The organism is Scleromatobacter humisilvae (assembly GCF_023231945.1).
In the GTDB taxonomy this organism is placed as follows: domain Bacteria; phylum Pseudomonadota; class Gammaproteobacteria; order Burkholderiales; family Burkholderiaceae_C; genus Scleromatobacter; species Scleromatobacter humisilvae.
Map to the genome: position 1 here is coordinate 226056 of NZ_JAJLJH010000006.1, position 45678 is coordinate 271733.

General features: G+C 70.9%; 43 protein-coding genes and 1 riboswitch (1 of these 44 cut by a window edge). Of the genes, 26 read left to right on the top strand and 17 right to left on the bottom strand.

Annotation, left to right across the window (positions count from 1 at the left end):
• Positions 1-489, bottom strand: the 5' portion of a protein-coding gene (rarD, locus tag LPC04_RS19865; RefSeq protein ID WP_275684016.1) for an EamA family transporter RarD. 408 nt of this gene lie to the left of the window's left edge; the window shows 489 of its 897 coding nt (coding positions 1-489); it begins with the start codon at positions 487-489; its stop codon lies beyond the left edge, outside the window.
• Positions 490-565: 76 nt separating this feature from the next.
• On the opposite strand from rarD, the gene LPC04_RS19870 reads away from it, so the two are divergent.
• Both LPC04_RS19870 and LPC04_RS19875 read left to right on the top strand, forming a co-directional pair.
• Positions 566-895 carry a YciI family protein gene (locus tag LPC04_RS19870; protein ID WP_275684017.1) on the top strand — a complete coding sequence of 110 codons (330 nt, stop codon included), beginning with the start codon at positions 566-568 and terminating at the stop codon, positions 893-895.
• 159 nt (positions 896-1054) lie between these two features.
• Positions 1055-1585: a hypothetical protein gene (locus LPC04_RS19875; protein WP_275684018.1), complete on the top strand. Its 531-nt coding sequence runs from the start codon at positions 1055-1057 to the stop codon at positions 1583-1585.
• Between the two features lie 63 nt (positions 1586-1648).
• Here the strand turns inward: LPC04_RS19875 and LPC04_RS19880 are convergent, their stop codons facing one another.
• Positions 1649-2347, bottom strand: a complete 699-nt coding sequence (locus tag LPC04_RS19880; RefSeq protein ID WP_275684019.1) for a MarR family winged helix-turn-helix transcriptional regulator — start codon at positions 2345-2347, stop codon at positions 1649-1651.
• Here LPC04_RS19880 and LPC04_RS19885 point away from each other — a divergent pair.
• Positions 2316-3113, top strand: a complete 798-nt coding sequence (locus LPC04_RS19885) for an SDR family NAD(P)-dependent oxidoreductase (protein WP_275684020.1) — start codon at positions 2316-2318, stop codon at positions 3111-3113. The genes LPC04_RS19880 and LPC04_RS19885 overlap by 32 nt on opposite strands.
• Positions 3114-3162: 49 nt before the next feature.
• Here the strand turns inward: LPC04_RS19885 and LPC04_RS19890 are convergent, their stop codons facing one another.
• Positions 3163-3558 (bottom strand): YchJ family protein, encoded by a 396-nt coding sequence (locus tag LPC04_RS19890; protein WP_275684021.1) that lies wholly within the window; start codon positions 3556-3558, stop codon positions 3163-3165.
• Positions 3559-3744: 186 nt separating this feature from the next.
• On the opposite strand from LPC04_RS19890, the gene imuA reads away from it, so the two are divergent.
• From imuA to LPC04_RS19915, 5 genes are all read left to right on the top strand, one after another.
• A complete protein-coding gene (imuA, locus tag LPC04_RS19895; protein WP_275684022.1) occupies positions 3745-4452 on the top strand; it encodes a translesion DNA synthesis-associated protein ImuA in 708 nt (235 codons plus the stop codon).
• A 12-nt stretch (positions 4453-4464) separates the two neighbouring features.
• Positions 4465-6081, top strand: coding sequence for a Y-family DNA polymerase (locus tag LPC04_RS19900; protein WP_275684023.1), 1617 nt, complete (start codon positions 4465-4467; stop codon positions 6079-6081).
• Positions 6082-6218: 137 nt separating this feature from the next.
• Positions 6219-7445, top strand: coding sequence for a metallophosphoesterase (locus LPC04_RS19905; RefSeq protein ID WP_275684024.1), 1227 nt, complete (start codon positions 6219-6221; stop codon positions 7443-7445).
• Positions 7446-7453: 8 nt separating this feature from the next.
• A complete protein-coding gene (locus tag LPC04_RS19910; protein ID WP_275684025.1) occupies positions 7454-8071 on the top strand; it encodes a hypothetical protein in 618 nt (205 codons plus the stop codon).
• Positions 8072-8075: 4 nt separating this feature from the next.
• The gene (locus tag LPC04_RS19915; protein WP_420854746.1) at positions 8076-9398 is read left to right on the top strand and encodes a cytochrome-c peroxidase; all 1323 of its coding nucleotides are present in this window, start codon (positions 8076-8078) and stop codon (positions 9396-9398) included.
• Positions 9399-9406: 8 nt separating this feature from the next.
• Here the strand turns inward: LPC04_RS19915 and LPC04_RS19920 are convergent, their stop codons facing one another.
• Positions 9407-11698 carry a hypothetical protein gene (locus tag LPC04_RS19920; RefSeq protein ID WP_275684026.1) on the bottom strand — a complete coding sequence of 764 codons (2292 nt, stop codon included), beginning with the start codon at positions 11696-11698 and terminating at the stop codon, positions 9407-9409.
• 122 nt (positions 11699-11820) lie between these two features.
• Positions 11821-12330 (bottom strand): Lcl C-terminal domain-containing protein, encoded by a 510-nt coding sequence (locus LPC04_RS19925; protein ID WP_275684027.1) that lies wholly within the window; start codon positions 12328-12330, stop codon positions 11821-11823.
• Positions 12331-12640: 310 nt separating this feature from the next.
• Here LPC04_RS19925 and LPC04_RS19930 point away from each other — a divergent pair, with 310 nt between their 5' ends.
• Positions 12641-13615, top strand: coding sequence for a hypothetical protein (locus LPC04_RS19930; protein ID WP_275684028.1), 975 nt, complete (start codon positions 12641-12643; stop codon positions 13613-13615).
• Between the two features lie 197 nt (positions 13616-13812).
• Entirely contained in the window at positions 13813-16173 is a 2361-nt protein-coding gene (locus LPC04_RS19935; protein ID WP_275684029.1) for a glycoside hydrolase family 31 protein, read from the top strand.
• Between the two features lie 3 nt (positions 16174-16176).
• Here LPC04_RS19935 and LPC04_RS19940 read toward each other — a convergent pair whose 3' ends face one another.
• Both LPC04_RS19940 and LPC04_RS19945 read right to left on the bottom strand, forming a co-directional pair.
• On the bottom strand, positions 16177-16323 hold the full coding sequence (locus tag LPC04_RS19940; protein WP_275684030.1) for a hypothetical protein: 147 nt from the start codon (positions 16321-16323) through the stop codon (positions 16177-16179).
• A gap of 35 nt (positions 16324-16358) precedes the next feature.
• Positions 16359-16508: a hypothetical protein gene (locus tag LPC04_RS19945; RefSeq protein ID WP_275684031.1), complete on the bottom strand. Its 150-nt coding sequence runs from the start codon at positions 16506-16508 to the stop codon at positions 16359-16361.
• Between the two features lie 178 nt (positions 16509-16686).
• Here LPC04_RS19945 and LPC04_RS19950 point away from each other — a divergent pair, with 178 nt between their 5' ends.
• Positions 16687-17010 (top strand): ArsR/SmtB family transcription factor, encoded by a 324-nt coding sequence (locus tag LPC04_RS19950; protein ID WP_275684032.1) that lies wholly within the window; start codon positions 16687-16689, stop codon positions 17008-17010.
• Entirely contained in the window at positions 17007-17474 is a 468-nt protein-coding gene (locus tag LPC04_RS19955) for an SRPBCC family protein (RefSeq protein ID WP_275684033.1), read from the top strand. Before LPC04_RS19950 ends, LPC04_RS19955 begins: the two co-directional genes overlap by 4 nt.
• A gap of 79 nt (positions 17475-17553) precedes the next feature.
• Here LPC04_RS19955 and LPC04_RS19960 read toward each other — a convergent pair whose 3' ends face one another.
• The 3 genes from LPC04_RS19960 to LPC04_RS19970 all read right to left on the bottom strand — a co-directional run bounded on the left by LPC04_RS19960 (position 17554) and on the right by LPC04_RS19970 (position 21527).
• A complete protein-coding gene (locus tag LPC04_RS19960) occupies positions 17554-17883 on the bottom strand; it encodes a hypothetical protein (RefSeq protein WP_275684034.1) in 330 nt (109 codons plus the stop codon).
• Positions 17884-18132: 249 nt separating this feature from the next.
• Positions 18133-18450, bottom strand: a complete 318-nt coding sequence (locus tag LPC04_RS19965; protein ID WP_275684035.1) for a hypothetical protein — start codon at positions 18448-18450, stop codon at positions 18133-18135.
• Positions 18447-21527: a PAS domain-containing protein gene (locus LPC04_RS19970; protein WP_275684036.1), complete on the bottom strand. Its 3081-nt coding sequence runs from the start codon at positions 21525-21527 to the stop codon at positions 18447-18449. The genes LPC04_RS19965 and LPC04_RS19970 overlap by 4 nt, the downstream gene beginning before the upstream one ends.
• 167 nt (positions 21528-21694) lie before the next feature.
• Here LPC04_RS19970 and LPC04_RS19975 point away from each other — a divergent pair, with 167 nt between their 5' ends.
• The 3 genes from LPC04_RS19975 to LPC04_RS19985 all read left to right on the top strand — a co-directional run bounded on the left by LPC04_RS19975 (position 21695) and on the right by LPC04_RS19985 (position 25447).
• A complete protein-coding gene (locus tag LPC04_RS19975; protein ID WP_275684037.1) occupies positions 21695-22447 on the top strand; it encodes a 2OG-Fe dioxygenase family protein in 753 nt (250 codons plus the stop codon).
• A 614-nt stretch (positions 22448-23061) separates the two neighbouring features.
• Positions 23062-24564 (top strand): S10 family peptidase, encoded by a 1503-nt coding sequence (locus tag LPC04_RS19980; protein ID WP_275684038.1) that lies wholly within the window; start codon positions 23062-23064, stop codon positions 24562-24564.
• 37 nt (positions 24565-24601) lie between these two features.
• Positions 24602-25447, top strand: a complete 846-nt coding sequence (locus LPC04_RS19985) for a PA4780 family RIO1-like protein kinase (protein WP_275684039.1) — start codon at positions 24602-24604, stop codon at positions 25445-25447.
• Positions 25448-25451: 4 nt separating this feature from the next.
• Here the strand turns inward: LPC04_RS19985 and LPC04_RS19990 are convergent, their stop codons facing one another.
• A complete protein-coding gene (locus LPC04_RS19990) occupies positions 25452-25910 on the bottom strand; it encodes a hypothetical protein (RefSeq protein WP_275684040.1) in 459 nt (152 codons plus the stop codon).
• Entirely contained in the window at positions 25907-26920 is a 1014-nt protein-coding gene (locus LPC04_RS19995) for a M35 family metallo-endopeptidase (protein ID WP_275684041.1), read from the bottom strand. The genes LPC04_RS19990 and LPC04_RS19995 overlap by 4 nt, the downstream gene beginning before the upstream one ends.
• Before the next feature lie 153 nt (positions 26921-27073).
• Positions 27074-27229: riboswitch (FMN riboswitch) on the top strand.
• A gap of 97 nt (positions 27230-27326) precedes the next feature.
• On the opposite strand from LPC04_RS19995, the gene LPC04_RS20000 reads away from it, so the two are divergent.
• A complete protein-coding gene (locus LPC04_RS20000) occupies positions 27327-27833 on the top strand; it encodes a 6,7-dimethyl-8-ribityllumazine synthase (protein WP_275684042.1) in 507 nt (168 codons plus the stop codon).
• Positions 27834-27836: 3 nt separating this feature from the next.
• Here LPC04_RS20000 and LPC04_RS20005 read toward each other — a convergent pair whose 3' ends face one another.
• The 3 genes from LPC04_RS20005 to LPC04_RS20015 form a co-directional block, all read right to left on the bottom strand.
• A complete protein-coding gene (locus LPC04_RS20005; RefSeq protein WP_275684043.1) occupies positions 27837-28775 on the bottom strand; it encodes an alpha/beta hydrolase in 939 nt (312 codons plus the stop codon).
• Positions 28776-28883: 108 nt separating this feature from the next.
• Positions 28884-31022, bottom strand: a complete 2139-nt coding sequence (locus LPC04_RS20010) for a sensor histidine kinase (RefSeq protein ID WP_275684044.1) — start codon at positions 31020-31022, stop codon at positions 28884-28886.
• On the bottom strand, positions 31019-31738 hold the full coding sequence (locus LPC04_RS20015) for a response regulator transcription factor (protein WP_275684045.1): 720 nt from the start codon (positions 31736-31738) through the stop codon (positions 31019-31021). Before LPC04_RS20015 ends, LPC04_RS20010 begins: the two co-directional genes overlap by 4 nt.
• 198 nt (positions 31739-31936) lie before the next feature.
• On the opposite strand from LPC04_RS20015, the gene LPC04_RS20020 reads away from it, so the two are divergent.
• Positions 31937-33196, top strand: a complete 1260-nt coding sequence (locus LPC04_RS20020) for an SPFH domain-containing protein (RefSeq protein ID WP_420854747.1) — start codon at positions 31937-31939, stop codon at positions 33194-33196.
• A complete protein-coding gene (locus LPC04_RS20025; RefSeq protein WP_275684046.1) occupies positions 33193-34902 on the top strand; it encodes a hypothetical protein in 1710 nt (569 codons plus the stop codon). Before LPC04_RS20020 ends, LPC04_RS20025 begins: the two co-directional genes overlap by 4 nt.
• Here LPC04_RS20025 and LPC04_RS20030 read toward each other — a convergent pair.
• Positions 34889-35464 carry a flavin reductase family protein gene (locus LPC04_RS20030; protein WP_275684047.1) on the bottom strand — a complete coding sequence of 192 codons (576 nt, stop codon included), beginning with the start codon at positions 35462-35464 and terminating at the stop codon, positions 34889-34891. The two genes, LPC04_RS20025 and LPC04_RS20030, sit on opposite strands and share 14 nt — an antisense overlap.
• A gap of 146 nt (positions 35465-35610) precedes the next feature.
• Between LPC04_RS20030 and LPC04_RS20035 the strand changes: the two genes are divergently transcribed.
• The 3 genes from LPC04_RS20035 (at position 35611) to LPC04_RS20045 (ending at position 39412) form a co-directional block, all read left to right on the top strand.
• Positions 35611-36204, top strand: a complete 594-nt coding sequence (locus LPC04_RS20035; RefSeq protein WP_275684048.1) for a malonic semialdehyde reductase — start codon at positions 35611-35613, stop codon at positions 36202-36204.
• A 193-nt stretch (positions 36205-36397) separates the two neighbouring features.
• Positions 36398-38536 carry a tetratricopeptide repeat protein gene (locus tag LPC04_RS20040; protein ID WP_275684049.1) on the top strand — a complete coding sequence of 713 codons (2139 nt, stop codon included), beginning with the start codon at positions 36398-36400 and terminating at the stop codon, positions 38534-38536.
• 54 nt (positions 38537-38590) lie between these two features.
• On the top strand, positions 38591-39412 hold the full coding sequence (locus tag LPC04_RS20045) for a hypothetical protein (protein WP_275684050.1): 822 nt from the start codon (positions 38591-38593) through the stop codon (positions 39410-39412).
• Positions 39413-39416: 4 nt separating this feature from the next.
• Here the strand turns inward: LPC04_RS20045 and LPC04_RS20050 are convergent, their stop codons facing one another.
• Positions 39417-40463 carry a hypothetical protein gene (locus tag LPC04_RS20050; RefSeq protein ID WP_275684051.1) on the bottom strand — a complete coding sequence of 349 codons (1047 nt, stop codon included), beginning with the start codon at positions 40461-40463 and terminating at the stop codon, positions 39417-39419.
• 85 nt (positions 40464-40548) lie between these two features.
• On the opposite strand from LPC04_RS20050, the gene LPC04_RS20055 reads away from it, so the two are divergent.
• From LPC04_RS20055 to LPC04_RS20075, 5 genes are all read left to right on the top strand, one after another.
• The gene (locus LPC04_RS20055; RefSeq protein ID WP_275684052.1) at positions 40549-41574 is read left to right on the top strand and encodes a helix-turn-helix transcriptional regulator; all 1026 of its coding nucleotides are present in this window, start codon (positions 40549-40551) and stop codon (positions 41572-41574) included.
• Positions 41571-42134: a transcription elongation factor GreB gene (gene greB, locus LPC04_RS20060; RefSeq protein WP_275684053.1), complete on the top strand. Its 564-nt coding sequence runs from the start codon at positions 41571-41573 to the stop codon at positions 42132-42134. Before LPC04_RS20055 ends, greB begins: the two co-directional genes overlap by 4 nt.
• A gap of 25 nt (positions 42135-42159) precedes the next feature.
• A complete protein-coding gene (locus tag LPC04_RS20065) occupies positions 42160-42957 on the top strand; it encodes a glutaminyl-peptide cyclotransferase (RefSeq protein WP_275684054.1) in 798 nt (265 codons plus the stop codon).
• A 136-nt stretch (positions 42958-43093) separates the two neighbouring features.
• Entirely contained in the window at positions 43094-44524 is a 1431-nt protein-coding gene (locus LPC04_RS20070; protein ID WP_275684055.1) for a peptide MFS transporter, read from the top strand.
• A gap of 60 nt (positions 44525-44584) precedes the next feature.
• Positions 44585-45571 (top strand): NADP-dependent oxidoreductase, encoded by a 987-nt coding sequence (locus LPC04_RS20075; RefSeq protein ID WP_275684056.1) that lies wholly within the window; start codon positions 44585-44587, stop codon positions 45569-45571.
• Positions 45572-45678: the final 107 nt, after the last annotated feature.

The following is a 45678-nucleotide window of genomic DNA, read 5'->3' on the forward strand; positions in this document are numbered from 1 at the left end:
CTTGCGCAGCAGGCCGTAGCTGCCGAACGAGGCGGCCAGGCCCAGCGCGATCCAGGGCGGGCGGCCCAGCGTCAGCGTCAGCCACAGCACGCCGCAGGCGGCCACGCCGACCGCCAGCCATTGCAGCCGCCGCGGCCGTTCCTTCAGCACCCAGGTGCCCAGCAGCACGTTGACCAGCGGCGTGACGAAGTAGCCCAGGCTGGCCTCGACCACGTGGCCGTGGTTGACGGCCCAGACGTAGAGAAGCCAGTTGGCGCTGAGCAGCAGCGCGCTCAGCACGAACTGCGCGACCAGCCGCGGCCGGCGCACGACGCCCGGCACCCACTGCAGCCGCCGCAGCGCGACCAGCGCGCCCCACACGAACACGAACGACCACAGCGAGCGGTGCATCACGATCTCGAACGCGTCGACGCGCGCGAGGGCGTGGAAGTAGATCGGGAACAGGCCCCAGACGATGTAGGCGAGGGCGGCGTAGACGAGACCGGACATGAGGGACGTGGTGACCGGAGGCGGTCTCCGGGTTCGCGCCATTATCGAAGCCCGGCGGCGGGGGTATCTTTCGACGATGGCCGAACCGTTGCAATTCCTCTACCGCATCGTCCCCACGCGCGCGGACATGCTCGTCACCGGCCTCACCGAGCACGAGATGCAGGTCATGGCGACCCATTTCGCGCACCTGCAGAAGCTGGCCGCCGACGGCGTGGTGCTGATGGCGGGCCGCACGCTCGTCGCCGGCCCCGAGACCTTCGGCATCGTCGTCTTCCTGGCGTCGTCGCTGGCCGAGGCCGAGGCGGTGATGCGCAGCGACCCGGCGATCGCGCAGGGCCTGATGCACTGCGAGCTGTTCCCGTACCGGGTGGCGGTCTGGGCGGACGCCTTCAGGCTGAACACCTGACGGCGCGAAACCTTCGCGGCAAAGCGAGCACGAGTTCGCGGTTTCGTTGTTGCTGGCGCACGATTTCCGCCTTTAGGGGGATTGTTGTGTGCGCGCACTCCCTGAAAAATCCCTGTCATCAACGCTGCTCATGATTCACAGCGTTCAGGGAGAACAGCCATGCCGCAAACGTACAACGTCGGATCCCGGTCTCGTTTCGTGAACTTCGTCGCCTGGATGTTCATCCTGCTGGCGGCCTTCGCGTGCGAATGGGCGGTCATCCAGAACGCGACCAAGCCGTGGGCCTCGCTCGCGGTCGATCCGTCCACGCTGCCGGGCCTCACCGGCTGGCTGGTGCGCCATGCCGCGTGGGTGTTCTCGGCGGCGATCGCGCTGTCGCTGGCCACGGTCGTGTGCGCCATCGGCCTGTTGCGCCGGATCGAATGGGCGCGCCGCGTCTTCATCGGCCTGCTGATCGTCGCGATCGGCGTCGACCTCGCCGGCCTGTGGCTGCAGCAGGAATTCGTGCGCCTGCTGGTCGACTCCGCGCTGCGCCAGGCGACGCTGACGCAGCCCGCAGCCGAGCTCTTCGGCGGCGCCGTGACGATGGCCCGCGTGCTCGCCGGCTTCCTCACGCTGGTGGCCAGCGCCGCGCTGGTGGGCATCATTCGCCGGCTGATGTCGCCGTCGGTGCGGCAGGAATTCGCCTGAGGCGCCTCGCGCGCTCCTGACCGACGGCCGCGCTTGCGGCCGTCGTCGTTTCCGGGCGGCGAATCACTCCGCCGGCGCTGCCTGGCGGAAGGCCTCCAGGAACTCGTCGGACGACACCCGGTCGGCCAGGGCGCGCAGGGCCGCCGCCGCGTCCGCACCCAGCGCCGCCTCGACGCGCGCGTTCGCGTCGGCCCAGTGCGCCGCCCCCGCCTCGAGCCGTTGCATGCCGGCATCGGTCAGCGCGGCGCGCTTGGTGCGGCCGTCCGACGGGTCGGGCTGCAGCACCACCAGCCCGTCGCGCACGAGCGGGCGCATCGCGTGCGTGAGGGCCGAGATCTGGATGGCCAGGCGCGCGGCCAGGTCCTGCAGCGTCGGCGCCAGGCCCGCGTTGGCGGCGCCCAGGCGCGCGATCTCCACCATCAGCGCGAACTGCGTCGACTTCAGGCCCGCCTTGTTCAGCGCGTCGTCGTAGAGGTTGCCGAGCCGGCGAGCCGCGAGCCGGAGCGACGTGTTGTTGCAGGGCGGGGCCTCGAAGGCGTTGATCGTCGCCGTCGCCTCGTTGCTGCCGGCTTTCTTTCGGGTGACCACCTGCGTCGCTCCGGTCGGGTGCATGTCCTTGCGGAATGCGGGGTTGATTGCGATGTCGACCCGATTATCCCACGGCCGGCCATAAACTTGTGCCCTCAACCAAATAACTTGAGTGCTCAAGTTAAAACCCAAGGAACGCATCATGTCAGCTTCTTCCAAGACCGCCGTCGTCACGGGCGCCTCCTCCGGCATCGGTGCGGTCTATGCCGAGCGCCTGGCCGCGCGCGGCTTTGACCTCATCCTCGTCGCGCGCCGCGCCGACCGCCTGAATGCGCTGGCCGACAAGCTGTCCACGACCCACGGCCGCAAGGTGCAGGTGGTGGTCGCCGACCTCGCGCAGGAAGGCGATCTCGCCCGCGTCGAGGACGTGCTCAGGCGCGACGAGAGCGTGCGCCTGCTGGTCAACAACGCCGGCATCGCTCGCTTCCGGCCGTTCGCGCAGTCGACCATCGAGGACTCGGGCTCGCAGATCGCGCTCAATATCACGGCGCTGACGCGCCTGGCGCTGGCCGTCCTGCCCGGCTTCGTCGCCCGCAACGAGGGCACGCTGATCAACGTCGCGTCGATCCTGGCCGTGCATGCGCTGCCGGTCAGCACCGTCTACAGCGCCACGAAGGCGTACGTGCTGCAGTTCAGCCGCGGCCTCCAGCAGGAACTGGCCACGACCGGCGTGAAGGTGCAGGCCGTCCTGCCGGCGGCGACCGAGACCGAGATCTGGTCGGACGACTCCGGCGTGCCGTTGTCCGCGCTCGCCAAGGGCACCGTGATGAGCGCGGGCGACCTGGTCGACGCCGCACTGGCCGGCCTCGACCAGGGCGAGGCGGTCACGTGGCCTTCGGTCGGCGACGTGGGCCTGTGGAACACGTTCGACGCGGCGCGCGTGGCGCTCGTCGGGGCGACGCAGACCGGCACGCCGGCCGCGCGCTACACGAAGGCTTGAGCCTGATCGGGGCGTGATCGACGGCCGCTTTCGAGCGGCCGTCGTCGCGTCAGCCCATGTTGCCGTCGACGTAGAACCATCGCCCGCCTTCGCGCACGAAGCGGCTCGTCTCGTGCAGCCGCTCCGCCTTGCCGCCCAGCTTGCTGCGCGCGACGAATTCGACGATCGCGTGGTCGGCGTCCTGCGGGACGTGGCGGCGCACGTCCAGGCCCAGCCAGCGCAGGCCGTCGGGCAAGGGCTCGATGAGGGCGGGGCGGGTGGACGGGTGCCAGGTGTCGCGCAGGTAGCCGAGCAGGCCGCCGGCGAAGGCGCTGTAACGCGAGCGCATCAGGTCTTCGGCGGTGGGCGCCTGCAGCGCCTCGGGGCCCGCGTGCCAGCGTCCGCAGCAGCGTTCGTAGGCGAGCTTGCGGCCGCAGGGGCAGGGCGCGGACGGGGCGATGGTCATGCGTGAATTGTGCCGCGCCGCCCGGCTGAAAATTCCTTGATCGGGGGCCGAAAGGTCCGATAGACTGTATGCAAATACAGTACTGCGGGAGGGCCTCGGACGACCGGAACTGCCGGGCAAGACCGGCCGTGTCGCGAAGCCTTCCCGCTGCCTTGACGTGAACCTTCGCTCACCCGGTCACCCGCGATGTCCTCGCCTTCTTCCCTGCTGCCGCTGGAGCATCTGCATCCGGCGTTGTGGCGCGCGCACCAGCTGGGGCGCGGCCGGGAGGCGGTGCACGCGAGCGGCTATGCCGCACTCGACGCCGAGCTGCCGGGCGGCGGCTGGCCGCAGCGGGCCGTCACCGAGCTGCTGCTGACGAACGCCGGCTGGGGCGAGATCCGGCTGCTCGCGCCGGTGCTCGCGCGCGTGGGCGCGGCCGGGCGCGGCGTGCTGCTGCTGGGTCCGCCGGCCGAGCCGTGCGCCGAGGCGCTGGCGCAGCTGGGGCTGGATCTGGCGCGCTGCGTCGTGATCCGCGGCGACGACCTGTTGTGGCCGTTGGAGCAGGCGCTGCGCAGCGGCCAGGTGGGCGCGGTCGTCGCCTGGGCGCCGCCAGGCCTGAAGGGCGAGGCCTTGCGCCGGCTGCAGCTGGCCGCGCAGTCGCACGAGGGCCCGGCCTTCGTCGTGCGCCCGGCCAGCGTGGCCACGCAACCGAGTCCGGCGCCGCTGCGGCTGGCGCTGTCCGGCGCGGGGCCCGACGCGATGGCCGTGCGCCTGCTCAAGCGGCGCGGCCCGGCGCTGGACCAGCCGGTGCTGCTCGCGCTGCCGCCCGTGCTCTCGCGCGCCGCGCGCCAGCGGGCGCTCACGCCGCGGCGCACGCGTGCGACCGCGGCGGCCTGGTCGGCCATCGCATGAAGGTGGCGCGCGATGTTGTGGATCGGCGTTCACCTGCCGGCGTTGTCGCTGGAATCCTTCGTTGCCACGCTGGCGCCGGAGCGGCCGGCTGACGCGCCGTCCGACGACGACTTCGACGAGGTCGACCTCGTCGGCCCCGTCGCGCTGCTCGACCACCATCGCATCGTCGACGCCAACGCCGCGGCGCGCGAGTGCGGCGTGAAGCCGGGCCAGAAGCGCGCCACCGCGCTCGGGCTGGCGCCGCACACGCGGCTGGGCGAGGCCGACCCGGCGCGCGACGAGGCCGCGCTGATGGCCGTGGCCCACGTGTTGATGGGCTTCACGCCGGCGGTCTCGCTGGGCATCGCCCACGTGGTGCTGGCCGAGGTGCAGGCCAGCCTGCGCTACTTCGGCGGCCTGGCGCGGCTGCTGCAGCGGCTGCGCGCCGACCTCGCGCCGCTGGGCCACGAGGTCCGCATCGCCTGCGCGCCCACGGCGCAGGGCGCGCAGTGGATGGCCATGGGCCGCGACTTCAGCGACGCAATCGCCCCGCCCCTGGCCAACAGCAAGGCCGACTGGCGCGCGCGCGTCGGCGCCGTGCCCGTCGTCCGCATGGCCGCGGCCGCGCCGCACCGGGCCGCGCTCGAGGCGCTGGGCCTGGCCTGCGCCGCCGACCTCTGGAAGCAGCCGCGCGCCGGACTCACGCGCCGCTTCGGCGGCGAGCTGCTGGCCGACATCGACCGGGCACTGGGCGACATCCCCGACCCGCGCACCGCGCTGCAGCCCGCGCCCACCTTCGACAGCCGGCTCGAGCTGTTCATGCGCGCCGACGACAGCGCCGCGCTGCTCACCGGCGCCGCCGTGCTGCTGAATCGCCTCACGGCCTGGGCCACCGCGCACCACGGCCTCGTCGGCGGCTTCGAGCTGCGCCTGCATCACGAGAGCCACCGCCGCATGCGCGACGATCCCGCCTCGCGCCGCACCGTGCTGCAGATCGGCCTCGGCGAGCCGGTGGCCGACACCGCGCACCTGCATTCGCTGCTGCGCGAACGCCTGCAGCGCCTGCCGCTGGCCGCGTCCGTGATCGAGCTGAGCCTGCACTGCCACTCGATCTCGCCCGGCGCGCCCCCCAACACCGAGCTGTTCCCGTCGGCCGCGAGCGTCGGCGAGGGCTGGCAGCGGCTGCTCGAGCGCTTCGAGGCCCGGCTCGGCGCGCACAACATCCAGCGCCTGCAGCCGGTGGCCGACCACCGCCCCGAGCTCGCCACCGCCGTGCGCCAGGGCGGCGCGGCCTTGCCGGCGCGCGCGCATACGCAGGGCGTGCCGCTGAACCTGGCCACGCCGTCCGGCCCCGAGGCCGCGGCCTCGGGCGACCCGGCCCACTGGCCGCGCCTCAAGCGCCCCGTCTGGCTGCTGCGCGAGCCGCAGCCGCTGCGCGACGAAGGCGGCACGCCGCTGCTGTCGGGCCGGCCGCTGTGGCTGGTCGCCGGCCCGGAACGCATCGAGTCCGGCTGGTGGGACGGCGGCTATGCGGCGCGCGACTACTTCGTCGCGCAGGACGACGACGGGGCGCTGCTGTGGGTCTACCGCTTCCGGCACGCGCCGGAGGTGGGCGACGTGGGCTGGTACCTGCAGGGGCGGTTCGGATAGGCGGTGGCGAAGAAGCCGATTCGCGGGTCTTCCCGGGGTTGGCGCGGCTGAAGTTTCACAAGGCCGTCATTCCGGTTTCCTAGAGTCGGCGCACCTCGCGAAGCTCCCGAGGCAACGACAACAAACAGAGGATGACCATGACGCACCTTCCCGCCGGGCGCGCCCCGTTGCTGGCGCTCGCCCTCGCCGCACTGGCGCCCGTCGCCCATGCCCAGGACACCACGCCCGTCGTGCTCACGTTCTCCACCGTGGGCGACTCGCGCCAGGATCCGAACACCTACGACCAGGCGAGCGTCGGCCCGGCGCTGACCGGCCAGGACGCGATCTGGCTGCAGAACACCAAGGCGTTCACGCGCATCCTGCGCACGATCCAGTCGCAGAAGTCGACGATGCTGTTCTTCAACGGCGACATGATCAACGGCTACGGCTGGGCCAACTACGGCTACACGTCCAACGCCACGCAGAGCGCGATCTCGGGCCCGGTCGCGCCGGCGACCACGGCCGACATCGTCGGCTCCGACCTGATGAAGAACTATCGCCAGTACGCGTTCTGGCGCGGCCTGGTCGCGCCGCTGCCCGAGACCGGCACCTACGTGTTCCCGGTGCCCGGCAACCACGAGACCGAGTGCAAGGCCTGTCCGAAGAACAGCGACGGCCAGACGCAGTCCAAGGTCGAGAACGAGCAGTCCTACGCCGCCAACATGGGCGACCTGATCATCGACACGCCGCGCTTCACGAGCGTGCTCGGCGCCGCGCCGGCCAACGTCAACTTCGGCCCGGCCGCCGGCGTCGGCCCCGACGCGCTGGCGACCGACCAGAGCAAGCTGTCGTACTCGTTCGACTACCTCGGTTTCCACTTCGCCGTGATCAACACCGACCCGGTCGGCGCGGAGACCTCGGCGCCGGCCGCCTGGCTGGCCGCCGACCTCGCCGCCGCGCAGGGGCGCGGCGCCAAGCGCTTCTTCGTCTTCGGCCACAAGCCGGCGTTCACCTACGCCTACGCGCCGGGCGTGGTGGGCAAGGGCCTGGACGCGACGGCGACGACGACGGCCAGGCGCGACGCCTTCTGGAACGTGATCGAGGAATACCACGCCACCTACTTCAGCGGCCACATGCACACCTACAACATCTCGCAGCCCAAGGGCGGCGCGTACCAGGTGATCGTGGGCGCCGGCGGCTCGCCGTTCGACCCCAGCGCCGCGCAGGCCGCCGCCGGCGTGCTCGCGCATCCGGCCACCGACCGCGACTACGCCTGGGCCACCGTGAAGGTGCACGCCGACGGCGGCGTCGACATCCTCGGCTACGGCTTCAGTTCCACGTTCGGCCCGACGCAGCTGATCGGCCAGTACTTCATCGCCCCGTGAGCCGCGCCATGATCAAGACCTTCCTGACCACCGCGGCGCTGCTGGCCGCCACCCAGTTCGCGCAAGCGGCCAGCGTCGTCGACACCGGCGCGCCCAACGGCTCCGCCGTCGGCGCGATCGCGTTCGACAGCGTCGACTGGACCGCCGCCAAGGTGAGCTTCGCGCAGGCCGCCGACATCGGCGCCATCCAGGGCCACATCCTGGGCGGCGCGACGGGCGAGACCTTCGACATCTCGCTGCTCGCCAACGATGGCGCGCAGGGCCCGGGCACGCTGCTGTACACGACCACCGCCACCTTCGGCAGCGACGGCTGGAACGGCGCGTCGGGCCTCGCCGGCTGGACGGTCGCGGCCGGCAGCTACTGGGTCGAGTTCGAGATCCAGGGCGCCGACACGCTGGGCTCCGGCAGCATCACCGGCGCGCTGCTCGATCTCGGCGCGCCGAATCCGGTGGCCCTGACCGCGTCGACCAGCAACAGCGGCTTCAGCTACGGCGACGACGCGCTGTCGATCGGCCTGCGCGTCGACACGGTCTCGTCGGTGCCCGAGCCCGCGATCGCGCTGCAGATGCTGGCCGGCGCGATGTTGCTGCTGACCTCGGCGGGGCTGGTGCGTCGCCGTCGCTGAGTCGATGATGCGTGATTCCCTGCGCGCCCGACGCGCGCTGAACCGGTTCGCGATCGGCCTGGCGGCCGTCGCGAGCCTGGTCGCGGGCGCGCGCCTCGCGCAGGCCTGCTCGGGCGCCGCGCCGGAGCCCACGGGCACCGAGACGCATTTCCCGCTGATGTACGGCGATCGCCCGACCGTGGCGCAACTGAGCGACCTCGGCCGGCGCATCTTCATGGATCCGGCGTACTCGGCGTCCGGCAAGCAGTCCTGCGCGACCTGCCACGACCCCACCAAGGCCTTCGGTCCGCCGAACGCCCGCGCGGTGCAGCTGGGCGGCCCGAACATGGACAGGCTCGGCTTCCGCAACACGCCCTCGCTGCGCTACGCGCACGCGCCGATCGCGTTCACGCAGCACTTCATGGAGTCCGAGGTCACGCTGGGCACCGACGACCAGGGCCCCACCGGCGGGCGCACCTGGGACGGCCGCGTCGACACCGCGCACGACCAGGCCCTGATGCCGCTGATGGACGCCAACGAGATGGCCAACGCCGACGGTGCGGCCGTGGTCAAGCGGCTGCGCACCACGTCCTATGCCGACGAGTTCCGCAGCGTGCTGAGCGCGCCGGGCGAGAACGTGTTCGACGATCCGGACTCGACGCTCGTCTGGGTCACGGTGGCGCTCGAGACCTACGAACAGACCTCGCCCGACTTCCATCCGTTCGACAGCAAGTTCGACGCGTGGCTGGACGACAAGGCCGCGCTGAGCCCGGCCGAGGCGCGCGGCATGGCGCTGTTCAACGACATGAAGAAGGGCAACTGCGCCAGCTGCCATCCGAGCACGCGCAAGGCCTCGACCAACCGCCCGCCGATCTTCACCGACTTCGGCTTCGTCGCGCTGGCCGTGCCGCGCAACGCCGAGCTGCCGGCCAATCGCGACCCGACGTTCTTCGACCTCGGCCTGTGCGGCCCGCTGCGCACCGACCTCGCGACCCATCCCGAATACTGCGGCCTGTTCCGCACGCCATCGCTGCGCAACGTCGCGCTGCGCAAGCGCTTCTTCCACAACGGCGCGATCCGTTCGCTGCGCGACGCCGTCGCGTTCTACGCCACGCGCGACACCGACCCGAAGCGCTGGTACGCGCGCCGCGACGGCAAGAGCGGCTACGACGACCTGCCCGCGCGCTACTGGCCCAACGTCTCGCACGAGGTGCCCTTCGCGCCGCTGCCCGGCGGCCGGCCGCGGCTGGACGATCGCGAGATCGACGACATCGTCGCCTTCCTGCGCACCTTGACCGACGGCTACAAGCCGCTCGCGACGTCGACGCGGACCGCCTCCTCGCGCTAGTCGCGCGCTCAGGGCAGCGCGTAAGCCCGCAGCCAGCGATGCCCGTCGGCGCCGGTGGCCTCGACCAGCACCAGCCGCTTGTTCGCCAGCACCCACGCGCGCCCATCGGTGGCGTTGCTCATGTCGATCTGCGCGAACTCGCGCTGCAGCGCCAGGTTGACGACGTGCAGCTGCGAGTCGTCGGCGACGACCGCGATCGCGCCGTCGATCGCGGGTTGCGCGCGCGGCGCGGTCTCCGAGTTGTCCAGGCGCGGCGCGATCGACGCGCCGCTCCACCACACCAGGCGCGCCATGCCCGGCAGCGGACCGCAGGTCATGCCGCGCTGCGAGCCGAACGGGCCGGCGCGCCAGTCGTAGCCGATGGCCAGCGGCGTGCCGCGGGCGTCGTGGCAGGGCGTGGGCACAGGGTCGGAGTCGAGGTCGCCGCCGCCTTCCTCGACCGCGGACTCGGACGTCCTGGACGCATGCAGGCGCTTGCCGTTGCCGTCGTAGTCGACGACGAGAAGGTCCTGCCGATTGCCTCCCGCGTCGAGATCGACCGCGGTGCTGGGCGATGCGAGCCAGATGACTCGCACGGCATCCGCCGGCTGCGGCTGGGCGAAGCTGGCGGTCCAGCCAGGGTGGCGCTCGACGACGCGGCGCCTTGTCGGATCGGTGGCCGCGGCCAACGGGCGCCAGGTCAGCGTGTCGCCGCCGGCGTTGAGGAAGCCATTGCCCGCGGGCGTGACGATGCTGCACACGGTCTTCGTGCGCGGCGTCGGCAGGCCGTCGCCGGTCCGGCCGGTCAGCGGATCGAGCTTCGCGACGTGCGTGGCCAGGTCCAGCCACAGGCCGCCGTCGGCCGACTTGAACATCGACATCGTGGCCGCCGGCGAAAACGCGTTGCAGTCCTTCAACTCGGAGGACGCCGCGGCCTGCGCATCGGCGCTCAGGTCGCGCGACCACAGCGGCTTGAGCGCATGCTCGGAACGCGCCATCGCGCGCGCGCCGGGCGTCTCGCCGCCTTCCTTGCAGACGTCGCGCTCCCAGGCCCTGGCCGGATCGCGCGCGGCGGCCGTGGCGGCGTCGGGCAGCCTGACCGTCAGCACCTGTTCGTCGTCGGGCACGACCGGCCAGCCGGCGATCAGCTCGCCGGTCTCGGGCTCGCGCGGCTGCGACGCGAGCGCGAGCAGCGTGGCGCCGTCGGGCGTCGCGACGAGGCCCGCCAGCGCGTACTTCGACGTCACGCGCTCCAGTTGCCGGCCGCTGGCCAGGTCCTGCACGACCAGCACCGAGCGCGCGCCCGTCGCCAGCTCGGCGGCGTCGTGGGCCGCATCCAGCGGACGCGCCGATGCGAACCAGCGGCCGTAGGGATCGACCACGAAGGCCGCGCCCACGTCGTCGCCGATCGCCGCGCGCGTGCGCGGCGCGCTGCCGCAGGCGCCCGGCGCGAGCTGGACGAGATCGAGCGGCAGCGGCACCGGCGTCTCGCCCGGCTTCGCGCTGCGCTGCGCGCGGTCGCGGCGCCGCTCATCGACGTAGAACAGTGCCCCGGTCTGCGGCGAGAAGCCGACCTGCATCGCGGTGGCAGCGACGAGCGGCGTGCCGTCGATCTCGATGTCGTTGACGAGCGTCTTGCGCGCCAGGTCCCACACGGAAAAGCCCAGGCTGCTCGGTTGCGCGGGGGCTTCCCAGCGCTCGCCCATCGTGGCGCTCGCGATCAACAGGCGGGCGTCGTGGTCGACGAACTGCAGCCGCAGCACATGGCCCTGGACGGCCGGCAACGAGGCGACGACGCGGTTGGTGGCGGCGTCGACGACGGCGTCGGTGGTCGCCACCAGCCGGCCATCGGAGGAGATCGCCACTGGCCTGATGAACGCGCGGTCGCCGCAGTTCGCCGGCAGCTGCGGCGTCCAGCCGGCGGCCTCCGGCCCGATCGCGTCGCCCTCGGCGTTCACGACCCACGGGCGCCACGCCAGCTTGGGCGCGTCGGCCGCGAAGTCGACGAGGCCGATGCACTGGTGGTCGGTGGACAGCGCCACCTTCGAGCCGTCGTTCGACGCGGACAGCACGCGCACGCCGTGCGGCAGTTGGAGCGTCGACTCGCGCGACGGATCGGCCAGGCTCGCGCGGTGCAGCACGTCGTGCGAGTCGACATGCAGGCGCCAGGCGCCGTCGCCCGACAGCGCGAGCGGTGCGCGCGCGCCCTCGGCTTCCAGCAGGGCGCCGTCCTGCCCGGTGAAGCCCGAGGCGAGGGCGTGCGAAGAGGCCAGGACGGCCAGGCCGGCGGCGACGATGGCGCGGATGCGATGCAGGTACACGAGCGTGTTCTTCGAGAGATGCGGTGCGCGTGACGATAGCAACGCCGCGCCCGCATCGCGCGGAAGGTTCGCTCACATCGCGGTGAGTCTTTGGGCGCCGCCTTCGAGCGACGCCGCGGCGTTCAGCGGCCGTCGCGGACCAGGATCACGCCGTAGTCGTTCCACTCGGTCTGGCGATACATGCCCGGCTCCGAGCCCATGCCCTCCGAGCCCTTGTTGAAGCGCGCGTACCAGGCGCTGGCGCCCGACGAGTGCGAGCTCGTCCAGAACGGCGGCGTGCTGATGGCGATGCGCGGGAAGACGGTGTTGTCGATCGCCGGCGAGATGCCCTTGTCGACCTTGTCCGGATCGATCAGCGTGGCCATCTCCTTCTCGGTCGGCACGCGCCAGGTGCTGTCGCCGGTGCGTTGCGCGACGTCCCACTTGTAGCCGGGCTCGCCGCCTTCGCAGCCGCTGCCCGTGTAGGTCTGGCCGACCTGGCAGCGCTTCCAGGTCAGGTTCGTGGCGGCGTCGTAGGCCTCGCCACCGTGCACCTCGAACGTGTGCGCCACGGCCTTGTGCTTGTGCTGCCAGATCTTCCAGCCGCCGAAGGCCACCGCGACGACCACGAGCAGTTTGATGAGCGTTCCCATGAGTTTTCCTCCCTGTTTGAAGATAGAGCGGCCGTCGACGGCCGCGTGGCCGAGACTCTAGCGTGGCTCGGCGGCGCCGGCGCACCCGGACCTGCAGCGGGAACGCGCGCGCCGTGAAAGATGCCGCAGGCGGCGTGGGTCGGGGTCTCTAGAAGCGCGCGGAAAGTCAAACTAATCGGCATCCGGTTCGTCCCGCTGGATACGGTGTGACGTACCCCGAAATGGGTATGCGCCGCTGACGCTTCCCCCATTGACGCCCCGGCCCGCGAAAACGAACACTGGCGCACCCCACCCTCCCTGGAGATCCGTGATGAGCTTCGATACCCGCAAGCAATGCGTCGCGTTCGCCGCCGCCGTCCTGTCGGCCGCCGCCGTGCCGACCGCCTTCGCGCAGACCGCCACGCCCGACGTCGCCACCGTCAGCGCCGAGGCCCTGATGCAGGAGAACTGGCGCGAGACCATCGCGCGCACCGCGGTGCCGCACGAGGGCTGCTTCGAAGCCGAATTCCCGAACGCGGTGTGGGTCGAGGCCAGGTGCACGGTCGCGCCGGACAAGGTCTACGTGCCGCACCGCAGCGGCGGCCCGCAGACCGTGGGCAACGGCGTCGACTACGCCGCCACCGTCACCAACCTGATGTCCGCCGCCGTCGGCACCTTCCCCACGGTGACCGGCGTCACCAGCGAGAAGGACGGCAGCTCCAACGTCTACTCGATCCAGCTCAACTCCAACTTCATGTCGACGGCCGCGTGCAACGGACACTCCGGCTGCCTCGCCTGGGAGCAGTTCGTGTATTCGTCGTCGGAGACCGCGGCCTTCATGCAGTACTGGCTGATCGACTACGGCAACAGCTGCCCGAGCGGCTGGAACGCGTACCAGGGCAGCTGCTACAAGAACAGCGCCGCGGTGACGGTGCCCAAGGAGCCCATCACGTCGCTGGCGACGCTGAAGCTGTCGGGCACGGCGGTCAACGGCGGCAACGACACGCTCGTGTTCACGGCGGGCAGCAAGGCCTACAGCACCACCGGCCGGGACAGCGTGACCTACCTGGCCACCGCCTGGAAGCAGGCCGAGTTCAACATCATCGGCGACGGCGGCGGCTCCAAGGCCACGTTCAACTCGGGCTCGTCGGTGACGGTGAAGGTGGCGGTCACGCACGGCTCGACCACCGCGCCGACCTGCGCCTCCAACGCCGGCACCACGGGCGAGACCAACAACCTGACCCTGCGCAGCTGCTCGGGCGTGTCCGGCGCGACGCCGTACATCCAATTCGTCGAATCGAACTGAGTTCGTGGCGCCCTCTCGGTGACCGACACGGTCCGGCCGACCCCTCCTGAGGCCGGGCCCGTCGTCGCCGAGAGGGCAGTCACCCTCGCCGCGCCCGCGACAGCGAAGCGCGGCGTTGTCGTTTCTGGAGCACCGTACCCGCGCCGTAACCTGCGGCGCTAGACTGCGCGCGTTCATTGCCGCTCCAGGACGCCGCCGTGTATTTCCAGAAGATCCGCCACCCGTCGAACTTCCGCTTCGCCACCGGCCACGCCGGCGAGTCGCTCCAGCTCGGCGACGCCGCGCCGCTGCGCCCGTGCGTGCGCGACCTCGGCGAGGACGTGTTCCACGTCGAGCTGCGCGACGACGCGCGCTGGCCGCTCGATCCGCGCCTGCTGCGCATGCACGACGACGCGTTCGCGGGCGCGTCCACGCATCGTCTCGGCTTCGACGCCGACGGCACGCTGCTGCTCGAGGACGCGCAGGGCGCGCGCGTGCTCGCGGGCGTCCCGCGCGCGGGCGTGGGCGTGTGCGGCAAGGCCTGGCTCGTGCAACTGGCGCGCGGCGAGGGCATGCGCTTCTACGGCCAGGGCGAGAAGCTCACCGGTCTCGAGAAGACGGGCAAGCGCACCAAGTTCTGGAACCTCGACGTCTGGGGCGACCACCCGATGCCCGTCATCATCGACGGCGCGGCCGATCCGCAGTACGCCGCGATCCCGTACCTGTTGATCCGCGACGGCGCGCGCTGGATCGGCGTGCTGGTCGACCATCCCGGCAACGTCTTCATGGACACGGGCTCCAACTGGTTCTTCAGCGGCAAGGACGACCTCGGCGCGCCGCCCAGCCTGTGGTTCGGCGCGGACGAGGGCGTGCCGGCGTTCTACGTGATCGCGGGCGACAGCATGGCCTCGGTCACGCGCCGGCTGCAGCGCCTGGTGGGCGTCACGCCGCTGCCGCCGCTGTGGTCGCTGGGCCATCACCAATGCCGCTGGGGGTATGGCGGCACGCGCGACCTGCAGTGGCTGGACGCGTCCTTCGACGAGCACGAGTTCCCCAACGACGGCCTGTGGCTGGACATCGACTACATGGACGACTACAAGGTCTTCACGACCAGTCCGGCGCAGTTCGGCGACCGCGCGAGCGAGTTGCGCGCGCTTGCCGACAAGGGCCGCCGCGTCGTGCCCATCCTCGACCCCGGCGTCAAGGTCGTCGACGGCTACGAGGTCGCCGAGAGCGGCACGAAGGCCGGCATCTTCTGCAAGAACCCGGAAGGGCAGCCCTACGTCGGCTTCGTCTGGCCGGGCCGCACCTGGTTCCCCGACTACTCGCTGCCCGAGGGCCGCGCCTGGTGGGCGGGCTACGCGCGCCAGTTCCGCGACTGGGGTTTCGGCGCCGCGTGGATCGACATGAACGACCCGAGCACCGGCGCCGCCGAGGTCGACGACATGCGCTTCCAGCACGGGAAGTGGGACCACTGGACGTACCACAACCTGTATGCGACCGGCATGGCGCAGGCGACCTGGGAAGGCTTCAAGGCGGCCAAGCCGGACGAGCGGCCCTTCATCCTGTCGCGCAGCGCGGCCACCGGATCGAGCCGCTGGACGGCGCTGTGGACCGGCGACAACTGGAGCAACTGGCACCACCTGCGCCTGGCCATCCCGTGCACGCTCAACCTCGCGCTGTCGGGACTGCCGTTCAACGGCCCTGACGTGCCCGGCTTCGGCGGCCACGCCGACGCGGAGCTGGCGATCGCCTGGTACAAGGCCGGCGCGCTGTTCCCGTTCCTGCGCAACCACTCGGTCAAGGGCTCGGTGGCGCAGGAGCCGTGGCAGTTCGGGCCGCAGGCGCTGCAGGTCATCCGCCACTTCGTGCGGCTGCGCTACAAGCTGCTGCCGTATCTCTACCAGCTGTGGATCGCCCAGGCGCGCGAGGGCACCGCCGTGATGCGCCCGCTGTTCCACGATTTCGACAACGCCGACGGCCTGGAGCTCGACCGCATCGACGACCAGTTCATGGTCGGTCAAGCCATCATGCAGGCACCGCTGCTGCACCAGGGTCAGCAGCAGCGCACCGTGGCGCTGCCCGGCACGGGCCGCTGGATGGACGCGTGCAGCGGCCGCTTCGTCGCCGCGGGCCGCAGCATCCACGTGCGCAGCGACGCGGCGTCGACGCCGCTGTACGTGCGCGAGGGACAGTTGCTGGCCATGCAGCCCGGCGAGCGCACGACGCAGGCCAACGACCTGTCCGACATCGAGCTGCACGCGATCCTCGGCGCGGGTTGCGCCGACGAAGCGGTGCTGGACTACGCGTTCGACGACGGCCTCACCGATGGCCACCAACGCGGCGAGCGCGGCGTGGTGCGCTTTCGCGCGACGCGCGCGGGCGATGCGCTCGCGCTGCGGGTCGAGGTGCTGCAGGCCTGGCGGCCGCTGCGCGTGCGCGTGGTCGGCTACGACGGCGCGACCTCCGCGGTCGTCGAGCTGCCGGCGGGCGACGTCGCCCAGGCCTTGCAGGCCGACACCTGGATCTTCGCCGGCCAGCCGCTGGCGATCGCGCGCGGCGCGGTCGTCACGGTCTGAGCGTCAGGCGACGCGAACGGCGGCGGCCTGCGCGAACAGCGAGTCGGCCACCGGCGGCTGGGCCTGGGCGACGACGGCCGTGAACAGGGCCAGCGTCGTGATGGCGGAGGCGAAGGCGGCGACGAGGCGTTGGGTGCGGGTGGTGTTCATGGCGGTCTCCTGGATGGGGTGGGCGTCGGGTCGGATCAGGCGAGGCGGACGGTGCCGGCCTGCGCGAACAGCGAGTCGGCCACCGGCGGCTGGGCCTGGGCGACGACGGCGGTGAACAGCGCCAGCGTCGTGACGGCGGAGGCGAAGGCGGCGACGAGGCGTTGGGTGCGGGTAGTGGCGATCATGGTCGGCTCCTGGTGAGGTTTGGGAAACACGTTGTCGATGGATGAACTGTGTTCCTCGCACCCCCGCCGCGTCCTGCAGCGTCCTGAAAGCGGTCTGAAACGTTCTGAAGGCGGCCCGCCGGTTTCGCTTGACATGCAGGTAAATGCCTGCATATAGTCCGTGCAGTCCAAGGGCTGCATGAACGACTCCGACCTCCTCTTCAAGGCGATCGCCGACCCTAGCCGGCGCAAGCTGCTGGACGTGCTGCACGAGCACGACGGCCGCACGCTCGGCGAGCTGTGCGAGCACCTGGCGATGGCGCGTCAATCGGTCACGCAGCACCTCGGCCTGCTGGAGGCGGCCAACCTGGTGACCACGCAACGGCGCGGCCGCGAGAAGCTGCACTTTCTCAATCCGGTGCCGCTGCACGACATCTACGAGCGGTGGATCCGGAAATTCGAGGTGCCGCGCCTGAAGGCGTTGCACGGCCTCAAACAACGCCTGGAAAGCGAAGAGCCATGAACAAGACCGAATTCGTCTATGTCACCTTCATCCGCACCACGCCCGAGCGGCTGTGGACGGCGCTGACCGACCGCGAGTTCACCGCGAAGTACTGGTTCGGCGCGTCGTGCGAAAGCGCGTGGACGGCCGGATCGCCATGGGCGCTGAGGTACGCCGACGGCCGCCTCGCGGACTCGGGCGAGATCCTCGAGTCCGACCCGCCGCGGCGCCTGGTCATCAAGTGGCGCAACGAGTGGAACCCGGCGTTCAAGGCCGAGGGCGACGCGCTGTGCACGATGACGCTGGAGCCGGTGGCGGACGTCGAGGTGCCGGTGGTCAAGCTGAGCATCACGCACAGCATCGAACGCGCCGACTCCGCCTTCATCGGCGCGGTGTCGGGCGGCTGGCCGCGCATCCTGTCCAACCTCAAGTCGCTGGTCGAGACCGGCGAGATCCTGATGAAGCCGGCCGCGCACGCGGCCTGAAAGAGAAAGCGGCGCCGGTCACCGGGTGACGGGCGCCGCCGCGCGCGCGGGACGCGCCCGCGCGCGAGGATGGACGAGGTCAGGCCTTGGTCAGCAGGTCCGCCACTTCGGCGAACGAGGCTTCGTAGCCGGGGAACTGCTTGGCGCCGTCGGCCATGTACTGCTCCTTGGTGATCTTGTTCTTGTAGAGCGCCTCGCACTCGTTGAAGAACCACTCGCGGTCGCTCGTGGTGGCGAGCGGGATGCTCTTGTAGTTCGGGTCGGCCTTCACATGGGCGATGACCGACTGCATCTTGTTGTCGAACGCGCTGGCCATCGACGCGGTGGTGGTCAGCAGGCCGGCGGCCAGCACGGCCGCGACGGCGATGGCGGTGGTGGCGCGCTGCGCCTTGCTCTGGAACTTGCTCATGGGGATCTCCGATTTCGAGTGAGGTGAGCCCGCGCGACCGGCCGTCCGCGACAGGCAATGTATGTCCGACTCGTACGCTGGTTAGGTCGTCGAGTGGTATCCGGCGGCACGCACGTCTGCATTTCCGCTGACGAGAAGTCTAGGACGGACCCACCGGCGAGTCACTGCAGTTCATCGCTCCAAAGTCGCAGTTCGTCGCAAGGCCTGGAATGGCGACGAGGGCGTTTCGCGAAGCCAGCCTTCGCGGCTTCAGGCGTCGTCGTCGCGGCCGAAGTCGAACGCCTGCGCGAATGCGCGCGCGAACTCGGCCGTGCCGGTCAGCGTGAGCGTCACCGCGTGCCAGCCGCCGTCCTCGTCGACGACCTGCAGGTCGTGATCCCATTCGCCACCCTCGTCGGCGGGGCCGTGGGTGTGCGGGAAGGCATCCCAGGCCCAGTCCAGCACCTGCTGCGCCTCGGCCAGCGCCGCGGCGTGGTGCCGGGCGGACGTGGAGGCGAGGGCCTCGATCGTGAAGACGCCCTCGTCGTTGTCGCTGAGGTCGACGGTGAGGATGGCGAGCGTCGTCATGCCGCGGGCGCCGTCGGCGCGATCTCGTCCCGCGCCCGCCCCGCGCTACCGAAGACCTCGTCGAGCGTCGCGTTGAACACGTGGAAGTCCAGCGGCTTGGTCCAGTAGTCGTCGAAGCCGGCGTCGAGCGCGCGCTGGATGTCGGCGGGGATCGCGTTGGCCGACAGCGCGATCACGCGCAGCGCCGCGGTGGCCGGATCGGCGCGCAGGCGTGCGAGCACCTCGAGGCCGTCGATGTCGGGCAGCTGCATGTCGACCAGCGTCAGCCCGGGCAGCGTCTGCGCCGCGCGCGCGACGCCGCTGGCGCCGTCGGGCATGCTGTCGAACTCGATGCCGCGGTGCCGGCGCACCAGCTCGCTGACGATCATCACGTTGACGGCGTTGTCCTCGATGTAGAGCAGGCGGCGCGACGGCAGCGCGAGCGGCCCGGAGTCGGCGGCGGCGTCCAGCACCACCTCGAACACGCTGCCCACGCCGCGCGCGCTGTGCACGGCGATGCGTCCGCCCATGCCTTCGACCAGCGCCTTGACGATGGTCAGGCCGATGCCGGTCCCCTCGATGCCGTCGCGCTCGGCCCCGGCGCGGTTGAACGGCTCGAACGCATGCGTCTGCTGCTCGGGCGTCATGCCCACGCCGTCGTCCGACACGCGGATCAGCACGCGGCCGGCCTCGGGCGTCACCTCGAGCCGCACGCTGCCGCCGGGCCGGTTGTACTTGATCGCGTTCGTCAGCAGGTTGACCAGCACCTGCTTCAGACGCGTGGCGTCGGCGCGCACGTGCAGCGGGCTGGGCGGCGCCACGATCGTCACGCCGTGCTGGATCGCAAGGCCCTCGACCAGCGGCAGCGTCTGCTCGATGAGGCTGGCCAGCAGCACCGGCTGCAGCACCACGTCGCGTGCGGGGCCGTCCAGGCGCGACAGCTCCAGCACGTTGTTGATCAGCGTCAGCAGGTGCTCGCCGGCCGAGTGGATGTGCTCCAGGCGCGCCTGGCGGGTGGCCGCGGCCTCGGCGCTGCAGTCGTTCGCGCAGTCGTCGGCCAGCAGCAGCCGCGTGAAGCCCAGCACCGCGTTCATCGGCGTGCGCAGCTCGTGGCTCATGCGCGCGAGCAGCTCGGACTTGGCCTGGCTCTCGCGCAGCACCAGCTCGCGCTCGTGGCGCGCGGCGGCGGCCTCGTGGGCCTCGGTGATGTCCCAGTTCACGCCCAGGCGCAGCCGCGTGCGCCCGCGTTCGTCGCGCACCGGCAGCGAGCGCGAGGCGAGCCAGCGCACCTGGCCGTCGGCGCGCAGGATGCGGAATTCGTAGTACGCCGCGCGGTCGTCGACGCGCGCGCTCTGGATCTGGTCGTTGACGTAGGCGCGGTCGTCGGGATGCACCCACGCCGTCATCTCCTCGAAGCTGGGGGGCGTCGATCGCGGCGCATGGCCGCGCAGCACGAACATCTCGTCGTCCCAGCGCGTGACGCCGGCGTCGCTGTCCCACTCCCAGATGCCGATGCCGGCCGCGCGCGTGGCCAGCGCGCTGCGCTCCGTGGCCTGGCGCAACGCGGCCAGCGCGAGCTCGCGCTCGGTGACGTCGATGGCGACGCCCGAGGCCCGGTACGGGCTGCCCTCGGGCTCGATCCGCGCCCGCGACACGACGTGGCGCACCTGGCCGTCGGCATGCAGGACGCGGTGCGCGATCTCCAGCGGCGCGTCGGGCTGCGCGATCCATTGGCGCACCTCGAGGTTGACGCGCTCGCGGTCGTCGGGATGCACGTAGCGATCGACCCATTCGCCGAACCCCGGGCCGGGCTGGCCTGGCGGCACGCCGGCCATGGCGTACATCTGCGCGTTCCATTCGGCGCTGCTGTCGTCGCGCAGCACGCGCCACACGCCGATGCCCGACGTCGCGGTGACGTCGTCGAGCCGGCGCGCCAGCTCGTCGGTGCGCTGCAGGCGTTCCATCTGCTCGGTGATGTCGAGCGCGACGCCGCTCAGCGCGACCGGCGTGCCGAAGCCGTCGCGCTGCGTGATGCGGCGCGTGAAGATGTGGTGCCACTGGCCGTCGCGGCCGAGGTAGCGGGCCTGCATGTCCTCGGGCTGCGTCGCGCGCAGCGCGCGCTCGTGCGTGGCGAGCACCTCCGGCAGGTCGTCGGGATGGATGCGCTGGCGCATCTCGGCGATCGGCACGCCCTCGGGACGCGCCTCCATGCCCATCACCTGCGCGGCGCGGCCGTTGAGGAAGACGCGTTGCGTCACCAGGTCGTGGCGCCACATCGAGACGTCGGCCAGCTCGGTCGCCAACTGCAGCTGCGCGCTGGCCTCGTCGACCGACGACGCAAGCTCGAAGGTCTCGGTGTCGTCCATCACGAGGCCCACGACGTGATCGGGCTGGCCGCCGGCGTCCGGGAACACCTGCCAGTGCGCCTGCACGCGGCGCAGCGCGCCGGTGTCGGTGAACAGTCGGTAGCGGTGCGAGTACGTGCCGGGCGCGGACATCGACTCCGTGAGCGCCTGGAACAGCCGATCCTGCGGCACGCTGGACTGCGCGACCTGTGCGATCGACGGCGTGCCGCGGCGCGGGTCGATGCCGAAGAAGCGGAACATGTGCGGATCCCAGCGGCCCTCCTGCGTGCGCACGTTGCGCTCCCACAGGCCGATGCGCGCGTGCGTCTGCACGAAGTCCAGCAGCGCGACCAGGCGGCGGATCTCGGCGTCCTGGTCGGCTTCGACGTCGCGCGGGATCAGCGTCAGCAGGCGCTGGCCGCCGGCGATGGGGTCGACCTGCGCGTCGCAGGCCAGCGGCACGCCGTCCTGGCGCAGCAGGCGGCGCCGCGCCAGCTCGCCCGCCGGCGGCAGCCACGGCGGGGCCGCGGCGTCGAGCAGGGGTTCGATGGCGCTGCCCACCGCCTGCGCCGCGGCGAAGCCGGTGAGGCGCTCGAACGCCGGGTTGACCCAGGCGACGACGCCGTCGCACGCGATCGCCGCGAGCGCCACCGGCGCCACGCGCGCCCACGCGTGGAGCGCGTCGACGGCATCGTCCGGCCCGGACGCCGCCGCCGCGACGTTCGATCTGGAGAAGCCCTCGGGTGCGGACATGGGGTGGCTTTGGAGCGATGGAACGGGCCCAGTCTACCGCCGGGCCTCCGCTGCGCGGAATCCGCGGCAGGCGCGAGAATGGGACCACGCTGGCCCAGCTTTCCGCGCCGGCGACGCCGTTGCCAGCGTCTTTACGTGTCCTTACGACTCCCACACACCGCACGCCCATGTCCGATCCGAACGCCCTGATCCCGCCGCCGCTGACGCCCGCGGGCGATGTCGATGCCGCTCTCGCGGCCACCGGCTTCGCCGTCGTCGGGCCGCAGGACGTCGCCACGCTGGTCGGCATGCCGCTGGCCGCGCTCGACGCCTGGCTGCCGTACTGGGACAGGCTGCCGCCCGACGCCTACCTGCTCGATGGCGGCAAGTACCGCCAGCGCCGCCATGGCGCCTTTGTCGTCGACGGCGACGAGGTGACCGCCGCGCCGCCGCGTCCGCACTGGCAGCCGGTCGACTACAACGCGCTGCACGGCGGCATCGAGCGCCACTTCGAGCAGATCGAAGCCGGCCTGGCCGGCGACCCGGCCTGGCGTCGGCTGCTGGTGGCGCTGGCCGCGCGCGCGTCGGCGCTGCGGGGCGCGCAGCGCTGGTTCGTCGAGGCGCATCCTTTCCGCATCGACACGGCCAACGGCATCGGCCGGCCGACGCCCGAAGGCGCGCATCGCGACGGCGTCGACCTGGTCGGCGTGACGCTGGTCGCGCGCCACGGCATCAAGGGCGGCGAGACGCGCGTGTTCCAGGCGGCGGCGAGCGCGGGCCTGCGCTTCACGCTGTCCGACCCGTGGACGACGGTGCTGCTCGACGATGCGCGCGTCATCCACGAGACGACGCCGATCCAGCCCCTGAAGACCGGCGAGCCCGGCTGGCGCGACACGCTGGTGCTGACGTTCCGCGCCGACGGTTTCCAGGGGCCCAAATAGGCGGCGCCTCCGAGGCCGCGGCGAACTGACGCGGCGCACGCCGTGGGGTCATCCGCTCCGTGGGGTCACATTCCGTGGGGTCATTCCGTGGGGTCAGGTCTTGCCTTTTGCCTGTACGCTGGGGTCAGGTCTTGCCTTTTGCCTCGCCTGACATAGGCGCAAGGCGCGACGCTTCGCGCACGGGAACGAGTGTTGGCGACTTGGAAATTGCACGCCGAATGTTTGCTGACGCCCGGTGAAATGGAGGCAAAAGGCAAGACCTGACCCCACGCCCGGGGCAAAAGGCAAGACCTGACCCCAACCCGCGTGACCCCACGCCCGGGGCAAAAGGCAAGACCTGACCCCAACCCGATGACCCCGACCCGAGGTTTGACCCCAACCGGAGGTTCAGCTGGTTGACTCCCGGGCCCGAAATGCAAAAAAGGCCCCGAGGCGATGGACGCCCCGGGGCCGCTCGAAAAGCCTCGAGGCCGTTCAGCTCGAGGCTCGCTCAACAGGCGGCCTGGCTGGGCCGATCCACCGAGTACGAGTCAAATCCCTGATCGGATTCGGCCGAATGGCCGCGCGGCGGCGGGCACGCCACAATGTTCGACCACATCGACATTGGGGAGCCCATGACCGATTCCACCGCCTCCGCCGACAAGACCGCCGGCGACAAGCCCAAGCAGGCGCAACGCGACGCGGTCGAGCGCCTGCTGCGCGCCGCCCCGATGCGCAGCACCGGGACGATCAAGCTGGGCGGCAGGAAGCTGGACTACAAGGTCGAGGGCGCGTTCATCCCCGTGGTCGACGCCTCGCAGACCGACAAGCGCGGCGAGCCCGAGGCGGCCGTGTTCACCACGGCCTACCAGCTCGAGCGCAAGTCAGGCGAGGGCAAGCCGCGTCCCGTCTGCTTCGCGTTCAACGGCGGCCCGGGGTCGGCGTCGATCTGGCTGCAGCTGGGCGCGCTCGGGCCGAAGCGCCTGCGCATCGGCAACGACGGCTCGATGCTGCCGCCGCCCTACGAAGTCGAGGACAACCCGCTCAGCTGGTTCGAGCACTTCGACCTCGTCTTCGTCGACCCGCCGCACACCGGCTACTCCATCACCGCGAGCGACGACGCGCGCAAGAAGCTGCTGTCTGTCGACGGCGACGTCGCCTGCCTGACCGACGTGATGCGCCAGTGGCTGTCGCGCCACCAGCGCTGGACCTCGCCGATCTACGTCGCCGGCGAGAGCTACGGCACGACGCGCGGCGCGGCGATCGCCGACAAGCTCGCGGAGCAAGGCGTGTCGCTGGCGGGGCTGATCCTGATCTCGTGCGCGATGGACCTGCAATCCATCGTCTTCGAGGCGCGCAACGACCTGCCGTACGCGCTGTACCTGCCGGCGTATGCGGGCGTGGCGCAGTACCACGGCTGCCTCAAGGGGCCGCAGTCCAAGTCGCCGGAGGCCGCGCGCGCGCTCGCCACCGAGTTCGTCGACGCCGACTACCTGCGCGTGCTGCACCGCGGCGCGCGCGCCACGCACGACGAACGCGCCAAGGCGGCCAAGCGGATGAGCGAACTCACCGGGCTGTCGCCGACGCTCATCGAGCATCGCAACCTGCGCATCTCCGACAACACGTTCTTCACCGAGCTGCTGCGCGATCGCGGCCAGATCGTCGGCCGCCTCGAGGCGCGCGTCGCCGGGCCGATGGGCCTGACGCGCACGCACGAGTGGGACTTCGATCCGGGCATGGAATCGCTGGTCGGCCCGTACACGATGGCCGGCATGGGCTACTTCATCGGCACGCTCGGCTTCGACCCGGCGTGGCCGTACGAGGTGCTGTCCATGGAAACCAACAAGCACTGGAACTGGAGCCGCGGCGACAACCAGGGCAACTCGTTCTGCTGCACCAGCCCCGACCTGTCGCGCGCGCTGCGGCGCAATCCGCACCTCAAGGTGCTCGTGGCCAGCGGGCACTACGACCTGGGCACGCCGTCCACCGCGAGCGACTGGTCGCTGGCGCAGCTGGACATCCCCTCCGAAGTGCGCCAGCGCGTCACGCACAAGTACTACGACGCGGGCCACATGATGTACACGCGCGACGAGGACCTGTCCAAGTTGAAGAAGGACCTGGCCGCCTGGCTGGCCTGAGCGGGGCGCATTCGTCGGCGCAGCGGACAATGCGTCGATGAAACCCCCGAAAAGATTGCAGCCCCTCGTCGACGAAGGGCTGATCGACACCGTCGTGCGCCAGCTCATGAGCGGCAAGGAGGCGATGGTGTTCGTCGTGCGCTCGGGCGGCGAGACGCTGTGCGCCAAGGTCTACAAGGAGGCGACGCAGCGCAGCTTCCGCCAGGCCGTCGACTACACCGAGAACCGCAAGGTCAAGAACTCGCGCCAGGCGCGCGCGATGGCCAAGGGCACGAAGTTCGGCCGCGAGAAGCAGGAGGAGGCCTGGCAGAACGCCGAGGTCGACGCGCTCTACCGCCTCGCGGGCGCGGGCGTGCGCGTGCCCAGGCCGGTCAACTTCCACGACGGCGTGCTGCTGATGGAGCTCGTGACCGACGCCGACGGCGACGCCGCGCCGCGCCTGAACGACTGCGAGTTCACGCCCGAGGACGCGCGCCGCCACCACGCGACGCTGGTCACGGAGGCCGTGCGCATGCTCGCCGCGGGCGTCGTGCACGGCGACCTGTCCGAGTTCAACATCCTGCTGGCCGAGGACGGCCCGGTCATCATCGACCTGCCCCAGGCCGTCGACGCCGCCGGCAACAACCACGCGGAGCGCATGCTGATGCGCGACGTCGGGAACCTCGCCGCCTTCTTCGGCCGCTTCGCGCCGGAGCTGCGCAAGAGCGAGTACGGCGCGGAGATCTGGTCGCTGTACGTGGCGGGCTCGCTGACCGTGGACACGCCGCTGACGGGCCGCTACGAGCACAAGCAGGGCGCCGTCGACCTGCGCGCCGTGATGCGCGAGATCGAGGACACGCGCGAGGAAGAGAACGAGCGCCTGCGGCGGATGGCGGGCGGCTGATCCGTCAGTGCGCGCCGCTCACCTGCGTGACGGCATGCGTCGCGAGGTCGATCGCCCAGACCCGCTTGCGCTCGTCCGTCGCCAGCAGCGCGTGGCCGGACTTGTCCAGCGCCAGCTCCTTGACGTAGACCTCCTGCGCGTCCTGCTCCTCGGCTGCGTCGTATTCGATCTTGTACAGCTGGACGGACCACAGGATCTTGTCGCTCTTCTCGTCGACGGCGGCGATCACCCCGCCGCTCTGCGTGAAGCCGTGATCCTTGGCCCGGCGCATCTGCTCGTAGCGGATGCCCTTGACGACGACGGGCTTGGCGGCGGGCGCGCGGCGCTTGGCGGATTCCATGGAGTGTTCCTTTGTCGGTGCGGGCTCGGCGAGCGACTCGCTGGCCTGGAGGGAGGGCGTGGTGGCCACGCAGCCGGCGACGGCCAGCGCGGCGAATGCGGACAGCCGGACGGAAGCCGTCACGACAGCGCTTCCTTGACCGCGGACTTCGGCACTGCGCCGAGCACGTCGCCGCAGAAATAGGCCCAGCTGTCGGCGTTGATCAACGCCGTCGCGGGCGGGAAGGACGCGCTGGGCCTGAGGCCTTCGTAGTCGTAGCGCTTGTCCTCCGTCGCCACGAGCTTGTGGCTCAGCTCGTGCACGATGGTGAGCGCGCACAGCCACAGCTTGGGAATGTTGCCCAGCTTGTTGCGCTTGCCCGTCTTGAGGAACAGCTGGTAGATGTAGATGACCGGCATGGCGTCGCGGCCGTTGACGGACGCGTAGGTGGAATCGTAGTCCCCGCTGGTGCGCAGCTTCGGGCGGTCGGAGAAGATGATCTTGCCGGAATTGCAGGCCGCCGTGATCTTCCTGAAGCCGGCCTGCAGCGCGGTGCGCACGCTCGCCACGTCCGCATCCGCCGCGCCTTCCAGCAGGAACCAGCGGCGGATGGCGGCATCGACGGCGGTGGACTTGCCGCCCAGCTTGACCTCGGTGTCCGCGCTCCACTTGCGCGCCAGCTGCAGCGCGTCCGACATCATCTTGCGATTCGACGCGCCGAAGACCTCCTCGTTCTGCGCGAGGAGCGCCGGCAGGTCGACGGCGCTCTTGCCGTCGAACAGCTCGAAGTCCCATTCGCCGTAGCTCTTGGGCTGGTCGACGACCCAGATGCTCTGGTTGCCCTTCTTGGCGACCATGTAGAAGTGCTTCATCTGCTTGACGAGCGCGGCACGATCCTGGAAATCGGGCTTGGCGGCCTGGCTCGCGCGGACGATCTCGTTGCCCGCGGCCTTCGCGGCCGAGCCGCCGGCCTTCTTCGCCGCGGCGACCAGGCGACCCCGCAGGTCGTCCAGCACCGCGCACTTGCTCGGTGTCGGGCCATCGGGCAGCAGCAACTCGCGCAGGCCCGATTCGACGCCCGCCCAGTCGGCATGCAACTGGGGTGTCTTGAGCATCTCGACGCTCTTCTCGTAGACCTCGCTGAACACGTTCATGGACCAATCCTCGTCGTGCAGATGAATCGGAAATTCTAGGGAGCGGCAGCGACGCGGTCTCTCCCCAGGTCGCCGTCGATCCGGCCCAGTAACCCCCGCGACACCCCGCTCGCGCGCGCCTTCGTAGAATGCGCTCGTCCGTTCACATGACGGACGCGTTCTCAGGGCGGGGCGAAATTCCCCACCGGCGGTATCCGTGATTCGTCGCGGGAGCCCGCGAGCGCCTTCGCGTCCCTTCGAGCGAAGGGTCAGCAGACCTGGTGCGATGCCAGGGCCGACGGTCACAGTCCGGATGAAAGAGAAACGCGACAGTGTGAGCTGCTGCATGCCTGCGCGAAGCGGGACATGCAGCCGCTGCGTTATCGCGCGCCCTGATTCTGGCAACCCGCTCACTCGAGAGAGAACCATGAATCAGATGACTACCACGCATCTTTCCGCCGTCGCCGGCGCGAGCCATCCGGCCCGCATCGCGGTGATCTGCGCCACCTGGCATTCGGACATCGTCGACAAGGCCAAGCAGTCCTTGCTCGCCGAGCTGCACCGAAGTCCGACACCGCCGGGCCAGGTCGAGCAATTCGAGGTGCCCGGCGCCTTCGAGATCCCGTTGCTGGCGCAGAAGCTCGCGCGTTCGGGGCGCTACGACGCCATCGTCGCCTGCGGCCTCGTCGTCAACGGCGGCATCTACCGCCACGAGTTCGTCGCCGCGGCCGTGATCGACGCGCTGATGCGCGTGCAGCTCGACACCGACGTGCCGGTGATGTCCGCGGTGCTGACGCCGCGCGACTTCCACGAGCACGAGGAGCACCAGCGCTTCTTCAGCGAGCACTTCGTCAAGAAGGGCGTCGAGGTGGCGCGGGCCTGCATCGAGACGATCGCCGGCCTGCGGCGCGTCGACATGGCGCTGGCGCGCTGACGTTCAGCGCAGCGACTGCATGAATGCGTCGACCTGCGTCGTGTAGTCCGACGCGGCGCCCAGCGTCGCGTTGATCTGCATGTGCGACAGGTCCTCGCGCAGCACGCGCACCTGGCCGCCCAGGCCATTCGCCTTCGCCGCGAAGCGATCGGCCTGGCCGCAGGATTCGCGCCGGCGCGACGAGCACACGGCCAGCATCGGCGCCGTCGCTCGCGCGAGCTGTGCAATCGGCGACACGGCCGTCCATCGCGCCGGGTCGGTGCCGAACGCGCGGTCGTAGAGGCCGAGGTGGCGGTGTTCCATGATGACGGGCACATCGAGCGCGGCGCTGTCCAGCAGCACGGCGCCGCGCCACGGCTGCGGCTTCGCGGCAGTGGGGGCGCCGGCGGCGACCAGCGCCACCAAATGCGCGCCCGCCGAGTGGCCCATCAGGATGAAGCGCGCCGGGTCGCCGCCCCATGACGCGGCGCGCGATTGCGCGGACGCGATCGCGGCGGCGACGTCCTCGGCCTGCTGCGCGACGGGCGTCGGCAGCATGCGGTAGTTGGCGGAGATCACGACATAGCCCTGGCCGACCCAATGGGCCACCTTGGGCTCCAGCACACGGGCGTTGGCCTTGTCGCCGCGCGCCCAGCCGCCGCCGTGGACGAAGAAGACCACCGGCGCGGCACCGGCGGCGGGCCGGGTCGGCACGAAGACGTCGAAGCGCTGCGCCGGATCGGGGCCGTATGCGACGTCGGCGACGATGCGCGCGCCCGCCGGTGCGCTGCGCGCGGCCTGGTCGGAGTCGGTGCCGTCGTCGAGGCTCTCGGCCAGGCGCTCGCGCAGGCGTTCGAAACGATGCGGCGCGGGCGTGGTCGGGTCGGACTGCGCGGACGCGGGCGACGTGTCGAGCAGGGCGAGCAATGCGGCGAGGATGGTCAGGCAACGCAGGCGGGTCATGGCGAGTTCCTTGGCATGGCCGGGATGATCGCATCGCGCCGCGCCGCCGGTGCGGCGGCGACATGTCGTTGCGTGACAGTGCTGCAACGTGCCTGCGGCGACGTCGGCTCAGCCGGTCGCGCGCGGCAGCGTCAGCACGATCCTCACGCCGCCCGGCACGTTCTCCGCGGCCACCGTGCCGCCCATCTTGGCCATGTAGGTCTTGACGACGAACAGGCCCTGGCCGCGCTGCGGCGAGTGGGCGTCGAGGGCTTCGCCCGCTTGCGCGCCCGAGACGCCGTACTCGAAGATCTTGTCGATCAGCGCGGGCGGGATGGCGTCGCCCTCGTTGTGGAGTTCGACCGTCGCGCGCGCCTCGTCCGCGCGCAGGCGCAGCGTGATCGGCGAGCCCGCGCGGCGATGGCGTTGCGCGTTCTGCAGCACGTGCGTGACGACGTCTTCCAGCGGGTATTCGTCGGCGCGCACGACCACCGCCTCGCCGGGCCCGTCGTAGCGCACGTCGACGATGCCGGCGTGCGGCGCGTTGGCGGCGACCTCGGCGAGGAAGGCGTCGAGGTCGAGCGTCGCGAGCTGCAGCGTCGTCGACTCGAAGGCCTCGCTGGGCGACGCGCTGCCGTACAGCACGCGGATCGCCTGCTGCATGCGCAGGATGTAGCGCCGGCTCGCGTCGTCGGGCGCGCCGTGCAGCGCGATCAGCGACTGCAGCGGCGACATGATCTCGTGCCCCACGGCCATCCACTGGTCCTTCTCGCGCTCGGCGCGCAGCCGCTCGCGCTGCATGCTCTCGTCGACGCGCTGCAGCAGCTCGGCGAGGTTGCTCGCCAGCACGCCGAGTTCATCCGGACTGCGCAGGTCGGCGATGTCCAGCGTCGACCAGGGGGCCGCCTTGTCGTCCGCCACCACCGCGGCCGTGACCGCGCGCGAGCGCTTGGACAGCATCGTGATGCGGCGGATGATGGTCCACTCGATCGCGCCCCAGGCGAGCGCCAGCGCCAGCAGCATCGCGACGACGAACCACGACACCCGCGTCGCCACCAGCGCCAGCGCGCGGTTGGCGCTGCGCTCGTCGCCGAAGCCGTGCAGCTCGTAGCTGCCGGCGGCGGTGCGGATGGTCTCGGTGGCCTCGATCGGCACGTCCTCGTCCTCGATCGGCAGCCGGCGCAGCAGGCCGCGCACGGCGTAGCCGAGGAAGTCGTTGACGGCCTGCGGCACCCAGCTCGACGTCGGCGGCGTGACCGGCGCCGCGCCCTTGATCGTCGCCAGCGGCGCGGCGCTCTTGCCATCGAGCTTGCGCAGCTGCAGCGTCTCGCCGGGCAGCAGCTGCGCGCTGAGGTCGGCCAGCGAGAACGGCGGCGTCGCGCCGGGCCGGGCGCTGTCGAACAGCGGCGCGGCGTCGCCGGGGGCGAGCCATTGCACGCGAACGTCGATGCGGTTCATGTCGGCCGGCGGCCAGACCGGGTGCGCCGACGCCACCACGTCGTCGTGCAGGATCTCCACGGGCAGCCGCACCGAGAAGAACGCGCGCCGCGCGCAAGTGTCGATCACCGTGCCGCCGTCCACGCACGGGCCGCTTTGCCACAGCCAGCCGCGGAAGTCGCGCACCGGGCGCGGCAGCACACGGCCGTCGGCGTCCTCGGCGAAGCCGGTCAGGCGCCCGCGGATCACGTTGACGGCGGTGGCCGGCTCCGGCTCGAAGGGCGCGATCCAGGCGAAGCGGCGGCCGCGCAGCGAGACGTCCACGCGCAGGCGGCTGGACAGCGCCAGGTCGTGCTCGCCCGCCTCGTGCGCCACCGGCGGCGGGCTGGGCGCATGCCCCACCACGTAGACGAAGCCGCCCGCGTAAGGATTGCTGCCGATGGCCACGCAGAGCGCGGCGTCGTCCGGGTACTGGCGTGCGCAGCCCGCCATCTCGACGGCCTGTTCGACCTTGTTGTGGTCGTCGAAGTCCAGCGCCGAAAAGGGCAGCACCAGCGGGTGCACGCTGCCCGCGGACGACGACGCGGCCGGATTCAGCAGCGCCAGCTGCCCGGCCGGATGCCGCAGCTGCGCGGCCACTTGGCCCATCGTCTTGGCGAAGCCCTGGCGATAGTTGCGATGGCTCAGCTCCTTCTCGTCCTGCAGCACCGACAGCGCGATCGCGACCGTGGCCAGCGCAAGCAGCAGGAACACGCCGCGGAAGAACAGCCGCAGGCGGAAGAACGCGATGCCGGGCCAGCGCCAGGCGGCGATGCGGGCGCGCCAGGTCACTTCTGCGCTGTCGCCAGCCAGCGGAAGCCGCGCATCGGCACGCTCTCGATGCCCTCGAACTCCGGCTCGATGTCGCGGAAGGCCTCGCGGATCGTGCTGATGTGCTTGCGCACGTTGTCGCGGTTGCGGCCCGTCTTGACGACCTGGAACAGCTCGTCGTACGACACCACCTCGCCGCGCCGCGCGTGCAGCGCCGCGAGGATGCGCTGCGCGGTCAGCGGCAGGTTCACGCGGTGGCCGCGCCACAGCACGGCCCCCTGGCCCAGCGGGTCGATGCTCAGCTCCTGGTCGACGGCCGTCGTCGCGCCGGTCTTCGCGGCGGGGCGATCCTTCGAGGCGCGCAGCATCTCCAGCACCGTGTCGATGAAGTCGGCCTCCTCGAAGGTCGTCTTCTGCAGGTAGTCCCAGGCGTCGAGCGCCTTCATGATGCTGCGGTAGATCGTGGCCGGCATCGCCGAGACGACCAGGACCGGCGTGCCGTGCTGCTTGTTGATCGCGTTGATCAGCGCGACGCCGGCGTGCCGCTCGCGCCCGAGTTCGATGTCCATCACGACGAGGTCGTAGCGCTCGCGCGCGATCGCGGCCTCGGCCTCGTCGCGGCTGAACCACTGGTCGACGACGAGGCCCGGGCGCGCCGACAGGATCCAGCCCTTGAGCTGGTCGCTCGTCGGCGGGTCGTCTTCGATGATCGCGACGCGGGTGGCGGTGTTCGACACGGGGCAGGCCTTTCGGTGGACGGATGCCACGTCCGGCATCCGGGGTCGATTATCCGGCGGCCCCGGCGGGCGGGGCGTGAGTGTTTGCTCCGGCTTCCGGAGCGCACCCGGCGTCCGCGTGAACGCAACGTGGCCGCGGCGTCGTTGAACGCTCGGTGGGGGCTCGAAAGAATGGGCTCACACATCGAGGAGAACCTTGTGACCGACAACGACCTGCATCCCGACCACCCCTTCAACGGCGACGAGCTGCCGCGCCCGAGCCCGCTCGAGCGCTTCGCCGACCGCCTGCCGCGCGTTCGCGTGCTGTCGCTGACGGCCTGCGCCGTGGCCGCGGCCGCCGCGTGGGGGCTGTGGACGCATCCACCGCTGCGCAACGTCCCCGACGGCGAGATCGGCGTGCGCATGAACCGCTTCAGCGGCAACGCCAGCGTCGTGCGCGCCGGCACCGTGTTCGTCGTCCCGGGCCTGCACGACCTGCGCGTCTATGACCTGCACGAGCAGACCTTCCATCCCGCCGACAGCGCGTCCGCCAACGGCAGCGCGCCGTTCCAGTCGGTCGAGGGCCTGTCGCTGGGCGTCGACGTCTCCGCGCACTACGCGCTCGACCCGGCGCGCGTCGCGACGATCGCGCGCGACCTGCCGGCCGACGTCGGCGGCCAGGTCGTCGCGCCGGCCGTGCGCGGCGTGATCTACCGCGTGTTCACGCGCTACACGGTGCGCGAGATCTTCTCGTCCAAGCGCGCCGAGATCCAGCAGATCATCGAGAGCGAGCTGCGCCCGAAGCTGGCCGCCGACGGCATCGTGCTGCGCGACGTGCAGATCGGCCAGGTCGACCTGCCGGCCGACTACAAGAAGGGCATGGAGTCGCTGCTCGCCGAGGAACTCGCGAGCGAGAAGATGCGCTTCACGCTCGAATTGAAGGACAAGGAGGTCAAGCAGGCGGCGCTCGAGGCCGAGGCCGACAAGGTCAAGCGCGAGAAGGCCGCCGAGGCGGCCGGCCAGGAGCAGATCATCGCGGCCAAGGCGCAGGAAGAGGCGATGGCCCACGTGCTGCCGTTCAAGCAGAAGCAGATCCAGCAGCGCCAGCTCGAGGCCGAGGCCGAGAAGGCGTCGCGCATCAAGACGGCCGAGGGCACCGCCGAGGCGCGCCGCATCGAGGCCGCCGGCGAGGCCGACTCGCGCAACAAGCTGGCCGACGCGGAGGTCTATCGGCTGGAGAAGGTCGGCAAGTCGACGAGCGAGCAGATGGCGCGCGAGGGCGACCTGATCACGCGCCATCCCCTGCTGATCCAGAAGACCATGGCCGACAAGCTGTCCGACAAGATCCAGGTGATCATCGCGCCCCCGCCGGCCGATGGCGGCTTCATTGGCTCGACGCTGCTGGGCAACGCCCGCAACGCGACGACGACGACCGCGAAGGCGGCCGACGCCGACGCCTCGCAGGAGAACGCGCAATGAACACGCACGACCGCATCCGCGTCGCGCACCGCATGACGCGCCGCAACCACGAGTTCGGCCATCCGCAGGGCGACGCGAAGTCGTGGCGCACCCTGCTCGTGTGCCTGCTGGCGACGGCCTGCGCGGTGTCCTGCGTGATGTTCGTGCCGGCCGCGCAGGCCGCGGGCACCACGCGCGCCGTGCCGGCCGCCACGATCGCGCCGGTGGTCGCGAAGGCGCCGCCCGCGACGCCGGCGCCGCGCTACGCGCTCGTCACGCAGGACGCCGTGCCGCTGCGCAGCGGCGCGAAGAGCGGTGGCACGCCGCTGGCGTTGCTGACGCAGGGCGAGCTGCTGGAGCTGCGCGGCGAGCGCCTGGACTACCTGCAGGTCTACGACCTCGCGCGCGAGCGCGGCGGCTACGTGCGCGCGAACGCGGTGCGCGCGCTCACGCTCGCGCCCGAGGAGGCACCCGAGCTGCTGTCGCTGGTGCGCTTCCTGCGCGATCGCAGCGGCTCCGAGTCGCTCGGGCTGGGCCTGGCCGCCGCCTACCTGAAGGCCGCGCCGGCCGGCTCGATCGACGCGGAGGTCTTCGACGCGATGGGCACCATGGCCGAGCGCCTCGCCTGGCGCGCCAACGTGTCGGCCACCAACGCCGCCAACGCGCCGGTGCGCCCGGGCGAGCCGAGCATCGCCGCGCAGCTCGAGGTGGCGGCCGATCTGGGCGTGCACTTCGCGAGCCTCGAGCGCGACGGCCATGTCTGGCTGTGCTACGACGGCGACGCTTTCCGCCACGCACTGGCGTTGTCGCCCAGCCCTGAGCAGGCGGCCCGCGCGGCGCTCGCGCTGACGCGCCACGACTGCATCGCCGACATGACGCCGCCGCTGCAGCGCTGGCAGGTCGACCAGGCGCGTGCCGAGCTGCTGGCGCGCGTGCCGACGGCCGGCTTGCCGCCGTACCTGCGCAACCGCATCCGCATGCGCCAGGCCGGCGTGTGGGCGGCGCTGGCGTTCGAGGACAGCCGCCGCCTCGCCGTCGAGGCCGGCGCACCCACCAACGGCCTGCCCGCGGTCGGCGCCAACGACGTGCTCTCCGCCGGCAACCAGGCGCTGGAGGCGCTGGCCGGCGTCGACAAGAACGAAGTGGCCGACGACGACCAGTCGACCTGGACCGACGCCGCGATGCGAGTCGGCGCCTCGCGCTGGGCCGCCGAGCCGGTGTTCGCGCCGGCCGCGACCGGCCTGCACGTCGCGACGCAGGCCGGCCAGCCGGGCGAGACCTGCGTGCTGCTGCTCGATGCAAGGCATGGCGCCGACCATCCGCTGGCTCGCCGTTGCACGTTCGGCACCGTGTGGACGGCCTCGGCGCGCGCGAACGCCAATTCGACCGCGCTGACGCTGGCCGTGCAGCCGCTGGCCACCTGGCGCGAGCTGTGGATGTTCCGCGCGACGCCCGCCGGCTGGACGCTGCAGGTGCTGCCGCCGTCGACCGAAGCCAGCGGCGTCGGCTACGTCGAATTCGCCGGCTGGGTGCCGGGCACGGGCCAGGTGCTGGCGGCGCGCGAGGTGCGCGTTTCCGCGCGCAACAACAAGCCCGCGCGCACCTACGAGCTGCTCGATGGCCAGACGCTCGCGACGCAGAAGACGGCCGACGCGCCGTCCTCGCTGAAGGCGTTCAACCGTTTCCAGGATCCGGCCTGGAAGCGCGTGACGGTCAGTCTTCGCTGATCGGCGTGTACTTCACCTCGTTGCCGATCGCGAAGAAGTGCCCGCCGGCGATGTGGTGCAGCGAACGCAGCGAGTCGTCGACGCCGTCGAAGTGCCAGCGGCCGTCGCGGAACACGCGGTCGTCGGCCCAGGCCGCGACGACCTCGCCGAGGAACAGGTCGTAGGCCTGCTCGATGTGCGGCTCGGGCAGGCGCCTGCATTCCAGCCAGGCGATGCAGCCGTCGACCAGCGGCGCGCCGGTGGCGGGGCCGGGCTCGGCGGAGGCGAGGGCGGCCGTGAACTTCTCGCCGTCGCGGCCGCTGAAGCTGCCGACATGGTCGGTGAGCGCCGCGATCGCCACCGAGGGCACCCCGAGCACGAAAGTGCCGCCGGCCTCGATCAGCGTGCGGGTGAAGGTCTGCTTGTCGAGGACGACGGCGACCTTGGGCGGCGTGAAATCGAGCGGCATCGACCAGGCCGCCGCCATCACGTTGCGGCGGCCGTCGTGCTCGGCGCTCACGAGCACCGTCGGGCCGTGGTTGAGGAGTCGGGTGCAGCGATCGAGCGGGACGGGTTGGCGCATGCGGCGATTCTCGCCTGACCGATGTTGACGGAATTTGAATGGGGCCTTCGAGTCCGCTGCACGGATGGGGGAGGAGCCGCGGCGAAGATGACGTGTCCGCGCCGCATCGACGTCGCCTTCACCGACCAACCTCCCAGGATCCAGACATGACCCAAGCCCTCAACGACGCCGCCCTGAAGCAGCTGTTCCTCGACGCCCGCACCTTCAACAAGTTCCAGCCGCGCCCCATCGACGACGCGACGCTGCACTCGCTGGTCGACCTGATGAAGTGGGGCCCGACCTCGATGAACTCGCAGCCGGGCCGCATCGTCTTCGTGCGCAGCGCCGAGGCCAAGGAAAAGCTCAAGGGCGCGCTGATGGGCGGCAACGTCGACAAGACGATGGTCGCGCCGGTCACGGCGATCGTCGCCTACGACACCGAGTTCCACGAGCACCTGCCCACGCAGTTCCCGGCGATGCCGGGCGCGCGCGACATGTTCCACGGCAACGCGCCGTTCATCGAGAACACGGCTTTTCGCAACAGCACCTTGCAGGGCGCCTACCTGATCATCGCCGCCCGCGCGCTGGGCATCGACTCGGGCGCGATGAGCGGTTTCAACAACGCCGCCGTCGACGCCGCCTTCTTCCCGGACGGCAAGTGGAAGTCCAACTTCCTGATCAACCTGGGTTACGGCGACGCCACCGGCAACTGGCCGCGCGGCCCGCGCCTGCCGTTCCACACGATGGCGCGCATCGACTGACGCCCCGCGTTCGCCGACATCGGGAGGGCCGCCGCGTGCGGCCCTTTTGCGTCGGGGGGCCCCCCGATTCACCAGCCGGACCGTTGCGCAACACGGCACTTTCACACGTCCGATGTAGCCATTGGCGAGCTTCTCCCGCTACATTCACCCGTCCCCTCGATGGGAAGAAAAATGGTGACGGCTGGGAGGCCGCTTGAACGACGTCGCACGACTTTTCCTCGAGACCTACGCGCGTGGCGGCGAGGCGGATGGCGGCTGGAAGTTCGGCAAGGCCTTGCTGCAGGCGCAGCTGGACTACTCGGAAGAGAGCCTGGAACGCATCGACCTGCTGCTCAAGGCGATCCGCGACCGGACCCGGCCGGTGCACGAGGCGTTCATCGCCGATCCCGCCGGGCGCAACTTCCTCTCGCTGCTGGCCTTCTACCTGATGGCCGTGCTCTCGCGCCGCACCGGCGCCGAGATCGAGTGGCACGACACCCGTTCGGCCCAGAAGGCCACCGCCGACTGGGCCAGCATCGCCGACACCCCGTTCACGCGCCTGGTGGCGCTGGCGCCCGACCAGGGCCTGCTGTTCCTGCCGCTGGTCTGGCTGCACGACCGCCTGTTCGGGCTGGGGCTGGGGCAATACGACAAGGCGTCCGACTACCTGCTCAGCGTCGCCAACGAGCTCGAATACGACCTGCCGATGGCCTGGTGGAACGCGGCGCGCCTGGTGGGCGTCACGGCCTCGACGATGATGGCCGCCGTGGCCGAGGGCCGGCCCGCGCTGCCGCAGATCGCCTGGCACCACCCGCGCGGCCAGCGCACCAACATCGTCACGCTGCCCTACGAAGGCGAGGACGCCGCCGCGCGCGGCGAGGCGGCGCTGGCCGACAACCGCGAGGGCGCGGCCTGGAAGACCTTCGTCTACAACACATGGATCAATGCGTCGGGCGCGCGCGTGCCGGCGATCTCGGTGACCGTGCAGACCTATGGGCCGTCGCCGTTGCGGCTGCGCATGGCCTTCCGCTACCGTCCCGCCGCCGACGGCCGCCCGCTCGCGATCCTCGACCCGTCGGTGTGGGAGTTCAACGTGCCGGAGGAGACCTTCCTGCGCCTGAATGCCGCCGTCAAGCGGGGCGCCCAGGGCGTGCGATGGCCGGCGGGCAAGTCCTGGCTCGACCACTACGAAGGCCGGCGCGACGTGCCCTCGCTGCTGCCGGCCGCCGTGCACGTGCCGCCGTCGTATGCGACCGGCGAGCAGATGCGCATCGGCGACGCCGTGCTGACCGACGGCGGGCTGCTGCCGGGCCGGGTCGTGCAGTTGGTGCCGGGCTCCGACGGCCACATGGCCTGCGTCTTCAAGGACGCGCGCGGCCAACGGCGCACCGCCACGGCCACGCAGGTGCGCGAGGGCGTGCTGTTCGTCTCGCGCAGCCCGGCCGACCACCTGCAGGAGTGCGTCTCCTGGCTGGAGCAGCGGATCAAGCAGGCGCCGCGTGGGCGCGCCGATCCGAACGCGCTGACGAGCCCCGCGCACGCCTGCGTCGCGCTCGCCGGACTGCTGTGGCAAGGCCTGGGCGTCGCGAAGAACCCGGCGACCGCCCGGCAGCTCTGGCAGGCCGCGGCCGACGCCGGCAATGCCGCCGCCGAACTCGCGCTGGCAGCGATCCATCTCGAGGGCGACACGGTCAGGCAGGATGTCGCCAAGGGCCTGCAGCTGCTGCGCAGCGCGGTCGCCAAGGGCCACGCGCCGGCGCTCGCGCGCCTGGGCCAGGAGTTCGAGACGGGCCTGCGCGTGCCGGGCGACACCGCGCAGGCCGTGAGCCTGCTCACGCGCGCGTCGGAGGCCGGCAACGCCCATGGCACGTATCGGCTGGCCTGGATGCACCGCATCGGCAAGGGCGTCCGGCACGACATGGCGCGCTGCATCGCGCTGATCACGCAGGCCGCGGGCGGCGGCTACGCGCAGGCGCAGTACGAGCTGGCGATGCATTGCAGCACCGGCGACGGCGTGCCGCACGACGACGAGCGCGCCGTCTGGTGGCTTGAGCGCGCGGTGCAGAACGACCACGGCGAGGCGATGATCATGCTCGCCGGCAAGTACGAACGCGGCCGCGGCGTGCCGCAGGATCTCGCCAAGGCCGTGACGCTGTATCGCCAGGCCGCCGACAAGAAGATCCCGGCTGCCTGGTACCACCTCGGCCAGATGACCGCCGACGGCCGCGGCCTCGAGCGCGACCTGCGCGAGGCGATGCGCCTGATGACGCTGGCCGCGCACGACGGCGTCGGCGACGCGAAGGAACAGCTCGAGGACCTCGAGCTGGCGATGACGCGCGAGAACCGCGGCTAGGCGAACGTCCCCGACGTCGTCGCAGTCGCCCGGACTTCAACGGGAGGACGATGCATGAAGCTGATCAATCGAGCCAGTTCCTGCGTGCTGTTCGCGCTGCCCTTCGTGGCCTTCGGCCTGGGCGCGCGACCGCTGCACGGGCTGCCGGGCCGCGAGATCATCGGCCTCGTCGTCTTCGTCCTGGCGCTGGCATGTGCCTGGCGGCTGGCCGGCCCCGCGCTCGCCAACGGCGCCTCGCCATCGCGCACGCTCGCCGCATCCGGCGGGTTGCTGCTTGCGCCGTGGGTGCTGATCGCGCTGCTGTGGACGGGCCTGGGCGCGCCGTTCCAGGCCAGCACGCTGGAGAACCAGCATCGCTACGCCTTGCTGATGGTCGATGCGCTGCTGGTGGGCGGCGGGTTCATGACGCTGCGCGACGCGTTGCGCGAGCGCGGCGAACGCTTCTGGAGCGCGCTCGGATTCGCGGCGGCCGTTCCTGCCGGCCTGCTCTACCTGGCCTGCATCGCCATCACGTTCGCGCAGGCGACGCAGGTGCTCGGCGGCGACCACACGCCCGTTCCACCGCTCTTCAGCCACCTCTACGACGTTCTGGAGTTCTTCGCCTGCTGCCTCACGTACCTTGCGACGGCGCTGATGTCGACCGCCATGGCCGCGACGGCGTTGCAGCGGCGGCTGGGCGCGCGCATCGTCGCCGTGCTGTGCCTGTTGATCCTCGTGCTGCTGGTCCTGGGCGGCATCGAGTACCCGACCATCTCGGGACAGACCGCGCCCTGGTACACGCAGCCGGCCGTCATCGTGCGCATCCCCGCGATCCCGTGGGTGCTGCCCGGCCTGCTCGGCGTCGTGCTCCTGCGGGCCGCGGGCCGGACGGAGTGAGGCGTCAGGCGGCCATCGCCTGCTTGGCCTCGACCTCGCCGTGGCGCACCACGTAGAGACCGGGCATCGGTTCGCGCGTCAGGCGTTCCACCAGCGTCTCGGCGAGCGGCGCGTCCACCAGCGCTGCGAAGCGCCCCCAGCGACGCATCACCACGTCGTCGCCCCAGGCGGTGGCGAGCGCGTCGCGCATCTCGGCCTTGGCCGATCCGTGGCCCTGGCGCAGCGCCTGCGCGAGCAGCGAGTTGAAGAACAGGTTGAACTCGTTGCGCAGCGCGACCGGCAGCGATTCGGCGATGCCCCGCGCGCGCTGGCCCCAGCCGGCGACAGCCAGCTGCAGCGTCAGCACGGCCTGCAGCTCCTGGATCGGGTTGACGAGGCGGATGCGGTTGGGCGGCAGCACGTGCAGCGGGATGCGCGCGGCCTCGTCGTGCGGCAGCGGCGTGGCGAGCGACTTCAGCGCCACGATGCGGCGCCAGTGGCGCAGCGGCAGGCCGTCGACGAGGATCTCGGGCTCGGCCTCGGCGCGCGCCAGGCAGTCCCTGGCCATCGCCCAGTCGATCGTCGTCCAGCGCTCGGCGATCGTCGGGCTCAGCAGCACGAGGTTGCCGGCGACCCAGCCGCGCTGCAGGTCGATGGGCACCACGCAGGCGTCGTCCTGCAGCGCGCGGCCGGTGACCGGGCAGTGCGTCGCGACTTCCAGCGAGCGCAGCACCTGCGGCGTGATCTGGTGGTCGTCGAAGGCCTCGCCGCGCTGCCAGGCCGCCAGGCGCAGCGCGAGCCAGCGCGTGACCGCCAGCGTCGCCGGACGCGTGCGTCGCGCCATCGCGCGGCGGCCGCGCTCCCAGCCTTCGCGGATCGGATGGCCCGGCCACAGGCAGGGCGCCGGCGGCACCATGCCATAGCGCGCGAACTCGAAGCCGATCGCGTCGCCGGGATCGACGTCGTTGGCCGGCGCGACGTCACGAACCGGCGCCTTCGCGGCAACGAGGCGCGTTGCGGCGATGTCGGCGCGCTTGCCCTTGGGGGCGAAGTTGAAGGTGGCCTGGTTCATGGTGACGTCCTCGTTCTGATCGGAGAGTGAGGGCAGTTTGCGATCTCACAAGCTCACACGATGAGCTAGGGCAAAATAGGGGCCCATGGACAGGACAGAACGTTTCTACCGGATCGAATTGCTGATCAAGCGGCAGGCCGGCGTCAGCTTCGACCAGCTGCTTTCCGAGCTCGAGGTGTCGCCCGCGACGCTCAAGCGCGACCTGCAATACCTGCGCGACCGCATGGACGCGCCCATCGTCTACGCCCGGGACGAGAACGTCTATCGCTTCGCCGATGCCGCGGCCGCCGCGGTCGACGGCGGGACGTCCACGCGCGCGGTCGTCGCCAAGAAGCACGAGCTGCCCGGCGTCTGGTTCAGCGAAAAGGAACTTCACGCACTCTTGACGATGCATCAACTGATCGCCGGCCTCGACGACGGCGGCGTGCTGGGCCGCCACCTGCAGCCGCTGCTGGACAAGCTGCACGGCATGCTGGGCGCCAGCGGCGACGAGGCGCAGGCGCTGATGCGCCGCGTGCGCATCGTCAACCCGGCCAAGCGCGCCGTCACGAGCCGCTGGTTCGAGGAGGCCGTCAGCGCGGTGCTGAGCCGGCGGCGGCTCCTGATCAGCTACTACACGCGCAGCAAGCGCAGCGAATCCGAGCGCGTGCTGTCGCCGCAGCGGCTGCTGCACTACCGCAACACGTGGTACCTCGACGCGTGGTGCCACGCGAGCGAGGGCCTGCGCCGCTTCGCGCTCGATGCGGTGCGATCGGCCAAGGTGCTGGACGAGCCGGCACGCGAACTGCCGATGCCGGAGGTCGAAAAGGCGCTCGACCAGGGCTACGGCATCTTCGGCGGCGCGCAGCTGCGCTGGGCCACGCTGCACTTCAGCGCCCAGGCCGCGCAGTGGGTCGCGCAGGAGGAATGGCATCCGCAGCAGCAGCTGAAGCCCCAGGCCGATGGCTCGCTGCGCATGCGCATCCCGTATTCCGATTCCACCGAGCTCGTGATGGACGTGCTGCGCCACGGCCCCAACGTGCAGGTGCTGTCGCCGCCGGAACTCGTCGCCGAGGTTCGCGATCAACTGCAGGCGACGCTGGCGTCGTATGCGGAGAACGAAGCGGCATGAACAAGGCCTTCACCAAGGAATCCGACAGCGAGGACGACGACGACGGCCCGTCGCTGCCCGCGCTGCCGGCCGGCGGCAAGAACTACATCACGCCGCAGGGCCACGACCGCCTGCGCGCCGAACTGCTGCAGCTGATCGACGAGGAGCGGCCGAAGATCGTCGAGATCGTGCACTGGGCCGCGTCCAACGGCGACCGCAGCGAGAACGGCGACTACATCTATGGCAAGAAGCGGCTGCGCGAGATCGACCGCCGCATCCGCTTCCTGATCAAGCGGCTCGACATCGCCGTCGTCGCCGACCCCTCCGCGCACCACGGCAGCGACCAGGTCTTCTTCGGCGCCACCGTCACCTACGCCAACGACGACGGCGACGAGCGCACCGTCACGATCAAGGGCATCGACGAGGTCGATTCGCTACAGGGCGAGGTCAGCTGGGTGTCGCCGATCGCGCGTACGCTGCTGAAGGCGCGCGAAGGCGACACGCTGCAGCTCGTGACGCCGGTGGGCGTCGAGACGATCGAGGTGATCTCGGTGAGCTATCCCGCGCCCGCCGCGCAATGAACTGAATTTCCTGAGACTGCAACGAATGAAGGCTTCCTCCCTGATCGCGGGCGCGATCCTCGCGGCTTGCGCGCTGCTCGCGCCCGTCTCGCAGGCCGCGCCGTCGGACGCGCCCGCCAAGGCCATTCCCATGTATGGCGTCCAGGTCGTGCGCACCACGCCGCACGACATCAACGCCTTCACCGAAGGCTTCTTCTTCCTCAACGGCTATTTCTACGAAAGCACGGGCCTGGACGGCCATTCGACCGTGCGCAAGGTCAAGCCCGAGACGGGCCAGGTGGTGCAGCGCGCGAACCTGCCGCCCGAGATGTTCGGCGAGGGCATCGCGCCCTGGCACGGCCGGCTGGTCGGCCTCACCTGGAAGAGCCAGGTCGGCTACGTGCTCGACCTCGACAGCTTCAACACCCTGGGCAAGTTCGGCTATCCGGGCGAGGGCTGGGGCTTGACGCACAACGACACCGAAATCGTGATGAGCGACGGCACCGCCGACATCCGCTTCCTCAATCCGGACACGCTGATCGAGACGCACCGCATCCACGTCACCGCGCAAGGCAAGCCGGTCGACCAGCTCAACGAGCTCGAGTGGGTCGAGGGTGAGATCTACGCGAACATCTGGCAGACCGACCGCATCGCGCGCATCGATCCCAAGACCGGCGAGGTCGTCGGATGGATCGACTGCAAGGGCCTGCTGGCGATGAAGGACTACATCCCCGAGCACACGGACGTGCTCAACGGCATCGCCTACGACGCCGCCACCAAGCGGCTGTGGCTCACCGGCAAGTTCTGGCCCAAGGTGTTCGAGGTCAGGCTCGTCAAGCGCTGATCCTGCGTCCGCGGCCTCGGTGCCGCCCTTCGTGCCCACCATTTCACCGCTCGTCACCGGCTCCGGGCTTTCCGCCTTGCGCGGATCCGGCACCTGGACGACAGTCCCGCATCCTTTTCCCGCAGAGCATTGCAACGTGTCCGCTATCGCCCCCCATACCGCCCAACCGTACTCGAAAGACGAGTTCTCGCGTGACGACACCGCGTTCCTCGGCCACCCCGCGGGGCTCGGCTGGCTGTCGTTCTGCGAGCTCTGGGAGCGGTTCTCGTACTACGGGATGCAGATCCTGCTGGGCCTGTACCTCACCAAGTACCTGTTCCTGCCCGAGCACATCGGCAGCGTGATGGGCATCAACGTGGTGCGCGTGGCCGTCGAGGCCGTCACCGGGCCGCGCACGCCGCTGCAGCTGGGCCTGTTCATCTCCGGGCTGTATGCAGGCCTGGTCTACCTGACCCCGATCTTCGGCGGCCTGATCGCCGACCGCCTGCTGGGCCGCACCAAGACCATCGTCATGGGCGCCAGCCTGATGGCGCTGGGCCACTTCCTGATGGCGTTCGAGTCCAGCTTCCTGTTGGCGATCGCCTGCCTGCTCGTCGGCGTGGGCTGCTTCAAGGGCAACATCGCGGCGCAGGTCGGCGCGTTGTACGCACCCGGCGACAAGCGCAATGCGACGGCGTTCCAGATCTTCCTGATGTCGGTGCAGATCGCCGTCATCGGCGCGCCGCTGGTGTGCGGCACGCTCGGCGAGAAAGTCGGCTTCCACTGGGGCTTCGGCGCCGCAGGCGTGGGCATGCTGATCGGCCTGGTGACCTACCTCGTCGGCCGCGGCTGGCTGCCGCCCGAGCCCAAGCTCGAGAAGGGCCACGCCACCGTCGAACAGCCGCCGCTGACGCGCACCGAGTGGGGCCGCCTGTGGCTGCTGATCGGCCTGCTGCCGCTGCTGATGCTGTCCATCGTCGGCAACCAGCAGTTCAACATCGGCTTCACCGTCTGGTCGGACAAGCACATGGACCTGATGATGTTCGGCTGGCAGGTGCCGGTCACATGGCTGCAGGGCGTCGACGCCTTCGTCAGCAGCGGCACGATGCTGATGTCGATCGCGTTCTGGAGCTGGTACAGCAAGCGCCGCAACGAGCCCGACGAGCTGATGAAGATGGCCATCGGCTCGATGATCGCGGCCGGCGGCCCGGCGCTGATGGCCATCGCCGGCCAGATCGTCGACACCACGCACGGCAAGGTCGGCCCGATCTGGACGCTGGCCTACACTGTCGTCAACGACATCGGCTTCGCCAACGTGCTGGCCGTGGGCCTGGCGCTGTATTCGCGCGTCGCGCCCCGGCAGATCGTCGGACTTGTGATCGGCATCTACTACCTGCACCTGTTCGTCGCCAACACCTTCGTCGGCTGGCTGGGCGGCTTCATGGACATCATGTCCAACCGCGATTTCTGGGCGCTGCACGCGCTGCTCGTCGTTGCGGCCGGCGTGCTGCTGCTCGTCGCGCGTGCGATGTTCGGGCGCCTGCTGTCGGCCGAGACGATGAACGCGGAGCGCGACGCGGCGGGCTGACGCGCGCAGGCGTGTCGCTTGCTGCCACGGGATGGTCGAAACGTCCCGGAAGGCCACGCCATGCCTACGCTGCCGCGCTCCATGCACGCCCTGTTGATCCGCCGCTTCGGTGGCCCCGAGGTGGTCGAGTACGCCGAGATCCCGGTGCCCGTGCCGCGCGATGGCGAGCTGCTGCTCAAGGTCGAGGCCGCCAGCCTGAATCCGGTCGACTGGAAGATCCGCAGCGGCAAGTACCCGGCCGTGACCGAGGCGATGTTGCCCTTCGTGCTCGGCCGCGATCTCAGCGCCACGGTGGTCAGCTCGAACGACGCCGAGCTGGTGCCTGGCACGCTGGTGCATGGCCTGATGGCCACCGAGCACGGCAGCTTCGCGCAGTACGTCGTCGCCAGCGCGAGCGAGCTCGCGCCGGTGCCCGCGATGCTGGACCGCATCGTCGCCGCCGCCGTCCCGCTGGCCGGACTCACCGCATGGCAGGGGCTGTTCGACCACGGCGGCCTGCGGGCCGGCCAGCGCGTGCTGATCCACGCCGGCGCCGGCGGGGTCGGCCACATGGCCGTGCAGTTCGCGAAGGCGCGCGGCGCGACGGTGATCGCGACCGCCTCGACCGACGATGTCGAGTTCGTGCGCGGCCTCGGCGCCGACCAGGTCATCGACTACAAGAAGCAGCGCTTCGACGACCACGTGCGCGATCTCGACCTCGTCTACGACCTCATCGGCGGCGAAACGCAGGAGCGCTCGTGGCCGCTGCTGAAGAAGGGCGGCACGCTGGTCTGCACCGTGGCCGAGCCGCCGCAGGACAAGGCGCAGGCACACGGCGTGAAGGCGATGCGCTACACGGCGCAGCCCCGTGGCGACCAGCTGCGCGAGATCGACGCGCTGATCCAGGCGGGCAAGGTCAAGCCGCACCTGGCGCGCAAGTACGCGTTCGGCGATGCGAAGGAGGCGCTGCGCACGCTCGAGGGCGGCCACACGACGGGCAAGCTGGTGTTCGACATGACCGGCGCGATCGCCGACGTGCCGAACCCGATCTACAAGCCGGGCGACTAGGGCCTGTTCACACTAATAACGTGCCCGCGTGACCATCAGAAAGCCCGCCTTCAAGGCGCGAACGCGCAGGCGTGGTGGGCCCACTCCAAGCGTTCGCAACGCCGAAG

Bases quoted from the DNA above. Each gene is read 5' to 3' on its own strand.
- LPC04_RS19890 (WP_275684021.1), bottom strand. From the start codon at position 3,558: ATGACCATCGCCCCGTCCGCGCCCTGCCCCTGCGGCCGCAAGCTCGCC.
- LPC04_RS19940 (WP_275684030.1), bottom strand. From the start codon at position 16,323: ATGAACACCACCCGCACCCAACGCCTCGTCGCCGCCTTCGCCTCCGCC.
- LPC04_RS19950 (WP_275684032.1), top strand. From the start codon at position 16,687: ATGAACGACTCCGACCTCCTCTTCAAGGCGATCGCCGACCCTAGCCGG.
- LPC04_RS19925 (WP_275684027.1), bottom strand. From the start codon at position 12,330: ATGGGAACGCTCATCAAACTGCTCGTGGTCGTCGCGGTGGCCTTCGGC.
- LPC04_RS20000 (WP_275684042.1), top strand. From the start codon at position 27,327: ATGAATCAGATGACTACCACGCATCTTTCCGCCGTCGCCGGCGCGAGC.
- LPC04_RS19995 (WP_275684041.1), bottom strand. From the start codon at position 26,920: ATGAACGTGTTCAGCGAGGTCTACGAGAAGAGCGTCGAGATGCTCAAG.
- LPC04_RS19875 (WP_275684018.1), top strand. From the start codon at position 1,055: ATGCCGCAAACGTACAACGTCGGATCCCGGTCTCGTTTCGTGAACTTC.
- LPC04_RS19915 (WP_420854746.1), top strand. From the start codon at position 8,076: ATGATGCGTGATTCCCTGCGCGCCCGACGCGCGCTGAACCGGTTCGCG.
- LPC04_RS20005 (WP_275684043.1), bottom strand. From the start codon at position 28,775: ATGACCCGCCTGCGTTGCCTGACCATCCTCGCCGCATTGCTCGCCCTG.
- LPC04_RS19970 (WP_275684036.1), bottom strand. From the start codon at position 21,527: ATGTCCGCACCCGAGGGCTTCTCCAGATCGAACGTCGCGGCGGCGGCG.
- LPC04_RS19965 (WP_275684035.1), bottom strand. From the start codon at position 18,450: ATGACGACGCTCGCCATCCTCACCGTCGACCTCAGCGACAACGACGAG.
- LPC04_RS20065 (WP_275684054.1), top strand. From the start codon at position 42,160: ATGAAGGCTTCCTCCCTGATCGCGGGCGCGATCCTCGCGGCTTGCGCG.
- LPC04_RS19900 (WP_275684023.1), top strand. From the start codon at position 4,465: ATGTTGTGGATCGGCGTTCACCTGCCGGCGTTGTCGCTGGAATCCTTC.
- LPC04_RS19910 (WP_275684025.1), top strand. From the start codon at position 7,454: ATGATCAAGACCTTCCTGACCACCGCGGCGCTGCTGGCCGCCACCCAG.
- LPC04_RS19985 (WP_275684039.1), top strand. From the start codon at position 24,602: ATGAAACCCCCGAAAAGATTGCAGCCCCTCGTCGACGAAGGGCTGATC.
- LPC04_RS19885 (WP_275684020.1), top strand. From the start codon at position 2,316: ATGTCAGCTTCTTCCAAGACCGCCGTCGTCACGGGCGCCTCCTCCGGC.
- LPC04_RS19930 (WP_275684028.1), top strand. From the start codon at position 12,641: ATGAGCTTCGATACCCGCAAGCAATGCGTCGCGTTCGCCGCCGCCGTC.
- LPC04_RS19905 (WP_275684024.1), top strand. From the start codon at position 6,219: ATGACGCACCTTCCCGCCGGGCGCGCCCCGTTGCTGGCGCTCGCCCTC.
- LPC04_RS20050 (WP_275684051.1), bottom strand. From the start codon at position 40,463: ATGAACCAGGCCACCTTCAACTTCGCCCCCAAGGGCAAGCGCGCCGAC.
- LPC04_RS19960 (WP_275684034.1), bottom strand. From the start codon at position 17,883: ATGAGCAAGTTCCAGAGCAAGGCGCAGCGCGCCACCACCGCCATCGCC.
- LPC04_RS19980 (WP_275684038.1), top strand. From the start codon at position 23,062: ATGACCGATTCCACCGCCTCCGCCGACAAGACCGCCGGCGACAAGCCC.
- greB (WP_275684053.1), top strand. From the start codon at position 41,571: ATGAACAAGGCCTTCACCAAGGAATCCGACAGCGAGGACGACGACGAC.
- LPC04_RS20035 (WP_275684048.1), top strand. From the start codon at position 35,611: ATGACCCAAGCCCTCAACGACGCCGCCCTGAAGCAGCTGTTCCTCGAC.
- LPC04_RS19955 (WP_275684033.1), top strand. From the start codon at position 17,007: ATGAACAAGACCGAATTCGTCTATGTCACCTTCATCCGCACCACGCCC.
- LPC04_RS20055 (WP_275684052.1), top strand. From the start codon at position 40,549: ATGGACAGGACAGAACGTTTCTACCGGATCGAATTGCTGATCAAGCGG.
- LPC04_RS20025 (WP_275684046.1), top strand. From the start codon at position 33,193: ATGAACACGCACGACCGCATCCGCGTCGCGCACCGCATGACGCGCCGC.
- LPC04_RS20030 (WP_275684047.1), bottom strand. From the start codon at position 35,464: ATGCGCCAACCCGTCCCGCTCGATCGCTGCACCCGACTCCTCAACCAC.
- LPC04_RS19945 (WP_275684031.1), bottom strand. From the start codon at position 16,508: ATGATCGCCACTACCCGCACCCAACGCCTCGTCGCCGCCTTCGCCTCC.
- LPC04_RS20045 (WP_275684050.1), top strand. From the start codon at position 38,591: ATGAAGCTGATCAATCGAGCCAGTTCCTGCGTGCTGTTCGCGCTGCCC.
- LPC04_RS20075 (WP_275684056.1), top strand. From the start codon at position 44,585: ATGCCTACGCTGCCGCGCTCCATGCACGCCCTGTTGATCCGCCGCTTC.
- LPC04_RS19975 (WP_275684037.1), top strand. From the start codon at position 21,695: ATGTCCGATCCGAACGCCCTGATCCCGCCGCCGCTGACGCCCGCGGGC.
- LPC04_RS19870 (WP_275684017.1), top strand. From the start codon at position 566: ATGGCCGAACCGTTGCAATTCCTCTACCGCATCGTCCCCACGCGCGCG.
- imuA (WP_275684022.1), top strand. From the start codon at position 3,745: ATGTCCTCGCCTTCTTCCCTGCTGCCGCTGGAGCATCTGCATCCGGCG.